Source organism: Type-E symbiont of Plautia stali (genome assembly GCF_059731115.1).
This window is the reverse complement of the sequence record NZ_AP035906.1, coordinates 1782173-1839843: the sequence shown is the minus strand read 5'-3', so window position 1 is coordinate 1839843 and position 57671 is coordinate 1782173. Positions and strand designations below refer to the sequence as shown.

Below are 57671 nucleotides of genomic sequence, written 5' to 3'. Positions count from 1 at the left end.
ACCATAGATAATCAGGTCGGGTACCGACGCGAGCTTATCTAATGCGTAACGCATCAGAGAGGTCTCACGTTCGTTGATGACATCCAATCCCAGCTCACTGATCCAGTTCAGCGCCGCGCCTAAGCCGATGATGCCACCGGTATTCGGTGTGCCGGCTTCAAAACGCCACGGGGCAGTGTTCCAGGTGGTGCCGGTTGGCAGCATCACCTGATCGATCATTGAACCGCCGCCTTCCCAGGGAGGCATGATCTCCTGTAGCGCTTTACGCGCATACAACACGCCGATACCGGTCGGGCCATAAATTTTATGGCCAGAGAAGACGTAGAAATCGCAATCGATATCCTGCACATCCACTTTGTGATGCATCACCGCCTGCGCACCGTCCACCAGCGTGACAACACCCGCGGCTTTCGCCTGCGCCACGATGGCTTTCACCGGATTGACTGTACCGAGGACGTTAGAAACGTGCGTCACTGCCAGCAGGCGCGTGCGGCTATCAATCAGCCCGCTCAGCTGCTCAACAGCCAGTTCGCCCTGCTCGTTAAGCGGCAGAACGCGAATTTCAGCCCCGGTGCGCTGCGCCACCATCTGCCACGGCACGATATTAGCGTGGTGCTCCATCTCCGTGATGATGATGTTATCGCCCGATTGCAGCTGACTGCCGCCCCAGCTGTTGGCTACCAGATTGATGCCTTCAGTGGTGCCTTTAACGAAGATAATCTCTTCTGGCGATGCCGCATTGAGAAAACGCGAGGCTTGGGTGCGCACGTTTTCCATATCGGTGGTGGCTTGCGCACTGAGCGAGTGAATGCCACGGTGCACGGCTGCATAGCCGTGCTGGTAAAAATAACTTTCCGCATTGATGACCGCGAGCGGGCGCTGAGCGCTGGCCGCGCTATCAAGGTAGGCCAGCGGATGTCCGTTGACCTCACGTTTCAGAATCGGAAATTCCGCTCTGATTCGTTCGAGATCGAAAGTCATAACTCAACTCCAGGGAAACGCGCACTAATGCGTTCCAGCACCAGCTGGCGCAGCGGTTCTTCTTCCAGCAGTTCGGTCAATTCAGCCGCGAACGCATGGATAATCATCTGCTGTGCGGCATCTTCAGGGATACCACGCGAGCGCAGATAGAACATCTGCTCATCGTCGATACGGCCGATGGTCGCACCATGGCTACACTTCACGTCATCCGCATAGATTTCCAGCTGCGGCTTGGTATCCACTTCCGCCAGGCGACCGAGCAACAGGTTGTTGTTGGTCATCTGTCCGTCGGTTTTCAGTGCATGCTTCGCCACTTTAATGTGACCGTTGAAAATCGAACGGCCTTTATCGCGCGAGATGGTTTTGTGCAGCTGACGACTCAGGCAGTAGCCTTTGTTGTGTTCAAGATAGCTGCGGGTATCCGCCACTTCTGCGTTGATCGGCAGCACCAGACTGTTCAGTGACAGCTGGGTGTTTTCACCGTTGAGCTGCACGCTGGTGTTGTGACGAGACAAGCCAGCACCCAGCAGGAAGCTGGTGCTGCTGACCTGTGCATCACGACCAATGACGATGTCATTGTGTGCAAAGTGATAGCTACTGCTCTCTTCGAACGCCAGCTTGATGTGTTTCAGCTGAGCATTGTCGGCGACAGCAAAGGTAAAGCGTGCACCGGTAAAGTGGGCCGCACCGTTCAGCGTCACGTAATGCTCAATCACTTCAGCTTCGGCGCTCTGCTCCAGCTCAAGATGATGGCGGTGATGAACGGTGTTCAGCGCATCGGCTTTGCCGCTGGTGATGTGCAGTAAATACAGCGGACGTGCCGCCGATTTGCCGCGCGCCAGACGAATGGAAGTCACTTCTTCCGCCAGGCTTTCGGTGAGATGCAGGAACACTTCTGGCTGCACCGCAGCCGGCAAGGGGCGGCGTTCAGCCGCACGGCTGTGCTGCACGTCAAACAGATCGGTGTCGCGCGCGCTCAGCTCAGGCTGGAAGCGGCCATCAACAAACACCAGACGCACCGCATCCACCGGTAGCGCCAGCTCAGCAACCTGTTCCGCCGTCACGGTCTGCGCTTCTGGCAACACGAACTGGTTGGCGAACAGGCCATCCAGCGCGGTGTATTTCCAGTTTTCATGCTTACGGGTCGGCAAGCCGACACGCATTAATTGCTGCCAGTGCTGCTGTGCCTGCAGAGAACGCACCTCACCGCGCGATTCAAACAGGTGATGCCACTGTTGCAGGGCGTTATCACTCTTCGTCGGTAAGCCAGCCATAGCCTTGCTCCTCCAGCTGTTTAACCAGCGAGAAATCGCCAGACTTAACGATTTTGCCCTGATACAGCACGTGCACGTGATCTGGCTTGATGTAATCCAGGATACGCTGGTAGTGGGTCACGATAATGAATGAACGCTTACCGTCACGCAGGCTGTTAACGCCTTCAGCGACGATTTTCAGCGCATCGATATCCAGACCGGAGTCGGTTTCATCCAGGATGCACAGTTCTGGCTCAAGAGCAGCCATCTGCAGAATGTCGTTACGCTTCTTCTCACCACCGGAGAAGCCGACGTTCACTGAACGGGTCAGCAGATCTTCAGGCATCTTCAGCAGTTTAATTTTGTCTTCGATGAAGTCCTGGAAATCAAAACGGTCCAGCTCTTCCTGTTCACGGTATTTACGCACCGCATTCACAGAGGTCTGCAGGAAGAATTGGTTGCTGACGCCCGGAATTTCGACCGGGTACTGGAACGCCATGAAGATGCCTTCGCCCGCGCGCTCTTCTGGCTCCAGCTCAAGCAGGTCTTTGCCATGGAAGCTGACAGAACCACCGGTCACTTCGTAATCTTCACGACCTGCCAGCGTTGCAGACAGGGTACTTTTACCTGAGCCGTTAGGGCCCATGATGGCGTGGACTTCGCCTGGTTTCACTTCTAGGTTCAGACCGCGCAAAATCTCTTTGTCTTCAACGCTAACCTGTAAATCTTTAATGCTTAACATACTCTTTCCTTCACATTGCTTCCGGCAACGCGTGTGGCATCAGCCCACACTGTGCTCAAGGCTGATAGCCAACAGTTTTTGCGCTTCCACGGCGAATTCCAGTGGCAGCTCGGAGAAAACGTCTTTGCAGAAGCCGTTGACGATCATTGAGATCGCATCTTCTTCGCTAATGCCGCGCTGCAGGCAGTAGAACATCTGGTCTTCACCAATACGCGAGGTCGTGGCTTCATGTTCCAGCTGTGCCGTGTTGTTGCGCGTTTCCACATATGGGAAGGTGTGCGCACCGCATTCGGCACCAATCAGCATCGAGTCACACTGGGTGAAGTTACGCGCGTTGGTCGCGGTTGGCATGATTTTCACCAGACCACGATAGGTGTTCTCACTCTTACCGGCAGAGATCCCTTTCGAGATGATGGTCGACTTGGTGTTCTTACCAATGTGGATCATCTTGGTGCCGGTATCCGCCTGCTGACGGCCGCTGGTCAGCGCCACGGAGTAGAACTCACCCACGGAATAGTCACCGCGCAAAATGCAGCTTGGGTATTTCCAGGTGATGGCTGAACCGGTCTCAGACTGCGTCCAGGACATCTTGCTGTGGTCGCCTTCACACAGCGCACGCTTGGTCACGAAGTTGAGGATACCGCCCTCGCCTTCACCGCCCGGGAACCAGTTCTGTACGGTGGAGTATTTCACCTCGGCATTTTTGTGGATGATCACCTCAACCACTGCGGCGTGCAGCTGGTAGGTGTCACGCACCGGGGCTGAGCAGCCTTCGATATAGCTGACATAGCTGTCTTCATCGGCGATCAGAATGGTACGTTCGAACTGACCGGTTTTCGCCGCGTTGATACGGAAATAAGTCGACAGCTCCATCGGGCAACGCACGCCTTTAGGGATGTAGACAAAAGTCCCGTCTGAGGCCACTGCAGAGTTCAATGCCGCGAAGAAGTTATCGTTGTGGGGAACCACAGTACCGAGATACTTCTGCACCAGCTCTGGATGATCGTGAATCGCTTCGCCGAATGAGCAGAAGATAATGCCTTGCTCAGCCAGTTTGTCACGGTAGGTGGTGGAAACGGATACGGAGTCAAAAATCGCATCAACTGCGACTTCACGTCCTTCACGTACCGGAACACCCAACTGATTGAAAGCGTCTTCCACTTCTTTGGTCAGGTAATCGCTTGACGCGACGCTGCCAGAGGTTTGCTTCGCACCCGGTTCAGACGCGCAGCTATCATCACAGTTGCCGCAAGACGGCGCGGAATAGTAGCTGTAGTCCTGATAATCGAGTGAGGCGTAGTTAGCTTTCAACCAGTGTGGCTCTTCCATCTCTAACCAGGCACGGAAAGCCTTGAGGCGGAATTCCAGCATCCACTCAGGTTCGTTACGTTTGGCCGAAATAGCACGCACCACATCTTCATTGATGCCGTGTGCCAATTCGTCGGTTTGCAACTGGGTAAAGAAGCCTTCTTTATAATTCAGGCTACCTTCCCACGTTTGTACATCGTCAGATGCTTCGCTGTGTCGTGACATTTTACTTACTCGACGCCAAAGCTCTCACCGCACCCGCAGGCGTGCTGAGCTTTAGGGTTGTTGAATTTAAAAATCTGGTTCAGGCCTTCACGGACATAATCCAGTTCGGTACCGTCAACAAACGGCATAGCCTGAAGAGGCACAAATAATTTTGCGCCGAATTGCTCAAACGTCAGGTCGTCATCGGCTGGCTCTTTTGTCAGATCCATAACGTACCCAAAACCGGCACAGCCGGACTGCTTCACACCCAATCTAAGGCCCTTAACTTCAGGATCCGCCTCAACCAGGTTAAGAATCTGTTTCGCTGCCGATTCGGTCAGCGTAAGCCCTTTCCAGACGAAATCGTCGGGTGAAAAGGAAGCTGCATTTACTGATGACATAGTGCTACCTCGTAAGTCTGGGCCTTTTCAGGCTATCCCCCTATGGTAGTGATATCAGATACCACTTCAACCTCTTGTTTTGCAGGGATAATCATCTCGTGCTGTTTTTTACTGTTGCTTTATTAAGCATAGTCTCTTCAATCGAGCTTGTGAGCGGCATTCCCGTGCGCGCCACACCCGCGTAACCCGTTAAAATGACGTAAAATTTAGAAATTCAACTTTACGACATCGTCATGATTGATAGGTTACGCCTTTCTTCAATGTAAAGAGATTGTTATTGCCGATTTTAGTAACAGGCAAAGGAAATTAATAAAATTTCATTGCGGGAATTGCATTCCTGACGCGGTTGAATATGATAATGATTATCATTAACCCATTTAAGGTAGCGACATGACGCTTACCGTCTCAGCCTGGTTACAACACAAAATCGATGAATATAAGTTTTCAGTGCGTGATATCACCGTCGACTTCTACATGGCTCAGGCTAAGCTCAACCGCACCGATTGTACTATTGACCAACTGCGTCGCTTTAACGACACCTGTCTCGACATGGCAGAAATCTGCGAGCTTAACGGCGACGACCAAAGCTATCTGCATGCCATGGGCAAGCTCCATCACCGCTTAGTGCAGGAGATGGGCAATGCCGATCGCGACCGTTTATTCCGTATTCAGGCCTATCAACTGGCGCGCCTGTCGTTGACTCGCTTGTGTCATCAACTGGCGCTCAGCGGCGAGTGGGATAAAGCCACCAGCCTGCAGAGTGATTTCGTCCGTCACGCAGGCTGGATATTCTAATCCAGCTTTGTAACGACTCCTACAATTTGTTTACATCATTTCCAGTAATGCCTGCAGCGGATGGCGAATGCCATTGCCCTCGGCGCGTTTAACCTGGCTGCGACAGGAGAAACCTGTCGCCAGACAACGCTGACGTGGCAGTTTCTGTAACTGCGGATGCCATGAGAGTTCGTAGATGCCGAGCGAATTTTCGAGGTTCTTGCTCTCATGTCCGTACGTCCCCGCCATACCGCAACACCCGACGTTGACGTTCTCCAGCTTCGCACCGAAACGCGCAAAGATGTCCTGCCACTGATTCGGCGATGAGGGCAGCGCAGTGACTTCAGTGCAGTGTGCAAACAGATACCAGGCCTCGCCGCTGGCAGTCTGCACCGCGCGCGCATCCAGGGCTTGCTGCAACCATTCGTGGACCAGTTGCACCTTGAACTCACCGCGCTGCTCACCCAGCACTTCCTGATATTCATCGCGATAACACAGTACCGTTGCGGGATCGACCCCAACCATCGGCATTCCCAATTGGGCGACACGATTAAGAAACTCGGCGGTTTTGCCGGCAGTGCGCGCAAAGCGCTGCAGGAAGCCTTTCACATGTTGTGCTTTGCCATTGGGTGAGAAGGGTAACAGCACCGGGCGGTAACCCAGCTTCTCAATCAATTTGACGAAATCGGTCACCAGCTGCGCTTCGTAATAGCTGGTGAACGGATCCTGCACCACCAGTACACAGTTTTCACGCTGCGCCATATCCATCGCTTCCAGCTGTTCCAGCGTCAGGCTCATCGCCGGGTGCCCACCGAGCTGCTGTTTTAGGCTTGGAGATGAAAGCAATGGCAGATCGACCATACCAATGTGGGTTTTACTCAGATCGCGCACCCACGGCTGCTTCAGGAAGAAGTTGAACACCTTTGGCGCTTTGGCCATCAAAGGCGCATAACTCTCTACCGTTGCCACCAGATGATCGCTCATCGGACGCAAATAGCGCGTGTGATAAAGCTGCAGGAAGCGCGAGCGGAAGCCCGGTACATCAATCTTAATCGGGCACTGCGTCGAACAGGCTTTGCAGGCTAAACAGCCTGACATTGCTTCTTTCACTTCATGAGAAAAGTCATACTCGCCCTGCTTCGCGTGCCAGGAGTTACGCGTGCGTTGGATCAGGGTGCGCAGGCTGGCACCCTGTTTCGGCAGCGCCTGTTCCAGCTGCGAGGGATCAACGCCCTGCTCTGACAGCAAACGCAACCATTCACGCGTTAGCGTCGCGCGTCCTTTCGGCGAATGGATACGGTTGCGGGTAATCTTCATCGACGGGCACATCGGGCTGCGCGCATCAAAGTTGAAGCATAAGCCGTTGCCGTTGCACTCCATGGCACCGCGCCAGTCAGTGCGCACCGTGACCGGAATCTGACGATCGTAAGTGCCGCGTTTCACCGCATCCACCTGCATCATCGGCTCGTTGCTGCCCAGCGGGGTGCAAATCTTGCCGGGGTTCAGGCGATTATCAGGATCGAAGGCGGCTTTAATTGCGCGCAGTTCGTTGAACAGCGTCTCGCCAAAAAATTCCGGGCTGTACTGCGCGCGGAATCCTTTACCGTGTTCACCCCACAGTAATCCGCCGTAGCGTGCGGTCAGCGCCACCACCTCGTCGGAGATTTGCTTCATCAGCATCTCTTGCTGCGGATCGCACATGTCGAGCGCAGGACGGACGTGCAGCACACCGGCGTCCACATGGCCAAACATGCCGTAACTCAGGCCATGGCTATCGAGCAAGGCGCGGAAATCGACGATGTAATCCGCCAGTTGTTCTGGCGGAACTGCCGTGTCTTCCACAAACGGAATCGGCTTCGCGCGCCCTTTGGCGTTACCCAGCAAGCCCACCGCTTTTTTGCGCATATTATAGATGCGCTCGATACCGCCTAAGTCATTACACAGTTGATAGCCGATCACACCGCCCTGCTGCTGCGCCATCAGCTCATCCAGTCGACCGCACAGGCTGTTGACCTGCTGTTCAATCAATTCGCCATCATCACCGGCAAATTCAACAATATTCAGGCCGAGCATTTCCTTGTCCGGCACATCGGTAATAAGCTCTTTTACCGAATGCCAGACAATATCCTCACGTGCCAGATTCAACACTTTAGAGTCCACGGTTTCCACTGACAGCGCTTTGGCTTCCACCATGAAAGGGGCATTACGCAGTGCAGAGTCAAAGGAGTCGTACTTGATGTTCACCAGACGACGCACTTTCGGGATCGGCGTGATGTCCAGACGCGCTTCCGTAATAAAGGCCAGCGTCCCTTCTGCACCGCATAACAAACGCGTCAGATCGAAGGTTTGCATGTCATCGCTGAACACATGACGCAAGTCATAACCGGTCAGGAAGCGGTTAAGCTTAGGGAATTTATCCAGAATCAGGTCACGCTGATCACGACAGCGATTCAGCACCTGATGATAGATACGCCCTTCGGCTGTCGGTGTTGTTGCTAATTGCTCAGCCAGTTCGGTGGGCATCGCGCGGGTATCCAGGATATCGCCGCCGAGCAGAACCGCCCGCAATCCCTCCACGTGATCCGAGGTTTTACCATACACCAGCGAACCCTGCCCGGATGCATCGGTATTGATCATGCCGCCTAAGGTAGCGCGATTACTGGTGGAGAGCTCCGGCGAGAAGAAGAATCCATAAGGCTTCAACCAGGCATTGAGCTGATCTTTCACCACGCCCGCTTCCACACGCACCCAGCCCTGTTCAGGATTGATTTCAAGGATGCGATTCATGTAGCGCGACATGTCGACCACAATGCCCTGATTGAGTGACTGACCGTTGGTACCCGTTCCGCCGCCGCGTGGGGTAAACACCAGGCTGTTAAAGCGCGTTTCGCCCGCCAAACGAGCGATTAACGCCACGTCCGCCGTCGAACGCGGAAACAGCGCGGCATCGGGTAACAGCTGATAAATGCTGTTATCGGTAGAAAGCGAGAGACGATCGGCATAACTGGTGGCGACATCGCCGGTAAAGCCTTGTTCTTTTAATGACTGCAGGAATGTCAGCACCAGTTGAACGAGGCCTGGCGCCTGGGAAATCTGTGGGATCATTATTGCGTGACCGAGATGTTGTAAACGTTTGCGTGGTTATTTTTTTCAATCACTGGTTTTATCATATTTTTTTAATGGCTGCTGTTTTTTCAGGAAAGACCTCCGCGACACCTGCTTTTTTCTGTTTAATTTTCAGGAAATAGCTCATCATTGATCAGGGCCCACGCGGTCCACCACGAAGGATTAATTGAGGTCAAAACGTTGTGATGAAAAGCCTGCAACGCGGTATGGATCTACCGCAACTGCTGTTCTCGTTGATGTTCATTCTCATCATGATCATCGCCTGCCTGTGGGTGGTTCAGCCCTTTATCCTAGGGTTTGCCTGGGCCAGCATGGTGGTGATTGCGACCTGGCCATTAATGATCCGTTTGCAGCATTTGCTGTGGGGACGACGATCGCTGGCGGTGATCGCCATGACCATTCTGTTACTGCTGCTGTTTATTATTCCCATTGCCCTGCTGGTGAGTAGCCTGATCGACAACAGCGCGCCGGTGATTGCCTGGGCCACGCAACGTCATCTGGTTTTCCCGGATTTTGTCTGGCTGCGCGAAATTCCGTATGTCGGCAACAAAACCTACTCCAGCTATCACAAAATGGTCGATGGCGGCGGTACGGCGATTCTGAATCAACTGCAGCCTTATATTGGTCGCACCACCGGCTTCTTTGTGGCGCAGGCCGGCCACTTTGGCCGCTTTATGATCCACCTCGCTGTGATGCTGCTGTTTAGCGTGTTGCTTTACTGGCGCGGTGAGCAGGTCGGCCACGGCATTCGTCACTTCGCTTATCGTATGGGCGGACGTCGCGGCGATGCTGCGGTGCTGCTGGCTGGGCAAGCGATTCGTGCCGTGGCGCTGGGTGTGGTGGTGACGGCGCTTGTGCAGGGTGTGCTGGGCGGTATTGGCCTGGCGATTTCCGGCATCCCTTATGCCACCTTGCTCACCGTGCTAATGATTCTGACGTGCCTGGTGCAGTTGGGGCCCTTGGTGGTGCTGGTACCGGCTATCATCTGGCTCTACTGGAGTGGCGATACTACCTGGGGCACGATACTGTTGGTATGGAGTTGCGTGGTCGGCACGCTCGATAGCGTATTGCGTCCGATGCTGATTCGTATGGGCGCGGATTTGCCGATGATTCTGATCCTTTCCGGCGTTATCGGGGGATTGATCGCCTTTGGCATGATTGGACTGTTTATTGGCCCGGTGGTGCTAGCGGTATCTTATCGTTTGGTTTCCGTGTGGATGCATGAAGCGCCTGCCCCGGATGATGACCCGCAAACGGCCATCGAAGCTCTTGCCGAACACGAGGAAGAGCAACCTTAAAGCTGACCCTTTCCGCGAGCGGTGCAAATAAATGCACCGCCTTCTTCTCCCACTTCTGATTTGCCTTACCTACCGCGCTGAAAGCAACTTAATCGCTGTCACATAATTGCCTACACCACCCTTTATTTTTCATAAGCGATTTTTAAGAAAAAACGCAGATTTAGGCGCTTTAGGTGGATTTCGCCAACGGAATGATTATTTTTCGAACTGAATCATCAGGCGCAACCGTTAAAAAAGCTCAGAAAAGATTATCAGCTTTAAACTAATAAGAGGATTCTTAAAGACGCCAGCAAGCCTGATGAATAACATGAATCCTATGTTTGAGATCAAACCACTGATTTTTAAACAACCTTTTTCCCCTGAGTAAAGTGAAGAATTGCTGTGTGTAGTCTTTGCCCATCCCCTGTGATGGGCTTTTTTTTTGTACTTTTTATGGATAAAAAAAAGGCCAGCAGCGCTGGCCTTAATGATTTCATCAAGGACGCTTCAGATTTACCCCGAACGCGCCCTAATTGATGTCTGATTACTGCTTAGCAGCATCCAATTCCGCCAGATTTAACCAGGTTTGCACCACGGTATCTGGGTTCAATGACAGGCTATCAATACCCTGCTCCATCAACCACGCAGCGAAGTCTTCATGATCTGAAGGACCCTGGCCACAAATTCCAACATATTTGCCTTGTTTCTTGGCGGCCTGAATCGACATCGACAGCAGCGCCTTCACCGCTTCGTTGCGCTCATCAAACAGTGCAGACACCACGCCAGAATCGCGGTCCAGACCCAACGCCAGCTGTGTCATGTCGTTCGAACCGATAGAGAAGCCGTCGAAATACTGCAGGAACTGTTCAGCCAGCAAGGCGTTTGATGGGATTTCACACATCATGATTACCTTCAAGCCGTTCTCACCGCGCTTCAGACCCTGCTTACCGAGTTCTTCCACCACGGCCGCCGCCTGGTCAACGGTACGCACAAACGGAATCATAATCTCGACGTTAGTCAGACCCATTTCGTTACGCACACGTTTCACGGCTTCACACTCCAGCGCGAAGCAGTCGCGGAAGCTGTCTGCCACATAGCGCCCCGCGCCACGGAAGCCCAGCATCGGGTTCTCTTCTTCTGGCTCGTAACGCTCGCCGCCCACCAGATTGGCGTATTCGTTCGATTTAAAATCAGAGAGACGCACAATCACGCGCTTCGGCGCAAAGGCCGCGCCCAGGGTGGCAATGCCTTCGGTCAGGCGCGCAATGTAAAACTCAACCGGATCATCGAAGCCCTTCATCATTTGACGAATCTGCTGCTGCAATTCTGGCGTCTGCTGGTCAAACTCCAGCAGCGCTTTCGGGTGCACACCGATCATACGGTTGATGATGAACTCCAGACGCGCCAGACCAACACCTTCATTTGGCAGACAGGCGAAGTCAAAGGCGCGATCCGGGTTACCGACGTTCATCATGATTTTCAGTGGCAGGTCCGGCATAGTATCCACTTGCGAACTGGTCACTTCAAAGTCCAGCAGATCCTGATACACATAACCGGTGTCGCCTTCAGCACAGGAAACGGTCACCTTATGCCCATCTTTCAGGTAATCGGTGGCATCGCCACAGCCAACGACGGCAGGAATGCCCAGCTCACGTGCGATGATCGCCGCATGGCAGGTACGGCCACCACGATTGGTCACAATCGCGGAGGCCTTCTTCATGATCGGTTCCCAATCCGGGTCGGTCATGTCGGTGACCAGCACGTCACCTTTCTCGATGCGATGCATTTCGCTGATGTCATGAATCACTTTCACTTCACCCGCGCCAATGCGATGGCCGATGGCACGGCCTTCGACCAGCACCTTGCCTTTCCCTTGCAGGTTATAGCGCTCCATCACCTGACCGTTAGAGCGCACGGTTTCCGGACGCGCCTGCACAATGAACAATTTGCCGGTGTGACCATCTTTCGCCCACTCGATATCCATTGGGCGCTTGTAGTGCTGCTCAATCAACACCGCCTGGCGCGCCAGATCCTGCACTTCGTCATCGGTCAGGCTAAAGCGGTCACGCTGCTCCTGATCGACATCTTCAATGCGCACCTGCTCACCGTGCTCCTGAGAATCGGCATACACCATGCGGATCTTTTTGGAACCCATAGTGCGACGCACGATGGCCGGGCGATTGGCTGCCAGTGTGGGTTTGTGCACGTAGAATTCATCCGGGTTCACCGCACCTTGCACCACCATCTCACCAAGACCGAACGCCGAGGTGATAAAGACCACCTGGTCGAAACCGGATTCGGTATCAATGGTAAACATTACGCCAGAAGACGCGAGATCGGATCGCACCATGCGCTGAATACCCGCTGACAGGGCAACGCCACGATGGTCGTAGCCCTGGTGCACGCGGTAAGAGATCGCACGATCGTTAAATAAAGAAGCGTACACGTGCTTCACGGCCACCAGCACCGCATCAAAGCCCTGCACGTTAAGGAAGGTCTCCTGTTGCCCCGCGAACGAGGCATCGGGCATGTCCTCAGCGGTGGCGGATGAGCGCACCGCAAAGGAAGCGTCGGCATCATCAGAGGAGAGTTGCTCATAGGCAGTACGAATCGCCTCTTCCAGCTCAGGCAGGAATGGCGTGTCCACGACCCATTGACGAATTTGTTTACCGGCCTTAGCCAGCTCTTCAACATCATCAATATCCGTTTTGTCCAGCAAATCATAAATGCGCTGGTTCAGTCCGCTTTGATCGAGAAACAGATTAAAGGCGTAAGATGTCGTGGCATAGCCGTTAGGCACGGAGACGCCCAGTGACGACAAGTTAGTAATCATTTCTCCCAGGGAAGCATTCTTGCCCCCCACCCGATCAACATCATGCATGCCAAGCTGGTTGTACCAGAGCACTAGCGACTGTTGGTCTTGATTGGACATTGAGATTATCCTTCATTTAAATGATTGGAGCACATGGAACATTTTGCTATTCGCCAAAACAGCCTGGCACAATCAATAAATAAAGACTAAGTGTTGAATCGTTAAAGCAGAAAAAGAAACGCAAATTCGGACTAGTTCCCGCTGGCATCAAAGTTGCGCAACTGTCTTATTTAACGCCGACACATTGCCGCAACGATATTTTTCCCCTTTTCAGAGGGTTAGCCATTGCTTTTTGTTGCGCAACAGATTCAGACTTTATTTTTACCTTGTGATAAAAATTGCGGGGAAATTGCCGTTTTCAAAACAGCATTTCATCTAATATTGTTCATCACAAAAATAAAATTCCAGCAGAAAGCACTCACGATATGGATATTTCATTTTATTTTTAATTAAAATGAAACATCGGCAATGACATTGTTACGCAAAAGTAAATAAGAGGGGATTTCGCCTATGAGCACTGAGCGCAGTGTGTTCTACATTTCAGACGGTACCGCCATTACCGCGGAGGTATTGGGGCATGCCGTGCTGTCGCAATTCCCCGTGAATATCAACAGCGTGACCCTGCCCTTTGTTGAGAATGTTCAGCGAGCTCAGGCGGTGAAGGCGCAGATTAACGCGCTGTATCAGCAAAGCGGCGTACGTCCGATTGTGTTCTTTTCCATCGTCACCCCGGATGTGCGCGAAATCATTCTGGAAAGCGAAGGATTTTGCCAGGACATCGTGCAGGCGTTAGTGGGTCCGCTGCAAAGTGAGCTTGGCGTATCTTCAATGCCAGTGGCGCATCGAACCCATGGTCTGACGGCGAGCAATCTCGGCAAATATGATGCGCGTATTGCCGCGATTGATTACACCCTGGCGCACGATGATGGTATCTCACTGCGTGGTCTGGAGGATGCACAGGTCATTTTGCTCGGCGTCTCTCGCTGTGGCAAAACACCCACCAGCCTCTATCTGGCGATGCAGTTTGGTGTGCGTGCGGCAAACTATCCCTTTATCGCCGATGACATGGATAACCTGAAATTGCCGCCGGCGTTACGCGCCCATCAACATAAGCTGTTTGGATTAACCATCGATCCTGAACGTCTGGCGGCGATTCGGCAGGAGCGTGCAGAAAATACCCGTTATGCCTCGATGCGCCAGTGCCGCCTGGAAGTGGGGGAAGTGGAAGCGCTCTTCCGCACGCATCAGATTCGTTACCTTAACAGTACCAACTATTCGGTAGAGGAGATTGCCACCAAAATCCTCGACATTATGGGTCTGCGTCGCAGCATGTATTGATCTGTACGCCAGGCCGTAAAGCCTGGCTTCCGTCTTGTTTCGCTCACCTTTCTCTTTAGCGGGTTGAATTCGCGGCCTATTGGTTTATTGTGACCACCATCACTTCCCGGTATTTCACCGTTGCGAAGAACAGATTTTGAGAATCTCAATGAACAAGACTGATGAACTGCGTACCGCGCGCATCGGCAGCCTGCAAACGCCCGCTGTGCTTGCGCAAGAACACCCCATTTCACCGGAGGTGGCGGCCACCGTCACCGCTGCGCGCCAGCGTATTGCACGCATTTTGACCGGTGAAGATCCACGCCTGTTGGTGATTATCGGCCCGTGCTCGCTACACGACCCTAAAGCTGCGCTGGACTATGCCGAACGCCTCAACGTGTTACGCGAACGTTACCAGGATCGTCTGGAAATCGTGATGCGCGCTTACTTCGAAAAACCGCGCACGGTGGTCGGCTGGAAAGGATTGATCTCAGATCCGGATCTGGATGGCAGTTTCGACGTTAATCGCGGCATCGCCATTGCTCGTAAACTGTTGCTGGATATCAACGCCACCGGTATGCCGACCGCCACCGAGTTCCTTGATATGGTGATCGGCCAGTTTATTGCCGACCTGATCAGCTGGGGCGCCATTGGTGCACGCACCACGGAGAGTCAGATTCACCGTGAAATGGCATCGGCGCTGTCGTGCCCGGTCGGATTCAAAAACGGTACAGACGGCAATGTGCAAATCGCAGTGGATGCGATTCGCGCGTCACGCGTCAGTCATATGTTCCTGTCTCCGGATAAACACGGTCAAATGACGATTTACCAGACCAGCGGCAATCCGCATGGTCATGTGATTCTGCGCGGTGGCCGTCAACCTAACTACCACGCCGAAGATGTCGCGGCCGCGGCCGCAAACCTGCGTGACTTTAATTTGCCGGAACAGCTAATCATCGACTTCAGTCATGGTAACTGCCTGAAACAGCATCGTCGCCAGCGCGATGTTGCGGATGATGTGGCAGCACAAATTCGTGCGGGATCACGTGCGGTGGCGGGTGTGATGATTGAGAGTTTCCTGCAGGAAGGTAATCAGAAAGTGGTGAGCGGCGAGCCGTTAAACTACGGTCAGTCCATTACCGATCCCTGCCTGAGCTGGGAAGATAGCGCCGAAGTGCTGGAGAAACTGGCTGCCGCGGTCGACAGCCGTTTTTAATCACCTTAGCTGGAGCAACTCACCTCCAGCGTTTTGCCCCACTCTGGCGGCCGTTGGCGTAACTCTGCACTGACGGCCGCATCATCAAATGGCTGTTGTAAAGCCAAATGGAGCCGCTCCAGCGCCGCCTTCTCACCCTGCTCGACTTCTTCAATCACCTGCTGTGCCAGATAATTGCGCAACACCAGCGCTGGGTTGGCCGCCTTCATGACCTGCTGGCGTTGTTCATCTGATGCCTCATCCTGCAGCAGACGTTGACGATAGCCGTCGTACCAGTGGTCAAACGCCTCGCGGTCGATAAATTCATCACGCAGCGGCGAACGCTGTTGATGCTGCTGCGTCTCACTCAGTAAGCGAAAGGTCAACGTGTAATCGCTTCGCTCTTGTATCATCAGCGACAGCAGTTGCGTCAGAATCGCGTTGTCATTGGCATCAGCGGTCAGAAGGCCCAGTTTAGCGCGCATCTTCTCACCCCAGACCCGCATCAGTTCCGTTTCATAATGGCTGAGCGCCTGTTTTAACTGATCCGTGCTCATCAACCCTGACAATGCATGCGCCAGACGATTGAGGTTCCACAAACCAATCATCGGCTGATTCTCAAAGGAATAACGCCCCTGATAATCGCTGTGATTGCAGATGAATCCGGGTTGGTAATCATCAAGGAAGCCATAGGGACCATAATCCAGCGTCAGTCCGAGGATCGACATGTTGTCGGTGTTCATCACGCCATGCGCAAAGCCTACGCTCTGCCAGTGGGCGATCAGGCTGGCAGTGCGTTTCACGATATCGGTAAACCACAGCACATAGCGGTCAGCGTCATCGCTTAACTCTGACCAGTGATGATGAATGGCGTAATCTGCCAGTTGCCGGACCTTATCCTGCTCGCCGCCATAGTAAAAATGTTCAAAGTGACCAAAACGCAGATGACTCTCAGCGATGCGCATCAGCATTGCCCCGCGTTCCTGCGTTTCACGCAGCACTGGCTCATCGCCAATCGCCAGAGCCAGCGCGCGAGTGGTGGGAATCCCCAAATGGTGCAACGCTTCCGAAGCCAGGAACTCACGCACGCTGGAACGAATCACCGCCCGGCCATCACCCATACGCGAATAGGGTGTCAATCCCGCCCCTTTCAAATGCCAGTCGAGTTTACGTCCGTTCGTCAGTTGCTGTTCACCCAGCAGAATGCCCCGCCCGTCGCCCAGTTGGCCGGCCCACACACCAAATTGATGTCCGCTGTAAACCTGCGCCAGCGGGGCCATACCTGGCAATAGCTCACGACCACTCCAGACGCCGTGCCCCTGCCCAGTGAAGAGCCCGGCATCCAGTTCCATTTCTGCCGCCAGCGGCGCGTTATGATAGAACAGCCGCCCGCCTTCCAACGGCGTTGGCATCAGCGCCGTATAGCATCCCGGCAGCTCTTGCTGCCAGCTATTAATAAATTGCATCACCACTCCAGAAGGTGCACACAAAAAGCACCAACAGTGAGTTTAAAGAATAGGGTTCAGTGTAACGCTGGGCGTCAGCGGATGACAGTTGAAAGGACTACTGCTGTGAAGGGGTGTGCGAAGTCACATCAGGATAAATAAGATCACCTAACCGTTCCGCTTTGACAACCGGGAACAAATTGCCTTGTAGTTGAGCTCCGCTCAGCGTGCTGACTTTCTCCAGCATGAGGTTATCGTCAACACCACATATTATGAGCTGATCGGCATAATCTGAGAAATTATCGATGACCGTTTGGATAAATGGTGTAAAAGATGCACGTTTAGCCAGGCCTTGTATAAAGGTTTTATCCAGTTTCAGTACACTAAAGAGATTATCGTAAACTGCGGTTGCAGGTGCTTTACCCGCACCAAATTGGGAAAGTGATAAACGGAATTCCTGCTGTAATGTTGCCAGAAGTGGCTGCGATTTTCCGCGCGCTAATTGCGGAAACGTTTCGCTAATATCGAGAATAATAAAAGGAAGTTGTTTAAATTTCCTTAACAGAAATTCACTTTCAAGCAGCGTTAACGCCATCGAATCATCAATACGAACCAAAGCGGTAATTTGATGTAGCTCAAAAAAGTCACGGTACTTTTCCAGTAAAGAAAGCTGGCTCTGCATTAACCGTAATTGCTGCGCATCGTCTAATTGCGGCAACAGCAAATCCTGCGGCAGCGTAATAGGTGCGCTGTCGTGGACGAATTGCGTCACCAGCTCGACCGCAGTCAGCTGGCCCGCCAGTGTGTAAACTGGATAGAACCAGGTTTCCGACTGATAGTCGGCAGATAAATGGACTTTCATTTTAGCAGCCAGAGGCAGTGGCAATTGGCGCATCGTATATCAATGAAAACGGTCAGGCAATAGGACCAAACGTTAGAAGAGACGCAATTTTGTGCCTGATTAAACCGTTTTAAGCCATAAATAAAACTTAAGCCAAATAGCCGAGGGGGTTGTCCATACTCATTAAATAAATTCAGTCTTATTTTTAGTATTTATGCGAGCACAGGTAAAGTGCCATTTTAAATGAGAGTTAAATTTGAGGGGAATTCAATAATAAACCGGCTGAAAAACCATGAAGAGAATAGGTCATTCAGCACTGGTATGGTAATCATTCAGATACGACGTGCCTGCCAAAATACCTTGCGCCAATAGACATTATCCAGTGAAGAGCGAATCACCCCCTGGCTGGTAGAAGCGTGGATGAAGGTGTTATCGGTATCATAAATACCCACATGCAGGCCATTCTCTCCGCTGCCCGTTTTAAAGAAGACCAGATCACCGGGCAGCAAATCGCGTTTATCAATGCGAGTGCCAATATCCGTCTGGTCAACGGTAGAACGCGGCAGTTGCATATCGAATTTATCGCGGAAGGTCAGATAAACAAAACCAGAGCAATCCACACCGCCTCGACTTAACCCGCCGTAGCGATAAGGCGTGCCACGCCAGCGACCTAACTGATCGTTGAGTTGAGCAATCACGGTGATGGAATCATAAAGGCGGCCATTCGGCGGCGGCGCGTGATGGCTACTACACCCAACCAGCAGCAGCATCAGAAGAAATACCGTTATTCGCATCAGAATGTCCCTAAATCCGTCGCCCGGATGACACTTTAGCGGCAAATCTGCTTAACAGGCAATGTTATTCAGGGAATAAACAGCAGAGGGCCTTGCGGTGTATCTAATTGTTGAAACTCGGTTTGGTACAACGGAGAGAGATTGGCGGCGGTTAAGACGTCCCGCGCACTCCCCTGCATCACCACTTCCCCCTGATGCATCAATCCTACGCGGTCGGCATGGCGCAGACTGTGGTTAAGATCATGGCCGCTGGCAATCACCGCAATACCGGCGTGGCACAGCTGGAGCAGCAATTTATCCACGGCTCGCTGCTGCGCGACATCCAATGCCGTCATCGGCTCATCCAGAATTAAAAGCTTGCCGTGAGGATTGATCGCCGGATGGATTTGCATCACTACTGCCGCCAGCCGCACACGCTGCCATTCGCCACCAGAGAGCTGCGTCAGTTGACGGGGTAATTTGTCGTGTATGCTGAGTTGCGTCAGCACATCATTGAGTGTGACATCTACCTGCGGCGACGCCGAAGAGAAATGCAGACGCAGATAGTGCCAGACGGGCATGGTCCCTAACGCGGCCTGTTGTTGCGGTAACCAGGCACGCCATTGAGCCAGTGCAGCCCCGCTTAAGCGGCTCAACGACGTTCCTGCTAGCTGAATCACGCCTTGAGCCGGCAATAATCCCGACAGCGCACAGAGTAAAGTACTTTTTCCCGCGCCATTCGGGCCCACCAAATGTATCCATTCACCTGCATTGACGCTGAGATCAACCGGAGCCAGACGTCCCGCGACGCTGACTCCCTGACACTGCAACAGCATTTACTCTGCCAGCGCCTGCTCAACGCGTTTCAGGATGATCGGATCATCAGGCGTCATATCCGGAGAGAAACGCGCAATCACCTTACCCTGTTTGTTGATGAGGAATTTTTCGAAGTTCCACAAAATGTCGCCCTCGGCTTTTGGTGCACGTCCTTTACTCACCATACGCTCGAGGAAACCGCTGCCTTCAGGACGTTCGGCTTCTGGCTGTGCCGCCGTTAACTGCGCATACAGCGGATGACGATCTGCACCGTTCACATCGGTTTTATCGAACATCGGGAAAGTCACACCATAAGTGGTGCTGCAGAAGGTTTTGATCTCTTCGTTGCTGCCCGGCTCCTGCTCCAGAAACTGGTTGCAGGGGAAACCCAGCACGCTAAAGTTTTTGTCCTGCCAGGCTTTCTGCAGTGACTCAAGCTGCTCATACTGCGCCGTCAGCCCACATTTTGACGCCACGTTGACCACCAGCAGTACGTTGTCCTGATACTGTTCCAGCGTCGTTTTTTCGCCGTCCAGGGTAACCAGTTCTGTCTGATAAATGCTCATTGTCGATTCCTGTTGTTGAGACCAAGATGCCAGCCATTGCTAGCGCGAAGATTTCACTAATAGCACGATAAACAGCGGTGCGCCGAGGGTGGCGGTGACCACGCCAATCGGCAACTCTGCCGACGTCAGCACCAGTCGGGCGATAATATCTGCCCCGAGGAGCACCGCAGCCCCTGCCAGCGCCGAGGCGGGCAGCAGGTATCGGTGATCGCTAAAACCGCTTAAGCGTAACAGATGAGGGATGACCAATCCGACAAACCCGATGGCACCGGCCATCGCCACGCTGGCGCCAACCAGCCAGCCCATCGCCAACACTAACAGGTTACGCCATAACAATAACGGCAGGCCTAGCTGACGCGCCGAGGTTTCCCCCAGTGAAAGTAAATTCAGCGTCCGAGCGGTGGCTGTCAGCAGCAGAGTGACCGGCAACAGCGCTAGCATCATCCAGCCATAGCGCCAGTCAATACCGCCAAAGCCGCCCATCATCCAGTACATTAACTGCCGTAGATCGAGGCTGGTGCTAAAGTACACGGCCCATGTCATCACTGCGCTACAGATAATGCCGAGCGCGACCCCCGTGAGCAATAAGCGGCTGGCTGAAAGCTGACGATGGGCAAAGTGCAGCAGGATCAGCGTGATCAATAATGCGCCCGCCATCGCCGCCAGCGTCAGGCTCCATAATGAGCCATTGCCCAGCATGACACCCAACACTAACCCAATGCCCGCGCCATTGGATACGCCAAGCAGGCCGGGTTCTGCCAGCGGATTGTTGAACAGCGCCTGCATCACCACACCACACACCGCCAGCGCAGCGCCCACCAGCAGCACCGCCAGCGTCCGCGGTAAGCGCAACTGCCAGACGAAGAGTTCACCGTTAGAGGAAAACCATTGGGTTGGCGATATCCAGATGTCTCCGGCGCACAGGCTGAGAATAAACAGCAGCAGCAGAATGGCACCGAGCAGCATCAGCCAGCGCTGGCTACGACGGTCGGCCTGACGGGCAAGCTGGTCCAACAGAGTCATAGATAAGATTGGCAGAGAAAACAGAGATTTGATTGTAGTGGGATTGTGGCAAAAAGAAAGCGGCACCGAGTGGGTGCCGCTGAGCAACGCTTACTGATGAGGCGGGATCGGTTGACCGTGATTATCACGCTTGTCGTGGCTATCACGCGAGTCATGATGCTGGTCGCGCGGCTGCGGTTTGTTATCATGGTGCGGCGCATTGCCCGGGTGCTGTGGCTGCCAGCCGTTACCGTTCCAGTAACCGTGCGGGCCTTTGGTGCCGATGCGTTGATTTTGGTGCTGTTTCCACCAGGTTGGCGCACGCCAGTCGTAGCCATCCCAGTAGTAGCCACGTTTATCTTGATCACCGATATGAATAGAAACACCCGGTGTGTTGATGTTAACGGAAACATTGGCGCTAGCCAGCAGCGGCATGCCTAACAGGATGCCCAGTAAAAGTGCTGTCTTTTTCATCAGCAATACCCCTTGTTATGTGATGGCGCTGTTATAACAAATGGATTGCCGCAGTCACTATCAGCCAGTGCCGATTTTCATCCTATTTTCCGGATACTTACGAAATCCTGACATTATGGAAAGATTGCGCAGAACGGCCATTTTACAGCCAATAAAAAAGGCCGCTAAGCGGCCTTTTTATCATACTGAAATTAGTCAGCGTCCTTCGGTGTCGCGTTCTCAACGCGACTTTTCAACTTCTGTCCCGGACGGAAGGTCACCACTCGGCGGGCAGTGATAGGAATATCTTCCCCCGTCTTCGGGTTACGGCCCGGACGTTGGTTTTTGTCACGCAGATCAAAATTACCAAATCCGGACAGTTTAACCTGTTCTCCGTTTTCCAACGCGCGGCGAACTTCTTCAAAGAAGAGCTCAACCAACTCTTTGGCATCGCGTTTGCTCAACCCGAGTTTTTCAAACAGGTACTCTGACATTTCAGCTTTTGTAAGCGCCATAGGTTCAATCCCTCAAGGTTGCCTGGAATCGCTCTTTTAATGCCGCAACGCATTTGGCAACGGTCGCGGCAATCTCCTCTTCTTCGAGTGTCCGGCTGGTATCCTGCAAAATCAGGCTAATCGCGAGGCTCTTTTCGCCCTCGTTCACGCCCTTACCACGGTACACGTCAAACAAGTTTACGCCAACTACCTGATTTACGCCAACTTTCTTACACTCCGCGATGATATCTGCTGCGGGCACGTTTTCAGCCACTACCACAGCGATATCACGACGGTTCGCCGGGAAGCGTGAAATCTCGCGCGCGTCAGGCAGGACGCGGTCTGCGACCTTATTCCAAAGCAGTTCAAACACTAAGGTGCGGCCGTTGAGATCCAGCTTACGTTCCAACTCCGGATGAACCACTCCGATAAATCCGATTCGTTCGCCGCGTAAATAAATTGCCGCGCTCTGTCCCGGATGCAGCGCCGGATTGGCTTCTGCACGGAAAGAAATCTCATCAAGTTTACCGGTCAAATCCAGTAACGATTCTAAATCGCCTTTTAAATCATAGAAGTCAACTGTCTGACGCGCCAGATCCCAATGCTCTTCATAGCGATTACCGCTCAGAACGCCCGCCAGCATAAGATCCTGGCGGATACCGAGATCGGCCTGCGTATCAGGAACAAAGCGCAAACCGCTCTCAAACAGGCGCACACGGCCTTGCTGACGGTTCTGGTTATACACCACCGCACCAAGCAGACCGGTCCACAGTGACAAGCGCATTGCCGACATATCGCTGGAAATCGGGCTTGGCAGGATCAGCGCTTCTTCACCCGGATGCAGCAGCTGCTGCACTTTCGGATCAACGAAGCTGTAGGTAATCGCTTCCTGATAGCCTTTATCGACGAGCAGGTTACGCGCACGCTTCAGCGACAGATCCGCTTCGCGATGCTTCGTCATAATCAGGCTGGCTTTCACCGGCACGTCTGGAATGTTGTTGTAGCCGTATACGCGGGCCACTTCTTCAACCAGATCTTCTTCAATCGCCATATCGAAACGCCAGCTTGGTGCAACGGCTGTCCACTCGCCATTGCCCACGGTCACTTCGCAACCGAGACGCGTCAGGATATCGGTGACCTGCTCATCGCCGATCACGTGGCCAATCAGGCGGTCCAGCTTTTCGCGACGCAGAGTAATGGTGGCGCGCTCAGGCAGCTTGCTGGCGTCAGTTTGATCGATAACCGGACCCGCTTCGCCGCCACAAATGTCCAGCAGCAGCTGGGTGGCGCGTTCAATGGCTTTAAATTGCAGGGCCGGATCAACACCACGCTCGTAACGATGCGACGCGTCGGTATGCAGACCCTGACGACGAGCACGGCCAGTGATCGCCAGCGGTTCAAAGAAAGCACACTCGAACAGCACATTTTGGGTTTCTTCGTTCACACCAGAGTGCTCACCACCAAAAATGCCGCCCATCGCCAGCGCTTTCTGATGGTCAGCAATCACCAGCGTGTCGCTGCTGAGTTTCGCTTCGGTGCCATCCAGTAAGGTCAGGACTTCACCCTCTTCCGCCATGCGTACCACAATGCCGCCGTCAATGCGGTCGAGGTCAAAGGCGTGCATCGGCTGACCGAGTTCCAGCAGAACGTAGTTGGTGATGTCCACCACCGGGTCGATAGAACGGATGCCGCAGCGACGCAGTTTTTCACGCATCCACAGTGGCGTTGCCGCTTTCACATTGATGCCTTTTACTACGCGGCCCAGATAACGTGGGCAAGCGTCGGTGGCATCTACGCGAATCGGGAAGGTATCGGTAATGGTCGCTTTAACCGGCTCAATCGTTGGCTCGGTGAGCGGCAAACCGTTGACTACCGCCACATCGCGCGCAATACCGATAATAGCGAGGCAATCGGCACGGTTTGGCGTTACGCTGATTTCGATGGTGTTGTCATCCAGCTGCAGGTAGCTGCGGATGTCAGTGCCGATAGGCGCATCAGCAGGCAGTTCAATAATGCCGCTGTGATCGTCGGAAATACCCAGCTCAGAGAACGAGCACAGCATGCCTTCTGAAGGCTCACCGCGCAGTTTCGCGGCTTTGATTTTGAAGTCGCCTGGCAGTACAGCGCCGACGGTCGCCACGGCGACTTTCAGGCCCTGGCGGCAGTTTGGCGCGCCACAGACGATATCCAGCAGGCGCTCGCCGCCCACGTTGATTTTGGTCACGCGCAGTTTGTCTGCGTTCGGATGCTGGCCGCACTCCACCACTTCACCCACGACCACGCCATTGAACGCACCCGCGACCGGATCCACGCCGTCCACTTCCAGGCCGGCCATGGTGATTTGCTCAGACAGCGCAGCGCTGTCCAGGGCTGGATTTACCCATTCGCGTAACCAGAGTTCACTGAATTTCATTGGATAACCTGCCCTTATTTAAATTGTTTGAGGAAACGTAAATCATTTTCGAAGAAGGCGCGCAGATCGTTCACGCCGTAACGCAGCATGGTCAGACGCTCCATTCCCATGCCGAAAGCGAAGCCAGAGTAGACTTCCGGGTCGATGCCCACATTGCGCAACACATTTGGATGCACCATGCCGCAGCCCAGCACTTCCAGCCACTTGCCGTTTTTACCCATCACATCCACTTCCGCGGAGGGTTCGGTGAACGGGAAGTAAGAAGGACGGAAGCGAATCTGCAGGTCTTCTTCAAAGAAGTTGTTCAGGAAATCGTGCAGCGTGCCTTTCAGGTTAGTGAAGCTGATGTCTTTATCGACAATCAGACCTTCCATCTGATGGAACATTGGGGTGTGCGTTTGATCGTAGTCGTTACGATACACGCGACCTGGCGCGATGATGCGGATCGGCGGCTGCTGGTTTTTCATGGTGCGGATCTGCACGCCAGACGTCTGGGTGCGCAGCAGACGGGTGGCATCGAACCAGAAGGTATCGTGGTCAGCACGCGCCGGATGGTGGCCAGGAATGTTGAGTGCGTCGAAGTTATGATAGTCATCTTCGATTTCCGGACCAGTGACCACCGCAAAGCCCAACTCGCCGAAGAAGTTTTCTATACGGTCGATGGTACGAGTCACCGGGTGCAAACCACCGTTCTCAACGCGACGACCAGGCAGCGAGACATCAATGGTCTCTGCGGCGAGGCGCGCATTCAGCTCAGCGCTTTCCAGGGTGTCTTTACGTGCGTTAAGACGATCCTGCACCTGCTGCTTCGCTTCGTTAATCACCGCGCCTGCTGCCGGACGGTCTTCCGCTGGCAGTTCACGCAGGGTGGTCATTTGCAGCGTCAGATGCCCTTTCTTACCCAGGAATTCGACGCGCACGGCGTCCAGGGCGGCGATATCCGACGCCTCGTCGATAGCGGCCGTGGCACGGGCCACCAGGTCTGCGAGTTGGGACATGATTTCCTCTTCTTCCAGCCGGGCTGGTCAGTTCTTGTAAGGACCGTGAGATCCGATTAAGTGTCGCCAGAAACAAAAAAGCCTCCACGAGGGAGGCTTTCAGCGCGATTTTTCGTTTCTTTTCTTATGCGCAAAAGCCCCCGATTGTCAGGCGCTAAAGTAAAAAAAGAAACGGAAAATAGCAGCGTGCATGCTTGCGTTACCTTGTCTTGATAGAAACCGCACTATTGAAAAGCCCTGCGGTTAAAATGTCAATCTTTTGCGTGAGTTGCAGGCAATAAAAAAGGGAGCAAGCTCCCTTTTTCATCTGACTTACGCCAGAGCTGATTTTGCTTTTTCGACCAGTGCCGTGAAGGTCACTTTGTCGAATACAGCGATGTCAGCCAGAATCTTACGGTCGATTTCAATAGAGGCTTTTTTCAGGCCATTGATGAAACGGCTGTAAGAGATACCGTTCTGACGGGCCGCAGCGTTGATACGCGCGATCCACAGCTGACGGAACTGACGCTTACGTTGACGACGGTCACGGTAAGCATACTGACCAGCTTTGATAACAGCCTGGAAAGCAACGCGGTAAACACGTGAACGTGCACCGTAGTAGCCTTTAGCTTGTTTTAAGATTTTCTTGTGACGTGCGCGAGCAATTACACCACGTTTTACGCGAGCCATGTGAGCTCTCCTATATCATATTCTGTGATGCCCTATTCCCTGCAGTACGCAAAGTGTTCAGGCAGATTTATAAAAAGTTTACTTATGCGTACGGCAGGCAGGCAACAACCAGACCCAGATCGCCTTTAGACACCATGCCTTTCGGACGCAGGTGACGTTTACGCTTGGTAGACTTCTTAGTCAGAATATGACGCAGGTTCGCGTGCTTACGCTTGAAGCCGCCAGAAGCGGTCTTCTTGAAGCGCTTAGCCGCGCCACGGACAGTTTTAATCTTTGGCATTTTTACAAATATCCACTTCGCATTGTTAATAAAATGAATCAGACAGGCGAATAAGATTCCGCACAGCGCGAACGCTGCGCGGAATTATTACTTGAAGGCCTACTGTTTCTTCTTCGGTGCGAGCACCATGATCATCTGGCGGCCTTCGATCTTAGTCGGGAAGGACTCGACAATGGCCAGATCCAGATCTTCACACAGGTCTTTACGGACGCGGTTAAGCACTTCCATACCGATCTGCTGGTGCGCCATTTCACGACCACGGAAACGCAGCGTGATTTTGGCTTTATCGCCCTCTTCCAGAAAGCGAATCAGGTTGCGTAGTTTGACCTGATAGTCGCCATCATCGGTACCAGGACGGAATTTGATTTCCTTAACCTGGATAACTTTCTGCTTCTTCTTCTGTTCCTTAGAAGATTTACTCTTTTCATAAAGGAACTTGCCGTAATCCATAATACGGCAAACCGGCGGTTCGGCGTTCGGGCTGATTTCAACTAAATCTACGCCAGCTTCTTCGGCTTTCTCAATTGCTTCGCGCAATGTCACAATGCCAAGTTGCTCGCCGTCTACGCCAGTTAAGCGCACTTCGGTAGCACGGATTTCGCCGTTGATACGGTTCGGACGCGTCGGTTGTACTCGTTTTCCGCCTTTAATAACCTTATTCCTCTAATTGGTGAAGATGTCGGCTGCGAATCTCTTGTTGCAGCTTCTCAACAAACACATCTACGTCCATGCTCCCGAGGTCTTTACCACGGCGGGTGCGCACGGCAACTTTGCCTGCTTCCACCTCTTTCTCACCGCAAACCAGCATATAAGGAACGCGACGTAATGTGTGCTCGCGGATTTTAAAGCCTATCTTCTCGTTTCTCAAGTCTGCTTTGACACGAATGCCAGCTTTCTGCAATTTCTTTGTCAATTCACTGACATATTCTGCCTGACTGTCGGTAATATTCATCACCACAGCCTGCACGGGGGCCAGCCAGCTCGGGAAGAAGCCCGCGAACTCTTCGGTCAGGATGCCGATAAAGCGCTCCATTGAACCGAGAATCGCACGGTGAATCATTACCGGCGTCTGACGATCGTTGTTTTCGCCCACATAAGTGGCGTCCAAACGTTTTGGCAGGGAGAAGTCTAGCTGAACGGTGCCGCACTGCCATGCGCGGTCGAGGCAATCGTACAGGGTAAACTCAATTTTCGGGCCGTAGAAGGCACCCTCTCCTGGCTGATATTCGAACGGAATTTCGTTCTCCTTCAACGCTTCTGCTAAATCCACTTCCGCACGGTCCCACATTTCATCGGTACCGATACGTTTCTCCGGACGGGTCGACAGTTTCACCACGATTTTTTCAAAACCGAAGGTGCTGTACATGTCGTACACCATACGAATACAGCTGTTCACTTCATCACGCACCTGATCTTCGGTACAGAAGACGTGCGCATCATCCTGGGTAAAACCACGGACGCGCATCAGGCCGTGCAATGCGCCTGATGGCTCATTACGGTGGCAGCTACCAAATTCCGCCATTCGCAGCGGCAGGTCACGGTAGGATTTCAGACCCTGATTAAAGATCTGAACGTGACCAGGGCAGTTCATTGGCTTGATGCAATATTCACGGTTCTCTGAAGAGGTGGTGAACATCGCTTCTTTGTAGTTTTCCCAGTGGCCGGTTTTTTCCCACAGCACACGGTCCATCATAAACGGACCTTTCACTTCCTGGTAATCGTACTCTTTCAGCTTGGTACGGACGAACACTTCCAGTTCACGGAAGATGGTCCAGCCGTCGTTGTGCCAGAAAACCATACCTGGCGCTTCTTCCTGCATATGGTACAGGTCGAGCTGCTTACCGATTTTACGGTGATCGCGCTTCGCCGCTTCTTCCAAACGCTGCAGATAGGCAGCCAGCTGCTTCTTGTCGCCCCACGCTGTACCGTAAATACGCTGCAGCATTTTGTTGTCGCTGTTGCCGCGCCAGTAAGCACCGGAGATTTTCTGCAGTTTGAAGTGATGGCAGAAACGCATGTTCGGCACGTGCGGACCGCGGCACATGTCGATGTATTCTTCATGATGATACAAACCAGGTTGATCATCGTGGCTGATGTTTTCGTCAAGAATGGTGGTTTTGTAGCTTTCGCCACGCTCAGCAAACACATCACGTGCTTCCTGCCAGCTCACCTTCTTCTTCACCACATCGTAATTAGTCTCAGCCAGCTGGTGCATACGCTTTTCCAGCAGCTCAAGATCTTCCTGCGTCAGGGTGTGATCCAAATCGACGTCATAATAGAAGCCGTTATCGATCACCGGACCAATCGCCATTTTGGTATTCGGCCACAGTTGTTTAATCGCATGCCCTAACAGGTGCGCACAAGAGTGACGAATAATTTCCAGACCAGCTTCATCTTTGGCGGTGATAATTGCCACCTGAGCATCTTCGGTGATCGGATCAACCGCGTCCACCAGCTCGCCATTAACACGACCGGCAATACAGGCTTTCGCCAGACCCGGTCCAATATCCAGAGCGATGTCCATCACGCTGACCGGACGGTCAAATACGCGCTGGCTGCCATCAGGAAGAGTAATTACTGGCATTTCATATCCTTAATTGCAGTGGTAAGCCACACGAAAGCCTACATGCAACATTGAGTTCTGTTTGAGTAACCCGGCGTAATGTCAGACCCACGTTGTCGGAATGACGCCAGGAATGTAAAGCGCCGGAGATAATAGCAGCTTTCTGCCGCGATCTAAACCCGCGAAAAATGCGCTAAGCCATCGACAGATAAAAAAAAACCGCTGCGCGGCGCTGACCGGCAACGGTTTTTCATCACGGCTCGCTTACATCGCGTAAGAAAGCTGGATGGTGGTTTTGGTGTCGGTACGATCCGGCGCAGACTCTGGCGGATTATTATTCCAGGTCACGTTGTAAGCCAGCTTCAACGCGAAATGTTCGTTGATGGCCACCTGCAAGCCGGTTTCGGAGTTCAGCGTTGTATCTTCACCGAAGCTGCTCAACACGGAAACACCCTGGATGAATTTGGTCGTGTCAGTCAGTTGCCACTGGTAGCTCACAGCACCGTATCCCAGCGCCTTGGTTTCGTGGCCACCTTCATGGAAATCATCGTAACGGACACCAGGACCGAATTCAGCACGCAGCGAGTGCACAGGACCGTTCAGCAACTGGCGACCATAACCGGCAGTCAGTACATCACGCGAATCGTAACCGTTGAAACGGTCACTCAACCAGCTTGCCTGACCGAACAGATAGTCCGCGCTGTTCATATTGTAACGGGTACGACCACCGATGTTGTAAGTCTCTGAGGAACGCTCATCGTTGGATGAGTTGTTCGCGGCGTTGCCCCACAAGCTGTAAGCGGTGTTGGTCTGATACCACGTCAAATTGGTTGAGGCGCTCAATGATGAACTGGTGGTATTCCCTGTCTGTGCCAAATAACCGGCTGACGCGCTGCCTTCAAACGGTTTTTTTGCCGTTGAAGGGTCATCCATAGAGGTAAAAACGGTGTTATCTGCAAATGCCTGGTGACAAAATGCTCCAGCAGAGAGCAATAAAACAGCGGACAGCTTATTAAAGGCTTTCATTAAATGTGACCCGTACGGCAGTTTAAAAAAGAGTGAGTCTGAAGAGTTTTCCCAGCCAATCAATGCAATTTACGGTAAGTTTTGTAAAAAAGTATGAAGGTGCCAGAAATGCCAGGTTCCGCGCTGGAACCGCATGGTTAATAGGAGTTTTCCCATTACCGCTGCGCATTATAAGAGGCATTTAGCGAAATAGCAGCCCAATTGATACAAGAATTTTCTGAAGCCTGTTGACGCAGATTTACGCTCCCTTTTCCCACCTGAATTGCGCAGAATTCGCTCTATCCGCAGCGCTGGTCTACGCTGAAATCTGTTCCATTACAATGAGGTGAATGATGAGTGACCACGACCTTAAACGTTACATTGTCACGCTAAGCTACCCTGATGAGAGCCTGGGCGATCTGCAATCCCTTAATAGCGTAATGGTCAGCGGCGGTTACACCACGACCTTGCATGATGATGAAGGTCATTCGCATGAGTTGGGAACCAACAGTTTTGGCATCATCAGTGCATTGGAACAACATGAGATCGCAGAACACGCCGCCGGGCTGGCGGATGTTGCCCTGCATCGTAAAGCAGAGGTGAAGATCACCACGCTGTCCGAATTTCTAAAGGCAAAACCCTGACGCGCCACAAATAATCGCCGCACCACTGGTTTTGCTGAAGTTTTGAGCGCTACAATCAAACCTACGCAGCGAATAAAGAGGATTACCCAATGTGGTCAGCCATTAGTCGTCTGTTAAGCGAACACGCCGGTGAAGCTGAAATCACTGAACGCTATGAACTTCCCGGTGGCGATGTGCATCCCGCCTGGCGCCTCCGTTATGGCGATCTCGACGTCTTCGTCAAATGTAATACGCGCGATATGCTGACCTTGTTCAGTTGGGAAGCTGACCAACTGGGCTTGCTGGCGCGTACGCAGACAGTTCGCGTGCCGAAAGTGTATGGCGTCGGGAATGACCGCGACAGCAGCTTCTTACTGTTGGAGTATATTCAGCCAGAGGCGCTGAACGAACAGAGCGCCTTCCAGCTTGGCCAGCAGTTGGCTCACCTCCATCAATGGAGTGAGCAACCGCAGTTTGGCCTCGATTACGATAACAACATCACCACCTCCCCTCAGCCCAACAGTTGGTTACGCCGCTGGTCGGTATTCTTCGCTGAGCAGCGTATTGGCTGGCAGCTGCAACTGGCCGCTGAGAAAGGGGTGCAATATGGCAATACCGAATTGATCGTCGATTGCGTGCAACGCGCGCTGGCCAATCATCATCCTCAGCCTTCTTTACTACACGGCGATTTATGGCCTGCCAACTGTGCGGACAGCAGCAGTGGACCTTGGTTGTTTGATCCCGCTTGCTATTGGGGCGATCGGGAGTGCGATCTCGCGATGTTGAATTATTACGTCGAATTACCGCGCCAGATTTACGAGGGATATCACTCAGTATGGCCGCTGGCAGAAGGGTTCTCGCAACGACAGCCGGTGTACCAGCTCTATTATTTGCTTAATCGCGCCAACGTGTTTGCAGGTAACTGGACAAGCGCCGCACAATTCGCGATTGACCAGCTTTTGAATGAAGATACGTTAGGACAACGTCAGGCCAGACCGGCCTGACGCCTTACAGCATGCCCAGCAATTTCAGGACAAAATAACCGGCGATGGCGATGATAATCGGCAGGATATAGAGCGGGAAAACTTGCAACAAAATGGTATGACGCGGGATATGGATTTTCTCTTCCAGTTGCGCACGCGTGCGCCCTTCTGCACCTTTGGCTTGTTCAAGAATCAATTGATCCTCAATGCCTTCCTTAATGTGACGTGACTGACGCCACATGCGTGCGCCTGACGCCTGTAAAGCAATGCCGACGAAAATCAGGATGTAGATAATCCAGAAGCCAATATTGGCACCGCCATGAAACTCGGGCACGGGTGAATTTTGCCAAAACAGGTTCAAAAACGGCGTATTGAACTTGATCATGTCGACCATAACATGGACGAAATCGAGCATCACCGCATCAATTCCCGGCTGCTTTTCACTGTGTTTAAACATGAAGCCAAGAATGGAAATGATGGTGGATAGCAACGCCGGAATAAAAATTACCCAGCCAGCCACTCGCTTAAGGATGGCGATGCGGCCAGCCTGTTGGTAAGTCATGGTGTCTCCCTTCACATACAGTAGTTTTGCCCTAAGTCTACCTGCACTGCGGCTTTTTTTCCTGAAAAATGCGTAACCTGCCGTGAGTCGGATTTACCGGCTGCACATGGTAAGGTAGGGCAAATTTCAAACGGAGCTGTTGTATGTCTTATCGTCGCCCGGTGTTGGCCGCTGTTTTTGATATGGACGGATTGCTGATCGATTCTGAACCCCTGTGGGATCAGGCGGAACTGGACGTGTTTGCCAGTTTGGGAGTGGATATTACCCGCCGCCATGAACTGCCCGATACGCTGGGTTTGCGCATCGATCAAACCGTCCGTATGTGGTTTGAAGCTTTGCCGTGGAACGGCCCGGATCAGGCGGAAGTGACGCAACGTATCATTGCCCGCGCGCTGGCATTGGTTGAGGAGACGCGTCCATTACTGCCCGGCGTTGAACAGGCATTGCAACTTTGCCAGCAGCAGGGATTAAAAATCGCTCTCGCTTCTGCGTCACCGCTGTTTATGCTGGAGCGCGTGCTGGAGATGTTCGACCTGCGCAAATACTTCGACGCCATTGCTTCAGCCGAAAGCCTGCCGTACAGCAAACCTCATCCACAGGTCTATCTGGATGCGGCGGCGAAGTTGGCGGTGGATCCGCTCAACTGTGTGACGCTGGAAGATTCGTTCAATGGCATGATCGCCACCAAAGCCGCGCGCATGCGTTCGATTGTGGTGCCAGCAGCCGAGTACGCGGATGATGCGCGTTGGGCGCTGGCCAATGTGAAGCTGGCGAGTTTGGCCGAGTTGAAAGCTGAGCATCTGTTCAATTAATTCTGATACACCTGTGCCGGGCCAGGACTCAGCCCCTCCCTTCTCGTTGCCCATCTGTGGGCAACGCTTTCCATTGTTCCTGACACCCACTACGGCAATAACTGCGCGTATTTGATCACCCACACAATTAAATAAAACAACGTTTCATTTTTATTGAATTCACATCCCATCCTGCCTAAGATGCCCAAAGACCCACTTCGGGACACTTCCTTTAACTTTGAGAGGTCTGAGATGGACGTTCGTCAAAGCATTCATTCTGAGCATGCAAAAAATCTGGACACCGCCGGATTACGTCGCGAATTTTTGATCGAGAAAATTTTTGAGGCAGACCATTACACCCTCACTTACAGCCACATTGATCGCATCATCATTGGTGGTGTCATGCCAATCCAGCAGTCGGTGACGATCGGTGAAGAAGTCGGCAAACAACTGGGCGTGAGCTATTTTCTCGAACGCCGCGAACTGGGCGTGATCAACATTGGCGGACCGGGCTTGATTGACGTCGATGGCAAAACCTGGGAGGTGGGCCATCAGGAGGCGCTGTATGTTGGCCAGGGTGCCAAAAGCGTGGTTTTCCGCAGCAGCAACGCCAACCTTCCAGCGAAGTTTTACTACAACAGCGCACCCGCACATACCCGTTATCCGGATAAAAAGATCACCCTGCAGGATGCAGTCAAAGCCACGTTAGGGGATGCCGCGACCTCAAACCGTCGCACTATTAATAAATTTATCGTGCCGGATGTGTTACCCACCTGCCAGCTCACCATGGGACTCACGCGTCTTGATGACGGCAATCTGTGGAACACCATGCCGTGTCACACCCATGAACGTCGTATGGAAGTGTACTTTTACTTTGATATGGCAGATGACAGCGCCGTTTTCCACATGATGGGCCAGCCGCAGGAAACGCGCCATTTGCTGGTGCACAACGAGCAGGCGGTGATCTCACCAAGCTGGTCAATCCATGCCGGAGTCGGCACACAGCGCTATACCTTTATCTGGGGCATGGTGGGAGAAAACCAGGTATTCGATGACATGGACCACGTCAGCATCAGCGCGCTGCGCTAACAGGAGCGAAAGATGATCCTTAACGCATTTAATCTTGAAGGCAAAATTGCGCTGGTCACCGGCTGTAATACCGGTTTAGGTCAGGGGATGGCCTTAGGGTTGGCGCAAGCCGGCTGTGACATCATTGGCGTTAATCGTGCCGGTCCTGCCGATACACAGTCTAAAGTTGAAGCCATGGGGCGCCGCTTTTGGTCGATTCAGGCCGATTTGACTCAGCCGAAAGAGGTGCCGCAGATTGTTGAGCAAGCCGTGGCTCAGGCAGGACGTATCGATATTCTGGTGAATAACGCGGGCATCATCCGCCGTGAGGATGCACTTAACTTCAGCGAGCAGGACTGGGACGATGTCATGAACATCAACAGCAAAAGCCTGTTCTTCCTGTCTCAGCAGGTGGCGCGTCAGTTTATCGCTCAGGGCAACGGCGGCAAAATTATTAATATCGCCTCAATGCTCTCCTTTCAGGGCGGCATTCGCGTGCCCTCTTACACTGCGTCGAAAAGTGCGGTGATGGGCTTAACGCGTCTGATGGCCAATGAGTGGGCGAAACACGGCATTAACGTTAATGCCATCGCCCCCGGCTATATGGCAACTAACAATACCGAACAACTGCGCAATGACGAATCACGCAACGAAGAGATCCTTGGACGCATCCCTGCCGGACGCTGGGGTGTTCCGGAAGACATGATGGGTCCGATCGTGTTTCTGGCTTCTGACGCTGCAGATTATGTGCACGGCTACACACTGGCCGTCGATGGTGGATGGTTAGCACGCTAACCTGTTCTTTTCCCGCGTCATTATGACGCGGGAAAGCGAAAAATATTAACGCTTCGTTACAGCGTCACCGTTCTATTTCACTGGATAAATCCCTATACTGGATGCATCGACAGTTTTTGCAGCCAGGTTTCATCATGACGGCCGAAGGCCATATCATTTTTGCCATTGCCAGCGCGATTTTTGCTAAGCGTGCGGAGCTGACGCCAGTCATGGCCAGCGCCGACTGGTGGCATCTCGTGCCTGCTGCACTGCTGACCTGTCTGCTGCCTGATATTGACCATCCTAAATCTGTGTTAGGCCAGCGCCTGAAATGGATCTCACAACCCATTGCGCGCGCCTTTGGTCATCGTGGATTTACCCACAGTTTGCTGGCGGTAGCGATCAGCCTGTGGCTATTCCAGATTAACGTTCCGGCGGACTGGTTCCTGCCTGCTGATGTCTTACAGGGGATGACGCTGGGTTATCTCAGTCACATCGTCGCCGACATGTTGACCCCCGCAGGCGTCCCCTTGCTGTGGCCGTGCCGCTGGCGTTTCCGTTTGCCGCTGCTCAATAGCCAGAAAGGCAATCAACTGGAGCGCGCACTTTGCCTCGCATTGGTCGGATATGCATTGTGGTTTCCCGCAGGTATGCCCTCTTTTGGTGCCAACGGTTGGCCCGAGCAACTGTTTAATACGCTGCAAAATGGTGTCGGTCGGCTAGTTAATGGCCAAAGCGGTCAATAACCAGGCAAATCAATCAATAAAGTTATAAACCATTCCTTTTGAGTATAAGCCTGCACTTTCCTGAACTGGTAACATTCCTGACATTCCCTGACGGGAAATTACTGTTTTCCGTGCCAGCCACACGTGCTGCGCGGCACATCTCTGGAGTCGAGTATGGATTTTCCCCTCATTATTAATATCATCGCCTTCGTTGCGTTGCTGATTCTGTTGAATCGTATTGGCAACCAAAGCTGGAGCCTGTCGAAACGCGTGCTGACTGGCTTAGTGATTGGCGTGCTGTTCGGTCTGGCGCTGCAAACCATTTATGGCGAAAACAGCCCGGTGGTGAAAGATTCAATTAGCTGGTTCAACATTGTCGGCAACGGTTATGTCCAGTTGCTGCAGATGATTGTGATGCCGCTGGTCTTTGCCTCGATCCTGAGCGCGGTAGCGCGTCTGCATAACGCCTCTTCACTCGGCAAAATCAGTGTACTGACCATTGGCGTATTGCTGTTCACCACCGCGATCTCCGCGCTGGTGGGTGTGATGGTCACCGGGCTGTTTGACCTGAGCGCAGAAGGTCTGGTGCAGGGTGCGCAGGAAACCGCACGTCTGAGCGCGATCCAGAGCAACTATGTAGGCAAGGTTGCCGATCTCAGCACGCCGCAGCTGCTGCTCTCCTTTATCCCGAAAAATCCGTTTGCCGATATGGCGGGTGCTAACCCCACCTCGATCATCAGCGTAGTGATCTTCGCTGCCTTCCTCGGCGTGGCTGCATTGCAGTTGCTGAAGGATGACAAAGTCAAAGGCGAGCGCGTACTGGTGGCAATTGATACGCTGCAGTCCTGGGTGATGAAACTGGTGCGTTTGATCATGAAGCTGACGCCGTACGGTGTGCTGGCGCTGATGACCAAAGTGGTGGCGGGTTCTAACCTGCAGGACATCATCAAGCTGGGTGGTTTTGTGGTGGCCTCTTATCTGGGTCTGGCGATCATGTTTGGCGTGCACGCCCTGCTGCTGTCGGTGAACGGCATCAACCCGATGCGCTTCTTCCGCAAAGTGTGGCCGGTGATTACCTTTGCTTTCACCAGCCGTTCCAGTGCAGCCAGTATTCCGCTGAACGTCGAAACGCAGACGCGCCGTCTTGGTGTGCCGGAATCGATTGCCAGCTTCTCGGCTTCCTTCGGTGCCACCATTGGTCAGAACGGTTGCGCCGGTTTGTACCCGACCATGCTGGCGGTGATGGTTGCGCCAACGGTCGGCATCAACCCGTTTGATCCGATGTGGATTGCGACGCTGGTCGGTATCGTTACGCTGAGCTCAGCCGGTGTTGCCGGTGTAGGCGGCGGTGCCACCTTCGCCGCGCTGATTGTGCTGCCTGCGATGGGCTTACCGGTGACCCTGGTTGCGCTGCTGATTTCCATTGAGCCGCTGATCGACATGGGCCGTACCGCATTGAACGTCAATGGTTCGATGACGGCCGGTTCACTCACCAGCCGCTGGCTCGGTTTGACCGATAAAAGAGTGCTGGAAAGCGACGAGCACCCTGAACTGGCGCATCGCTAATTCCGACGCAGCAGAACAACGGCAGGCCTCATCGCCTGCCGTTTTTTATGGCTGAAACTCCGCAATTCCCCCCGATCGTGGCGCTAGCGTCAGGAAAGCGTTAAGCATGGTAAACAGACGAAAAATCAGCCACTTTTCACTTGAGTTTTGTCGTCAGAAGGCTAATTCTGCTATCAGTCATAGCAGGAGAATCACCGATGAAAAACGTTATCGCCTCGGTGCTGGCGTTAACCTTATTAACGCCCGCCATTAGTTTTGCCCACCCTTACGGCTGGGGCCCCGGCCCAGGTCCACATTGGGGTGGTGGCCCACGTTGGGGCGGTCCTGGTCCGCTGCGCTTCTTACCTGAGGCGGCGACAGCGGTGCTGATAGGCGGTCTCACTTATTACATGCTGAATGGCAACTACTACCAGCGTCAGGGCGATACCTACGTGGTGGTTCAGGCGCCTGAAGCGCCGCCAGAAGGCGGGATGCGCGTACTGGATTTCAACGGGAAACGCTATTACGTGCAGGAAGGCCACTACTATCAGCGTGAGATGGGCGGCAATTATGTTGAAGTGCCACGCCCTTACGGACTGTAAGCGTTAAACGAAAAAAGGCCCGTCATTGACGGGCCTTTTTGCATTCGGCAAGAATTACTGAGCAGCTTGCGGATCGGTATCGTAGTCTTTACAGCTCTGGAAACCGTAGTTCATTACGCGGCCCACATCGTTATAACTGACAAAGTAGGTCTGTGCTTTACCATCACGCTCGCCAATCACGTAAGTCTGGCAAGTACCACGGGCGTGTACCATGGTGATTTCAGTTGATGGAGCACCCGCAATCTGGCGAACCTGATCGCGCGTCATTCCTTTTTTCACATCCTTAACCACCGGCTTAGTCACATAGCTTTCCGCTTTGTCATAAGTCGTACAACCAGACAGAGCTACCAGCGTCACAGCAGCAGCGATACATCCCAGCACTTTATTCATCTTTATATTCCTCATTCTTTGTCCATGTCACACTAAGCCTGGAACATAAATCCAGATTTATCAACTCAATGGCTTCGCTTTAAGCCCATTCTGAAGCGTTAGTTTTTCGTAAAGTTGCTGTGTTGCCGCTTCGCGCTTCGTATAATCCCCCGGAAAAAAAATCTCAAGACATCAAGAAAACAGAGGATCAATGACACCTGCACACTCTAATCGGCTGGTTTACGCCATTACGCTGGGCCTGCTGGCGGCACTCGGGCCGCTCTGCATCGACCTGTATCTGCCCGCCTTACCTGAACTGGCGCGCGATCTGCACACCGAAACCGCCACCGCGCAGTTAAGTTTAACCGCTGGTTTACTGGGCCTCGGCGCAGGACAATTGCTGTTTGGGCCGATGAGCGACAAATTTGGCCGTATTCGCCCCCTGATGCTGTCACTGGTGTTGTTATTTATCGCTTCAATTGGCTGCGCGCTGGCAAAAGACATTCACTCGCTGCTGGTGGCTCGCTTGTTTGAAGGCCTGGCGGGCGCGGGCGGTGCGGTATTGTCACGCGCCATCGCACGCGATATGTACAGCGGCCATGAACTGACGCGTTTCTTTGCCCTACTGATGCTGGTGAATGGTCTGGCGCCGATTGGTGCGCCGGTACTCGGCGGCGTGTTAATGACGGTGCTGAACTGGCGCGGCATTTTTGTGGTGCTCGGTTGTATCGCCGTACTGCTGGTCTTCCTTGCGCGCTGGAAACTGCACGAAACGCTGCCCGCCGAACGTCGCAGTCAGGGCTCGATTTTTTCAGCCTGGGCTGCACTCGGCCAGGTGGTCACTCATCGTCCCTTTATGGGCTTCTGCCTGACGCAGGGCTTTATGATGTCCGGCATGTTTGCCTACATTGGCGCTTCCCCGTTCGTATTACAGCAAATCTACGGCCTGTCGCCGCAGGCGTTTAGCTTCTGCTTCGCCGCCAATGGCTTCGGCCTGATTATTGCATCACAAACCAGTGCACGCTTGTGCCCGCTGTGGGGTGAATATCGTGTGCTGAAAGGCGGACTGACGCTGGCGTTCGTGGCGTCAGGTTGCCTGCTATTAGCCGGCCTGACCGGTGCACCATTGCCAATCATTCTGCTGGCACTGTTCTTCACCATCGCCAGTAACGGTGTGATTGCCACCACGGCTTCGTCATTGGCGATGCAAAGTCAGGGACACCGTGCAGGCAGCGCCTCGGCGGTGATTGGCGTCACCATGTTCACCTTAGGTGCCATTAGCGTGCCCGTCACCGGTTTGGGCGGCACCTCAGTATTGAGCATGACGGGCACTATCTTTGGCTGCTTTATGCTGGCAATTTTGATGTTCATCCTGTTGGCGCAAAAACCGAAAAGCGCCTGAAAAGCCTGCAAATAAGTGCGACAACAAGCCATGCGGCTTGTTGTTTGCCAGCGGAGGCGTTAGCTTTAGCAGATGATTCGTATTGTGCCGTCAGGCTACTGACTTGAGGAGAGGTTCATGTCACTGCAGCAGGAAATCATTGAAGCGTTGGGTGTTAAACCCGTTATCGATCCGCAACAGGAAGTCCGCGTCAGCGTCGATTTTCTGAAATCCTACCTGAAAGCCAATCCATTCCTGAAAACCCTGGTGCTCGGCATCAGCGGCGGACAGGACTCCACGCTAACCGGCATTCTGTCACAAACCGCCATTCGCGAGTTGCGTGAAGAGACCGGCGACAAAGATTACACCTTTATTGCGGTACGTCTGCCGTATGGCGTGCAGGCCGATGAGCAGGATTGTCAGGATGCGCTGGCGTTTATCCAGCCGGATCGCACCTTGGTCGTGAATATCAAGGAAGCGATTCTCGCCAGCGAGCGCGCGTTGAAAGAGGCGGGCATCGTGGTTTCCGATTTCGTGCGCGGCAACGAAAAAGCGCGTGAGCGTATGAAGGCACAATACAGCATCGCCGGCATGACCAAAGGCGTGGTGGTGGGCACCGACCATGCGGCCGAAGCCGTGACCGGTTTCTTCACCAAATACGGTGACGGCGGCAGCGATATCAACCCGATTTTCCGCCTGCACAAAGGTCAGGGAAAACAGCTGTTAAAAACCCTCGGCTGCCCGGAACACTTGTATCTGAAGCATCCTACTGCCGATCTGGAAGACGATCGTCCTGGCTTGCAGGACGAAGTGGCACTCGGCGTCACCTATCAACAGATTGACGCTTATCTGGAAGGCAAAACCATCGATGCCGCCGCCGCGAAGATCATTGAAGGCTGGTATCTGAAAACCGAACACAAACGTCGTCCGCCGATCACCGTGTTCGACGACTTCTGGAAAAAGTAACCGCTCTACGTTTCCCGCCGCTGTCGCGGGAAACGCCCTCCTCCTGCCGCTGACTGGCGAGAAAAGCATCACGCTGATATACTGGACAGACAACCAGTAATCGGAGTGTGTTTTGGTCAGACGTGCAGCCAGCCACCGCCTCGAATTTGATGCGGCCGCGATTTATCAATATCCCGAACATTTACGCCAATGGCTGGAAGGTTTGCCCAATCAGCCTGGCGTTTACACCTTTCACGGTGACAGCGCTAACCTGCCGTTATATATCGGCAAAAGCGTCAACCTGCGCAGTCGGGTGATGTCGCATTTTCGCACCCCGGACGAAGCCAACATGTTGCGCCAGGCGCGACGCGTCACCTGGATCCCTGCCGCGGGCGATCTTGGCGCGCAACTGCTGGAAGCGCAGATGATCAAAACCCAACAGCCGCTGTTTAATAAGCGCCTGCGCAAAAATCGTCAGCTGTGTTCATTGCAGCTTGGCGATGGCCCTCCGCAGGTGGTGTACGCCAAAGATCTCGACTTCTCGTGCTCACCGAATCTCTACGGCTTATTTCGCAGTCGCTTTGCGGCCATGGAAAAACTCAAAACGATCGCCGATGAACAGCGCCTGTGCCATGGATTGTTGGGGTTGGAGCGTTTAACGCCGGGACGCGGCTGTTTTCGCGCCGCACTAAAACGCTGCGCTGGGGCGTGTTGCGGCAACGAATCCATTGAAGCCCATCAGCAACGGTTGCATGAGGCATTGGAACAGATGCGCGTGGTGTGCTGGCCGTGGCAAGGCCCGGTTGGCATGGTGGAAGTGGGCACGGAGATGACGCAGATTCACGTCATCGATCACTGGTTCTGGCTCGGTTCGGTCGCTACCGAAGCAGAGGCCCGCCAATTGCAGCGCGCACGCCAGGGTTTTGATCATGACGGCTATAAAATTTTGTGCCGCCCGCTACTGTCCGGGGTTTTCCCGCTGATTGAACTCTAAAACAAAACCGCCGACGCTGCCCAAAGCATCAGATGCAGTGGACAACGTCGGCGGTCTCAAACCGATTAGCTAAAAGGCTTATTCACCATCAGCCGGCGGTGGCGGCATTTTACCGTCATGCGGGCCTTTCTCTGTCAGACGTTTCTCAAAGTTGGCGTTGTACTGTTTTTTCTGCTCAGGCGTCAGCACGTTGTAAATCTTGTTCTGTGTTTCCATCATGCTCACCGCACGATCTTTCGCGTTGGCGGTCATTTTCTCAGCCTGCGCTTCGGCTTTCGCTTTATCGAAAGTATCTGAAGCGATGATGCTGTGGTTGGCACGACGCTCTTCCAGAGATGGACGTTTCATCTCTTTATGGCTGTCACGCATGATGGTCTTGATCTGCGCTTTCTGCGCATCCGTTAAATTCAGGCCTTTGAACATCATCTCCATACCGTGATGATGCATTGGCGGCTTGTGCATCGGTTTTTCGCTACCTGCTGGCGGTGGTGTCAGATTGTCCGCTGCAGCGTGGACGATGTTGGCAGCACCAAGAGCCATTGCAGTAGCCAGGAACAGGGAAGTGAGTTTACGCATAATATTTGTCCTTACTATTCAGTTTCATGACGACAAGGTGTGTCGCGTCTTCGGAAACAAGCATACGACGCCAAACGTCAACTACTCAGAGTCTGAGTAAAGCCCTGAAAGCATAAAAGACAGTAATCAGGCAATCATGGAGAGAAAGAGAAGAAATGCGTGAGGAATTGCAAAAGAGTATGACAATCAAAGGGAAATGCGCAGGAATTAAGGAGGAGTGTAACGGTATTGTCGGATTTGCGGAAGGGAAAAATGGGTGAATTTTCTTCACCCACCTTATTTATAACGTCAGTGCCTGCGTTTGCTCGTTTTCTTCCACCAGCATCAAGCCAGCACGCAGTCCTGCGGCAACATTTGGGTTGGGAAACAGCACATATTCGCGCGCCTGCTGCACGTAATAGCGCGTGTCACCCTCTTCTGCCAGCAACGTGCCCTGCGGGAAGGCGGTAAAGTTCAGGGTCTCTGGCCCCATGTGCAGCACAAACGCGTCGCCGTGGCGGGTAATCTGCTGCGCCACGCGATAGTGGCGGGGTTGTTCCCGCACCTCTGGCAGTGGCTCACCGTACAACAATGCCGCCAGCGCCAGCTGCACGGCCGCAAACTGGCTGAGATCATTTTCACCAAACGGCAGCGCTTTACCCAGCTCCAGCGTGCAGCTGGCCGCATCGTGATGTTCACAGCTGTAATGGGTAAAGGTGCCGCCTGGGGAACGATGAAACACCAGCGCTTCCAGCTCAGCCGCCGCCAGCCAGTGCAGGAAATCCTGCGGCCACGGCTGAGGATTCAGCGGCATCACGCCGAAACGCGCATGGTATGAGCCGCGAATTGCGGTATGCAGATCGAGATGCCAGCGCACTTCATGATCGCGACACTCGCGCCAGAACTGTTCCAGCGCCTGCTCCAGCCGCAGCGTGCGTTGAGCTTCAGGCAAATCGGAGACCTTCTGCCAGCGCCCTCCGAACAAACGGTTAATGTCATATTGCTGATAGCGCTTGCCGCTACGTAGCGCATCGGGATTGCCCAATATCACCAGCAAGCGCACCGCTAACGGTTGTTCTCCGCGTAGCAGTGGCGTCAGCAACAGGTTAAGAATCTCAACCGGGGCCGTTTCGTTGCCGTGGACGCCCGCTGACAGTACCAGCGCCTGATGCGTCGGTGCATGGGGGGTCAGGGATAGAATGCCCTCATCGTGCCACTGCCACTGTAAATGGGCATTGCTGCCCTGCCGCTGCTGCGGCGGCTTACCTGACAGGGTATGTTGTAGAAAATCCTGCATGTACACTCCTTTTCAACTCAGAAGCTTCACTTACCCTCTGAGGTTAACGCTGAAATGCGTAGACACTGCCTAAGTCTAGCAGCTGTGTCAGCTCATCCAGCGCGGTGCGTCCTTCACGCAGTAATTGCGGATCGGCCAAATCGGCTTGGGTGAGGCGATCACGATAGTGGCGATCCACCCAGCTGTTCAGGGTGTTGAACAGGCGATCATTCATCAATACCGCTGGATTCAGGGCCTGACGCTCTGCTTCATTGAGCACCACGCGCAAACGCAAACAAGCTGGCCCACCGCCGTTGCACATGCTCTCACGCAGATCGAACACCGTGAGTTCGCGAATCGGCCCGCCGCTCTCCACCAGCCCGGTCAAATAGCGCCATACGCCGGCGTGCTGGCGTGACTCTTCTGGCAGCACCAGTCGCATGCCACCTTCAGGATGCTGCAACAGTTGGCTGTTAAACAGATAGGTATTCACCGCGTCGGCTACTGACACTTTATCGCGCGGCACCACAATCGGCTGGAAACCGGGCACGCGCGCCGCCAGCTGTTGCAATAACGCCGGCTGATCGACAAACGCCTCTTCATGGCAGAACAGCACCTGCTGGTTGCTGACGGCGATAACATCGTTGTGGAACACGCCCTGATCGATCACCAGCGGGTTTTGCTGAGCAAACAGCGTGCGTTCATCGTCGAGCTGATGCAAACGCGCCACCGCAGTACTGGCTTCCCGTGTTTGACGTGCCGGATAACGTGCCGGTGCAGCGCCCTGCTGTTGCCCATCTCGGCCATAAATAAACAGCTGCACGCCCGCATCGCCATACTCGGTGCCAAAGCGGTTGTGGTTAGCGGCACCTTCATCGCCAAACAGCGCCACCTGCGGCAAAGCATCATGCACGCTGAAATGTTGCGGATCGCGGAAAATGGCGCGCAGTAAGTCGGCGGTTTCCGGCGCTTCGATGGCACGGTGGAATTTATTGTTAAGGTTAGCCACGGTGAAGTGCACGCGGCCATCGGCGCTATCAGCCGAAGGCGATACAGTGGCGGCATTGGCCACCCACATTGCCGAGGCAGAACTGGCAGCAGACAACAGCTGCGGCGCCTGCTGAGCCGCTTTCGCCAGTACCTGTTCGTCCGAGCCAGCAAAACCGAGCTGGCGCAGTAGCGGGATATTCGGCCGCTCATGCGGCGGGATCACCCCTTGCACGTAGCCCATGTCCGCCAGAGCTTTCATTTTCAACAGGCCCTGCTTTGCGGCCAGGCGCGGGTTTGAAGGCTGCAGCTGATTGCGCGTCGACGCTTCATTACCAAAGGAGAGCCCGGCGTAATGGTGCGTCAGGCCGACCAGACCATCAAAATTGGCTTCAAACGCTTTCATTATTCAGTTCCTTCCGCGGAGAAATCGAGTCCCGGCGATAAGCTGCCCGGCAAGGCCAGGCTTGGGCTCTCTAAAGATGCCATCGGCCACGCGCAGTAATCCGCAGCATACCAGGCACTGGCGCGATGGTTACCGGAAGCACCCACACCGCCAAACGGCGCTGAACTGGCGGCACCGGTTAATGGTTTGTTCCAGTTAACAATGCCGGCTCGCGCTTCCAGCAGCAGCTGGTCAAACTGCGCACGTTGTGGAGAGATCAAGCCGCAGGACAAGCCATAACGCGTCTGGTTAGCGATACGAATTGCCTGATCGTACTCATTGTAACGGATCACTTGCAGCAGCGGACCAAACACCTCTTCGTCAGGCAGTTTCGCCACGTCGGTCATCTCAATGATGCCTGGAGTGATAATGGCGCTGTCGCGGTCGGGCCAGTGCATCGCTAGCAACACCTTACCGCCCAGATCGATGCGCTGCTGCCAGGCTGCGTAAATATGTCCGGCGGCGGCAGGTGAAATTACGCTGCCCATAAAGGGTTGCGGCTCAGCATTCCATGCGCCAGGTTGCAGACGTCCGGCCACTTCCACCAAACGCTGCAGGAAAGCATCGCCTGCCGCTCCACGCTTCACCAGTAGACGACGTGCACAGGTGCAGCGCTGTCCAGCGGTAATAAAGGCAGACTGAATCGCAATGTGTACTGCACCATCAAGGTCTGAAGGATCTTCAACAATCAGCGCATTGTTACCCCCCATCTCCAGCGCCAGCATTTTCTCAGGTTGCCCGGCAAACTGACGATGCAGGTGATAGCCTGTTGCGGCGCTGCCGGTAAACAGCAGACCATCGATTTGTGGCTCATGCGCCAGTGCCTGACCGGTTTCGCGCGCGCCCTGCAACAGCGCTATCACGCCCGCTGGCAGTCCCGCCTGCTCCCACAGTTCAATGGTTTTTTCTGCTGTCATCGGCGTGAGTTCACTCGGTTTAAACACCACGCAGTTACCCGCCAGCAGTGCAGGAACGATATGACCGTTCGGCAGATGGCCGGGGAAATTGTAAGGACCAAACACCGCGAGCACACCATGCGGACGATGGCGCAGCGAACTCTCACCCTCGGCCTGCTCTCCGGTACGCGTGTGGTAGGCTTTCACCGAGATGGCAATTTTATTGATCATCGCCTGCACTTCGGTCAGGGTTTCCCAGCGCGGCTTACCGGTTTCTTTAGCAATGGTCTCTGCCAGCGCGGTTTTGTGGCTTTCGAGTAATGTGGCGAAGGCTTCCACTACCGCCTGACGTGCCGCAAACGGCTTGCGTGCCCACGCGGGAAAGGCCGCGCGCGCCGCTTCACAAGCCGCCGCCACCTGCGCACCGGTCGCTGCCCGCCCCTGCCACAATGTTTCACCGTTCACCGGGTTTTGTTTGGTTAACGCTTCCGCGCCGCCTGTCAGCCATTGACCATTAATGAAGTGCGTCATGCTTTTTTCTCCTCGCGGCACAGCGTGACCACACGCAATGCATCGCCATAATCGCAGCGCAACGCCGTGCGCTGATGTTCATTGATGCGGACTTTTCCGCTTGCCATATCGACAGGCAGCAGCACCACGCGGAAATGCTGGTAATCACCGTTGGCGACCAGACACAACGGCCAGCTTTCATCCGCTTCACCCGCTTCGGCCTGAAGCAGATGGCTTTTACGAATGGCGCGAATGCGATCAATCTCGCACTCCAGCGTTGGGCCGCCGTCAAAGATGTCGACGTAATTGAGATAACGAAACCCTTCGGCTTCCAGCACGGCGCGCGCGGGGGCCGTTTTCGGATGCACTTCACCAATCACCTTCTGCGCCGCTTCGCTGAGATAGTGGATATACAGCGGATGCTTTGGCATCAGCTCGGCAATAAAGGCTTTCTGCCCGGTGCCGCTGAGGAAATCGGCCTCACGAAACTCCATGGAGAAGAAACGGCTACCGACGCTGTCCCAGAACGGGGAATGACCGGTGTCATCGCTGACACCGCGCATCTCTGCCACCACATGCTTCATAAAGCGGTCGCGGAAATTAGCCATAAACAGGAAACGGGATTTCGACAGCAGATGGCCATTTTTGCCATCGCGATAATCGGGATCGAGGAACAGGGTGCACAGCTCGCTACTGCCGGTGTGATCGTTACTTAAAGACAGCGTTGGCAAGCTGGCATAAACGTTTAACTCTTTCGAAGCGTGCACCTGGGTGCCCACACGGAAGTTGTACCACGGGTCTTGCAGGCCTACGGCCACCTCAATGGCACAGATGCCGACAGCACGGTTGTCTTCGCTGTCGGCCAGCACAAATACATAGCCTTGTTCAGCACGCGATAACGCGCCCTGCCAGGTCTGCAGAGAACGCTCGATTCGCGCTTTCAGTGTATCGCTATCGGCGGGCAGCGAAGTTAAGCCGCCCCCGGTTTTGCCCGCCAGCGACAGCAACTGCGCAAGGTCGTCACGTTCGACGGGGCGAATCACCATCATGATGCAGCTCCTGTGAGTACACGAGCGCAGGCACGTTCAAAGCGCGCCAGTCCCTCTTTCACTTCCGCTTCGCTGATATTCAGCGCTGGCGCGAAACGCACCACGTTGGCACCGGCAATCAGCACCATGACACCTTCTTCAGCCGCCGCCAGGTTGAACTGCTTCGCTTTCCCGGCAAAATCTTCATTCAGCACGGCACCAATTAACAGCCCAAGACCGCGAACTTCTTTAAAGATCGGCAGGCGCTGATTCATCTCCTGCAGTGCATCGACAAACCACTGGTGGCGCTGCCCCACGCCCGTCATAAAATCGGGTTGGTTAATAAGTTCCATCACTTTACCGGCGACGGCACCCGCCAGCGGGTTACCGCCGTAGGTAGTGCCATGGGTACCCACGCCCATCACCAGCGCCAAATCTTCGCGTGTCAGCATCGCGCCAATCGGGAAGCCGCCACCGAGCGCTTTGGCGGTGGTCAGGACGTCCGGCGTCACGCCATAGTGCATGTAGGCATACAGCGAGCCGGTACGACCCACGCCGCTCTGTACTTCATCGAATATCAGGGTCGCCTGATGTTTGTCGCACAGTTCACGCAGGCCGCGCAGGAAAGCAGGATCGGCAGGCAAGACACCGCCTTCACCCTGAATCGGTTCAACAATCACGGCACAGGTCTGGTCATTGATCAGTGCTGCCGCAGAGGCGAGGTCGTTGAAGTTGGCGTGCTGAATCGCCGGAGGCAGCGGTGCAAAATCACGTGAGTAAGCCGGTTGTCCACCCGCTGAAACGGTAAACAGCGTGCGTCCATGGAAAGCATTATTGAAGGCTACAATGCCATTTTTCTCTGCGCCAAAACGATCGTGCGCCACTTTACGGGCCAGCTTCAATGCCGCCTCGTTGGCTTCTGCCCCGGAGTTACAGAAGAACACGCGATCGGCGAAGGTGGCGTCAATCAGTTGTTTAGCCAGACGCAAAATAGGTTCGTTAGTATAGCCATTGCCGGTGTGCCACAGCTTACCCGCCTGCTCGGTCAGTGCCTGTTGCAAAGCCGGATGCGCATGTCCCAATGCATTCACCGCGATGCCGCCTGCAAAGTCGATGTAATCCTTACCTTGCTGATCCCAAAGGGTTGAGCCTTCAGCACGCACCGGTACGAAAGCCGCAGGGGCGTATACCGGCATCATCCATTGATCAAAATCGTGACGTGAAACCTGCAGTGACATAGCCATTTCTCCTGCTCCACCTGAGTGAAGCTATTGTTTTAAAATTGTTAAAATCTGTTGTGTCGCAGCACTACTGTAGAGTGCAGTAAGCGTGCCAGCTAGAGGAAAAAATGCATAAACGGGTTTGAGTAACGCAATATCAATGAGTTACACCATGCCACTATTCACATAAAATGCATAAAAAGTGAATATCAGTCTGATGGAGATGGGAGAGCAGCAATTTATTTAGCAGATTTATGCATTCACAAAATGAAATAGCGCTTTTGTGATCGCACAGGGAATATTTCGCCAAAATGTCGCGGCTGTCGCCCTGTTTTAGGGCAACTTGTGCATTTATGGTGCGAAAGTGTGCAGGAAGTGTGCAGCCAAATGGGCAAGTAAAGGCAGGGCCGATTCGCCGCTAATTAACAATCTCGTTGCATATTTGGCTGTATTTTGAACAGCCATTTAATTAAACGTGAGTTAAACGATATTTAGTGACTAAGGTTATTATCAGAACAGAAATAAAAGGATACAAAGAGATTAACCAGATAATTACCATGCTAATGATTAGGTGGTTTTCTATATTTGTTATTGAACAATAATGCATAGGCTTGTGCTATTTAACCCTCAAAGAAACGCGGTGATTTACTTTTCTTTAATTTTACTAAAAAACATTAAAAACAATGATATATGTATTTATATTGGACAAATGCATGACAGAATTGAGATAAGTTTATCCAATGTAAAATTCCGAATAATGGAAGTTAAGATTAAAAATCACACAAAAAGCCAATCGGAAATATTTAGTTACATATATTGCACTGTTGATCTTGAACCTTTTGTGTCATTTTCTTTTCACCCCGATGACGGGGACACAATTAAAAAATATCACAGGGTAAATTATAAATGATGAAGCGCTCCTTACTGGCAGCAGTGATGCCTTTACTGCTGGGACTTTCTTCGGCTCAGGCCGCCGAAATCTATAACAAAGATGGCAACAAGCTGGACCTGACCGGCAAAATCAACGTCTCGCATCTGTTCTCGGATAACGACAGCGCAAACGGTGAAGTTTCTTCTTATACCCGTCTGGGCTTTAAAGGCGAAACCAAAATTAATGACCAACTGACCGGCTATGGTCAGTGGCAATACCAGTACAGTCTGAGCAACTCTGAAGGCAGCGATGCCAACTCAGGCAACAAAACCCGTCTGGGCTTTGCAGGCCTGAAAGTAGCTCAGTTTGGTTCAATCGACTACGGCCGTAACTACGGTCTGGTGTATGACGTACTGGGTTACACCGATATGCTGCCGTACTTTGGTGGTGATTCCGGTTACACCGATGCCTTCCTGTCAGGCCGTTCTACCGGTGTGCTGACCTGGCGTAACAAAGATTTCTTCGGTCTGGTGAAAGGCTGGAACTTTGCCGCGCAGTACGAAGGCAAAAACGAGCGCTCTGATAGCGCGACTGCCAGCAACCTGGCGGTACGTCGTTCGAATGGTGATGGCTTTGCGCTGTCAACCTCTTATGACTTCGATTTCGGCCTGAGCCTTGTCGGTGCTTACGCTAATCTGGATCGTGTCACTGCACAGAACACCGCGACCTACGGCCGTGGCGATAAAGCGCAGAGCTGGGCAGCCGGTCTGAAATATGATGCTAACCAGATTTACCTGGCGACCATCTATGGCGAAACGCAGAATGCAACGCCGATCGGTAACAACGGTTTCGCTAACAAAGCGGTTAACTTTGAAGCCGTTGCACAGTATCAGTTCCTGAACGGCCTGCGTCCTTCACTGGGCTATGTGTCTTCTCGCGCGAAAGATGTTGAGAACAACGTGGGCGATACCGATCTGTTCAAATACGTTGCCGTTGGCGTGACTTACTACTTCAACAAGAACATGTCTGCTTATGCAGAATATAAAATCAACCTGTTGAAAGATAATAACGCGTTGAACATCAACACTGACGACGTAACTGCTGTTGGTCTGGTGTATCAGTTCTAAGAGAGTATCCCTCATTGCATACCGGCTAGTGTCGGCTGGGTATGAGCCAGGGGCAGCGTAAGCTGCCCTTTTTTATTGTCGTTATACAGGTACTCAATCGTGATTGAGGACGCGATAACTGACTGTTTCCGTTATTACTCTTCATGATTTTACACTCATGGAGACAACGCTAATGAATCGATTTTGTATTTGTGCACTTATGCTGATGATGTGTGCGTCGCTTGCACAGGCCGCAGCGGGTTTTCGTCAGATAACACTTGATAGTCAAGGCAATCGTCCGCTCAATGTTGCGTTTTGGTATCCCACTGCCGCCACGGGCGTCTTTGAAGATGTGGGTGAGAACCCCGTGTTCTATGGTGAGCCGATGTTACGCAATGCAACGCCTCGTCCAGGACAGCATCCTTTAGTCCTTCTGTCTCACGGCTATGGCGGTAGCTGGCGTAACCTCAACTGGTTGGCGCATGCACTCACTATGCAGGGATATATCGTCGCTGCCCCCAATCATCCCGGTACAACAACTGAGAATCACGATCCTGCTACTGCCCGGAAACTTTGGCTGCGTCCAGATGATATCAGCCGGGTACTGGATCGGTTATTGGCAGACGAACACCTGGCAGGAAAGGTCGATTCGTTGCGCATCGCCGCCATCGGCCACTCACTCGGAGGGTGGACAGTAATGGAGTTAATCGGTGCCCGGTTTTCGTCGAACAGATTTGTTCAGGATTGTCAGAACCACGCGCAACTAGCAGACTGTCAATTAATCGAGACTTTGGGTATCAGCAATAAAAATACCGCTTCTTTATTAGATGCTCAATTACGTAATCCACGTATTAAAGCGGCCGTATCGCTTGATCTTGGTCTGGCGCGCGGATTCACACCTGAGAGCCTGGCAAGGGTTTCTGTGCCAGTGCTGGTGTTATCCGCAGAACAAGACAGTGTTGAACTTCCCGCCTCACTGGTATCCGGCTATCTGGCGCAGTATCTTCCGCCGCAACAGACATCGTTTTCACGTATAAGAGGCGCAACCCACTTTAGTTTTATGCAGCGCTGTAAACCCCATGGTGCTGAGTTAATCGAACAATCTTCCCCTGGTGAGGGCTTCGTTTGCCGGGATCAAGGCAGCCTCACCCGCGCCGATATTCATCAGGAGTTAATCGCCCGTATCACTCGCTTTCTGACAGCGGCATTGAACTCGCCTGCTGACGAAATGCACTCGGCGTCTGTCCGCTAATGCGTAAAAACTCGCGATTGAAATTTGATTTAGTGGTGAATCCTGACGCCAGCATCACCTCCGTAACCGGCAGTGAACTGCTTCGAAGCAACTGCTGCGCATGAGCGATGCGAAAACCATTTATCCACTGAGAAACATTGCAGTGGTAAGTCGCATTGATCGCACGTGAGATATGACGCGAGGGAATACCGGATTTGCGTGCTAACAGATTCAACGTGAGTTGTGTATTAAGGAACAGGTCATCCTGCCGCAGTCGATTTTCCAGTTGCAGGCACAAGGCTGCCTGCTCAGGCGTCTGCGACGGAGAAGAATCGGGCAGTACTGTCTCAATACTCACTTCCCGGGGGCGGGTCCGTGCTGCAAGTACAATCGCCAGACTAAGCAAAGGCAGCATTAAACTTTGCAGTATCGCGATGATTTGCGGCACAAGCTTGCCCTGATGCAAAGTGAATTCGAGCGCCACCAGCAAATCTGTCATACCAGAGAAGCAAAGAAAAACACCGGCGGTAAGAGCCATTCTTGCCGCCAGCCCGACTTCACCAATGCGCGCATCGCTAAATCGATCCCCACCGCCTAAGCCCATAAGAATCAATGTCGCCCCGTATCCGATATAAAGCACAAATAGCGCGCTATCAATGGCTTCTGGCCAGCACTGCATAATGATGATGGCCAGCGCGGGCGGGACGATTTTCCAGCGTGAATATTGATGAGTCGTATGCGGGCTGAAACAGTGCCAGGCCAGCGCCGGGATTAGCGTTGCTAATAACACGCGCAAAGCCATGAGTGGTGTTGACGGCCAGATCCAACGTAATGCTCCCACCGCCAGTAACAGTGAGCAGACGACCAGAAATAGCAGCGTGGTTTGGTGGCGTTGCTTATCGTTCGCCGCTAAGGTCACGATTAAAATTAGCAGCACCAGTAGCGTAACCAGCGGAACCGGAATTGAAGGCATGTAGTAAGAATCCATTCTTGACAATAAGCCGCTATATTACCAGGTTCATGCACTGAAGTGGCGGGAGTTTCTTCGATGGCCGTTACTAAGGCGTCATCAGATCGAAACGATTATCCTCACCGGAATCGATGCTAAACGGTTCCTGAATTTGCAGCGTAATCCAGTTGGAGGTCACCCGACTGCCCTTGCTGTCTTCCAGTGTCACAGACAGACGATAGCTGTTGGTGGCGTCCGATGCGCTATTCCATGCGGGCATGATGATGCTCCAGCCTTGCGGATCATTCGGATTAGCGCCCGGCGTGAGGCTTAACGCCTGGGTATCGCCCTGCCACGTCACCCTGGTTATCGGATTCGCATTACGGATTTGCAATTTCAGCGGCAGGCTTTCGCCGCCGTTTAATTGCCATGGCGGTGTGGCGAGGAATACCGATAAGGTTTTGCGCTGACGATACTCCACCACCGGCGTATTGTTGCGCGTCACCATGTCGTAACGGCTGCCGCGCAGCGAACGCGCTTCGGCCACGTTATCGGCACTCAACTGCTGGCTCAGCGGCACACCAAAACGATAGTTGAGATGCAAACCCAGCTGATCCTGACTTTCACCTTCATTACTGGTTTTGTGGCTGGCAGAAAATGTCACCAGCGGCACCGGCGTGTAGGACACACCAAAGGTCAACGCCGAAGGATTGTGATAGGTATTGCCGCTGCTAAACAGATCCACATCATTGCCCAGGTACTGCTCCCAGCTCACTGACATACCTAGCTGGCGATAAAACGGCAGGTAGCCCTGAGTGGTGAAATCGTAGCCGCGTGCTAAACGCTGCTGCTGGAAGGGATCGCGATTTTGCCAGCCCGATAGCGGTGTGTAGTAGTTAGCCGAGAAGCGCAGGTAATCGCCCCAGGCTTCTGTGCCCACTGAAGCACGCTGCAATCCGCTGTTAAACATGCGATCGACAAAACCGTTGTAACCAAGCAGCCATTTGCCCGCCGTCCAGCGTTGTCCTAAGCCGATATTGCCCACCAGCCCATCATCCGTTTGGTGAAAACCCACCTCACTAAAGGTCAGATATTGATAGCGATCGGCCCACGGCGTAAGCAGAGAAGCGCCACTGCCGGTGAAGTTACCATCCATATCAACGTTAAAATCGATCTGCGCTTTACCATAAGGCGATAGCAGAGATTGGCCCTCATCCACCACGCGGTTTGCCACTTCATCGCGGAAATGGTTAAACGCCCAGATACCCGCCTGATGACCAAAAGTGTTGTCACTGGTGCTGTCCTGACTGGCTTCACCAATGCTCTTGGCGATGGTCGCCAGATTTTTGCTGAAAGCCGCATTCTCATCTTCATAGCCAAGTGCGGGGAGATCGCTGGCCATCTTCTGGAAGCGTTCGGGATCGCTAAAGGGCGCATCAGCAACATGCGTGTCAGTGACCAGCGCCAGAGCAGGCGCGGTTAAAAGCAGCCCCGTTGCAGCGGGCAGCATGCGCAGTGATTTGAATGCAGAGAAAACAGATGTCATAGCAAAAACAGGCTTTTATCCAGTTTAGAATTTGAAGTGGCTCACAAAACTGTACTGGAATACCCTAACACATTCTGCCGATATTGCAGAAAAAGCCGGGCGGAATTAGGACATTGCCTGATTAGCAAAAGGCATCATCTTATATTGATAGCGGCATCGCTCCGCAGAGCGCCCTGCGTAAAGCCCCGCAAGACGCTCACGGCTGCTGCGATTAGGAGAATATCAGCCCGCCATCCACATTGATGGTTTGGCCGGTGATGTAGCGCGCATCATCCGAGGCGAGAAACGCCACCAACCCGGCGACATCTTGCGGCTGTCCGGCGCGTTTCAGCGGAATATTTTCCACCCATTCCGCCATCAACTCACCTTTGCCATACTGCTTTTTATCGCTGCTAAGGATTTCTCCCCACACGCGATCGTTGTAATCCCACATCTCGCTTTCGATGATACCCGGACAGAAAGCATTCACGGTGATGTGCGACGGCGCCAGTTCCAGTGCCAGGCTCTGAGTAATGCCGATAACACCCATTTTACTGGCCGCATAGTGTGGCGTGTAAATAAAGCCTTGTCGCCCCTGCCCGGATGAGGTGTTGATCAGGCTGCCGCTGCCCTGCTTCACCATGTACTTTGCCGCCTCACGGCAACACAGCCAGACGCCGGTGGTGTTCACAGCCAGAATTTTTTCGAAATCGCTCTTTGGCATCGCGTCAAAGCGATCAATAGTGATCACTCCGGCATTCTGAATCGAGACATCAATGGTGCCAAAGCGCTCCGCCGCCTGCTGATAAAGCTGCTGCACTTCGGCCTCATTGGTCACATCCACCTGCAGCGCCAGAATCTCGCTGCCATACTGTTCTTCCAGCGCCCGCGCTGTGGTGAATACCCGGTCCGAGTTGGACACCATTACCAGCCGAGCGCCATCGCGCGCAAATCGTGCGGCAATGCCAGCACCAATGCCGCGGCATGCGCCGGTAATCACCACCGTTTTTCCACTAAAATCGCGTGTCATATTGCCTCCTGTTATCCGTGCGTTGCTTCAGGCAGGGCGGCCGATTGCTGCTTTTTTTCATGTCTGCGCAGCAGCACCACCTTACTTTGTAATTTTTGCTGGAACTGGTCGATGACCACGGCGGTGACGATCACCAGCCCTTTAATCACCATTTGCCAGAAATCGCTGACGCCCATCATCACCATGCCATCAGCGAGGAATACGATGACAAAGGCACCGATAATCGAACCCGATACACGCCCGCGCCCTCCTGCTAACGCCGTTCCGCCCAATACGGTTGCACCGATGGCGTCCATCTCGAACATGTTGCCGGTCATCGGGTGCGCGGTTTGCAGTTGGGATGCGACGATCAATCCCACCAGCGCAGCACATAAACCGGAGAAGGCATAGACAAACACTTTGACCTTAATGATCGGTACACCGGCCAGGCGTGCCGCAGATTCATTGCCGCCGGTGGCATAGATATAGCGGCCCAGCGGGGTTTTACGTGTCAGATAAAGGCCGAGCAGCAGGAAGCCGATCATTAACCAGATTGGGATGTAGACGCCAAGCACACTGCCCGATCCCAGCAGCGCGAAACCGGTATTACCCAATGCTGGCATCCCCACCAGATTGGCGTAGGTACTGCCATCGTTGAACAGCAGCGCGGCCCCACGAGCCACATACATCATGCCGAGGGTGCAGATAAAGGGTGCCACGCCCAGACGCGTCACCACGGTGCCGTTGATCAACCCCAGCACGATGCCGAACAGCGCCACCACCAGAATCACTTCCGGCACGTTAAAGAACAGCGTGTTGCCGCCCCACAGCGGCACACCATTGGTGAGCAACGCCCCCGCCACCATGCCGCAAATGCCCGCCACCGCACCGACTGACAGGTCGATGCCACCCGTCAGGATCACCAGCGTCATACCAATGGCCAGCAGCCCGGTGATGGCAACATGCTGCGTCATGATCAGTAAGTTTGAGGTGGTCAGGAAGTTGGGCACCATAAAGCTAAAAAAGCCAACCACGATCAGTAATGCGATAAAGGTTCGCGCTTTCAGCAAGTACATATAAAGCAGGTATTTCTGGTTCATTTTATTGCTCTCCTGCGGGCTCAATCATGCGGTGTTGAGGCGCTAATCAGCGCTTCTCGCGTTGCCGCGCTGCGCGGTAAATCGGCGGTAATACGGCCATCAGCCATCACCAGAATGCGATCGGCCAGTGCCATCACCTCGTCCAGTTCAGAAGAGGAGAACATCACCGCCAGACCTTGCTGTGCGAGATTGCCAATCAGGTGGTACACGTCTGTTTTTGCCCCCACATCGATTCCACGCGTAGGCTCATCCAGCAGCACCACCTGTGGGCCGGTCATCAGCGCTTTTCCCAGCACCACTTTCTGCTGGTTGCCGCCGCTGAGTGAGGTGATCGGCAGTTCCGGGTCGCTGACTTTGATGGCGAGATGACCAATCATTTCATCGACGCGGCTTTGCTCTCTACGGGGATTGAGTAAGCGCAGCGCACGGCGAAAACCACGCAGGCTGAGATCGCTGAGCGTCATGTTGGCGGTGATCGACATCAACTGCACCACGCCTTCGGTTTGTCGGTCTTCCGGCACCAGCGCAATGCCTTTCTTTAAGCGCTGCTGGAAGTTGCGTTTATCCAGCACTTCGCCATTCAGACTGACGCTGCCGGACTGGCAGTGCATCATGCCAATCAGCCCTTTAAACAATTCCGTGCGTCCCGCGCCCAGCAAACCGTAAATGCCGATCACTTCGCCTTTACGCAGCGAAAACGACACATCATTGAGCTTGTAGCCGCCATTCTGATGCAGTGCCGTCAGCCCGTTGACGTTCAAAATCGTTTCGCCCTGAGTGGCGGGCTGATAGTCAAAGTGTTTATTCTTGTCGCCGACCATCTGTTCGATGATCCAGGGAACCGAAGCGTCACGCACTTCCCGCTCACTGATAAAGCGGCCGTCACGAAAAATGGTGATGTGATCGCCAATCTCCATCAGCTCTTCCAGTCGATGCGAGATATAGATGATGGTGACGCCACGCCGTTTCAGCTGGTCAATCACGTTGAACAGCACCTTCACTTCAGACTGGCTCAGCGCACTGGTGGGTTCATCCATGATCAGCACGCGCGTATCTTTCGATAGCGCCCGGGCAATTTCGACCAGCTGTTGATGGCCAATCCCCAGTTCGCCCAGCGCCGCATAAGGGTCAACATCCAGCTCAAGACGCTCCAGTAACGATTTCGCCAACGCGTACTGATACTTTTCGTTGATCACGCCGCGTTGGAAAAATTCATTGGCGATAAAGATGTTGTCCATCACGTTCATGTTGGGGAACAGGTTAAGTTCCTGAAAGATGATGCTGATACCGTGCTTTTCCGCCTGATGAGTGGAGTTGAGCGACACCACTTCGCCATCCAGCAGAATTTCACCGGATGAAGGGGTTTCCACGCCCGCCAGCATCTTCATCATGGTGGATTTTCCCGCCCCGTTTTCACCTATCAACACGTTCACTTTGTTGCGATAGACGCGGTAGTTCACCTGATCGAGCGCGGTGACGCCGGGGTAAATACGCGAAACATTGCGGGTTTCGATGATCACGTCACTTTGAGTATTTTGCATGCCCGCTCCTTACTGCCGCACGATGGCAGCAGGTGTGACATTCGGCACCTGCTCAGGGGTATCGAAGCTGCTGAATACGCCGGACAGCTGCACTTTATCACCCACTTTCGGCTTAAAGGCGCTCATCATATTGGCGGCCTGCTGATTAATGGCGCGGCTGTAGTCACCAAACAACACCTGATCGTTGAAGTCCTGATAGCTGGCCCCTTTATAGGCATCACGCAGCACCGTGCCAGGGAAAATCGGACCGACCTGCACCGTCACGTTATCGCCGGAAACGTCTTTTACCGTC

At 53.4% G+C, this 57671-nt stretch carries 54 protein-coding genes, 1 other RNA gene and 1 other annotated feature (2 of these 56 running past the window's edge); of the genes, 18 read left to right on the top strand and 37 right to left on the bottom strand.

All coding sequences use genetic code 11. The features are described from left to right. The 5 genes in view from sufS to sufA are tightly spaced (at most 39 nt apart) and all read right to left on the bottom strand, a layout consistent with a single transcriptional unit that may run on beyond the window. Nucleotides 1-981, bottom strand: the 5' portion of a protein-coding gene (gene sufS, locus AC6I8L_RS08460) for a cysteine desulfurase SufS (protein WP_058959749.1). Its footprint begins 243 nt before the window's first position; 981 of the gene's 1224 nt are visible here — the first part of the coding sequence; it begins with the start codon at nt 979-981; the stop codon falls past the left edge of the window. Beyond that, nucleotides 978-2255: a Fe-S cluster assembly protein SufD gene (gene sufD / locus AC6I8L_RS08455; protein ID WP_038647308.1), complete on the bottom strand. Its 1278-nt coding sequence runs from the start codon at nt 2253-2255 to the stop codon at nt 978-980. Before sufD ends, sufS begins: the two co-directional genes overlap by 4 nt. Further along, nucleotides 2230-2976 (bottom strand): Fe-S cluster assembly ATPase SufC, encoded by a 747-nt coding sequence (gene sufC / locus AC6I8L_RS08450; protein WP_034821684.1) that lies wholly within the window; start codon nt 2974-2976, stop codon nt 2230-2232. The genes sufD and sufC overlap by 26 nt, the downstream gene beginning before the upstream one ends. Before the next feature lie 39 nt (nt 2977-3015). Next, on the bottom strand, nt 3016-4509 hold the full coding sequence (gene sufB / locus AC6I8L_RS08445) for a Fe-S cluster assembly protein SufB (protein ID WP_038647310.1): 1494 nt from the start codon (nt 4507-4509) through the stop codon (nt 3016-3018). Between the two features lie 5 nt (nt 4510-4514). Continuing rightward, the gene (gene sufA / locus AC6I8L_RS08440; RefSeq protein ID WP_038647312.1) at nt 4515-4889 is read right to left on the bottom strand and encodes a Fe-S cluster assembly scaffold SufA; all 375 of its coding nucleotides are present in this window, start codon (nt 4887-4889) and stop codon (nt 4515-4517) included. Nucleotides 4890-5279: 390 nt separating this feature from the next. Here sufA and AC6I8L_RS08435 point away from each other — a divergent pair, with 390 nt between their 5' ends. Next, the gene (locus AC6I8L_RS08435; protein WP_045813973.1) at nt 5280-5684 is read left to right on the top strand and encodes a hypothetical protein; all 405 of its coding nucleotides are present in this window, start codon (nt 5280-5282) and stop codon (nt 5682-5684) included. Between the two features lie 30 nt (nt 5685-5714). On the opposite strand, the gene ydiJ is transcribed toward AC6I8L_RS08435, so the two are convergent. Next, nucleotides 5715-8768 (bottom strand): D-2-hydroxyglutarate dehydrogenase YdiJ, encoded by a 3054-nt coding sequence (ydiJ, locus tag AC6I8L_RS08430; RefSeq protein ID WP_058959748.1) that lies wholly within the window; start codon nt 8766-8768, stop codon nt 5715-5717. A gap of 206 nt (nt 8769-8974) precedes the next feature. Between ydiJ and ydiK the strand changes: the two genes are divergently transcribed. Both ydiK and rprA read left to right on the top strand, forming a co-directional pair. Next, nucleotides 8975-10087: an AI-2E family transporter YdiK gene (gene ydiK, locus AC6I8L_RS08425; protein ID WP_034821692.1), complete on the top strand. Its 1113-nt coding sequence runs from the start codon at nt 8975-8977 to the stop codon at nt 10085-10087. 316 nt (nt 10088-10403) lie between these two features. Next, an RNA gene (gene rprA, locus AC6I8L_RS08420) (antisense sRNA RprA) lies at nt 10404-10511 on the top strand. 99 nt (nt 10512-10610) lie between these two features. Here the strand turns inward: rprA and ppsA are convergent. Further along, entirely contained in the window at nt 10611-12998 is a 2388-nt protein-coding gene (gene ppsA, locus AC6I8L_RS08415; protein WP_058959747.1) for a phosphoenolpyruvate synthase, read from the bottom strand. Between the two features lie 450 nt (nt 12999-13448). Between ppsA and ppsR the strand changes: the two genes are divergently transcribed. Together ppsR and AC6I8L_RS08405 are read left to right on the top strand one after the other, a co-directional pair. Further along, nucleotides 13449-14276 carry a posphoenolpyruvate synthetase regulatory kinase/phosphorylase PpsR gene (gene ppsR, locus AC6I8L_RS08410; RefSeq protein ID WP_058959746.1) on the top strand — a complete coding sequence of 276 codons (828 nt, stop codon included), beginning with the start codon at nt 13449-13451 and terminating at the stop codon, nt 14274-14276. 148 nt (nt 14277-14424) lie between these two features. Continuing rightward, complete coding sequence (locus tag AC6I8L_RS08405; protein WP_058959745.1) at nt 14425-15471, top strand: 3-deoxy-7-phosphoheptulonate synthase; 1047 nt, start codon at nt 14425-14427, stop codon at nt 15469-15471. Between the two features lie 5 nt (nt 15472-15476). Here AC6I8L_RS08405 and AC6I8L_RS08400 read toward each other — a convergent pair whose 3' ends face one another. The 16 genes from AC6I8L_RS08400 to AC6I8L_RS08325 all read right to left on the bottom strand — a co-directional run bounded on the left by AC6I8L_RS08400 (nt 15477) and on the right by AC6I8L_RS08325 (nt 29789). Further along, nucleotides 15477-16916 carry a protein adenylyltransferase SelO gene (locus AC6I8L_RS08400; RefSeq protein WP_058959744.1) on the bottom strand — a complete coding sequence of 480 codons (1440 nt, stop codon included), beginning with the start codon at nt 16914-16916 and terminating at the stop codon, nt 15477-15479. Nucleotides 16917-17013: 97 nt separating this feature from the next. After that, entirely contained in the window at nt 17014-17757 is a 744-nt protein-coding gene (locus AC6I8L_RS08395; protein WP_058959773.1) for an EAL domain-containing protein, read from the bottom strand. A 311-nt stretch (nt 17758-18068) separates the two neighbouring features. Then, complete coding sequence (locus tag AC6I8L_RS08390) at nt 18069-18530, bottom strand: NlpC/P60 family protein (protein ID WP_058959743.1); 462 nt, start codon at nt 18528-18530, stop codon at nt 18069-18071. A 68-nt stretch (nt 18531-18598) separates the two neighbouring features. Beyond that, the gene (btuD, locus tag AC6I8L_RS08385; RefSeq protein WP_058959742.1) at nt 18599-19345 is read right to left on the bottom strand and encodes a vitamin B12 ABC transporter ATP-binding protein BtuD; all 747 of its coding nucleotides are present in this window, start codon (nt 19343-19345) and stop codon (nt 18599-18601) included. Then, the gene (locus AC6I8L_RS08380; protein WP_058959741.1) at nt 19346-19891 is read right to left on the bottom strand and encodes a glutathione peroxidase; all 546 of its coding nucleotides are present in this window, start codon (nt 19889-19891) and stop codon (nt 19346-19348) included. It abuts the gene before it with no gap. Between the two features lie 39 nt (nt 19892-19930). Further along, nucleotides 19931-20914: a vitamin B12 ABC transporter permease BtuC gene (btuC, locus tag AC6I8L_RS08375; RefSeq protein ID WP_058959740.1), complete on the bottom strand. Its 984-nt coding sequence runs from the start codon at nt 20912-20914 to the stop codon at nt 19931-19933. A 90-nt stretch (nt 20915-21004) separates the two neighbouring features. Continuing rightward, nucleotides 21005-21367, bottom strand: coding sequence for a DUF2502 domain-containing protein (locus tag AC6I8L_RS08370; RefSeq protein ID WP_058959739.1), 363 nt, complete (start codon nt 21365-21367; stop codon nt 21005-21007). 191 nt (nt 21368-21558) lie between these two features. Then, nucleotides 21559-21861 (bottom strand): integration host factor subunit alpha, encoded by a 303-nt coding sequence (gene ihfA, locus AC6I8L_RS08365; RefSeq protein ID WP_007892687.1) that lies wholly within the window; start codon nt 21859-21861, stop codon nt 21559-21561. Nucleotides 21862-21865: 4 nt separating this feature from the next. Continuing rightward, nucleotides 21866-24253 carry a phenylalanine--tRNA ligase subunit beta gene (pheT, locus tag AC6I8L_RS08360; RefSeq protein ID WP_058959738.1) on the bottom strand — a complete coding sequence of 796 codons (2388 nt, stop codon included), beginning with the start codon at nt 24251-24253 and terminating at the stop codon, nt 21866-21868. Between the two features lie 14 nt (nt 24254-24267). Further along, nucleotides 24268-25251, bottom strand: a complete 984-nt coding sequence (gene pheS / locus AC6I8L_RS08355) for a phenylalanine--tRNA ligase subunit alpha (protein WP_034821723.1) — start codon at nt 25249-25251, stop codon at nt 24268-24270. A 71-nt stretch (nt 25252-25322) separates the two neighbouring features. Further along, nucleotides 25323-25448, bottom strand: a sequence feature (Phe leader region). Then, entirely contained in the window at nt 25399-25443 is a 45-nt protein-coding gene (gene pheM / locus AC6I8L_RS08350) for a pheST operon leader peptide PheM (protein WP_121626058.1), read from the bottom strand. (Overlaps the previous feature by 45 nt.) Before the next feature lie 115 nt (nt 25449-25563). Next, complete coding sequence (gene rplT / locus AC6I8L_RS08345) at nt 25564-25920, bottom strand: 50S ribosomal protein L20 (protein ID WP_007892678.1); 357 nt, start codon at nt 25918-25920, stop codon at nt 25564-25566. Nucleotides 25921-26002: 82 nt separating this feature from the next. Continuing rightward, nucleotides 26003-26200 carry a 50S ribosomal protein L35 gene (rpmI, locus tag AC6I8L_RS08340; protein WP_006118955.1) on the bottom strand — a complete coding sequence of 66 codons (198 nt, stop codon included), beginning with the start codon at nt 26198-26200 and terminating at the stop codon, nt 26003-26005. 99 nt (nt 26201-26299) lie between these two features. After that, complete coding sequence (gene infC, locus AC6I8L_RS08335; RefSeq protein ID WP_034821726.1) at nt 26300-26851, bottom strand: translation initiation factor IF-3; 552 nt, start codon at nt 26849-26851, stop codon at nt 26300-26302. 4 nt (nt 26852-26855) lie between these two features. Then, nucleotides 26856-28784 (bottom strand): threonine--tRNA ligase, encoded by a 1929-nt coding sequence (thrS, locus tag AC6I8L_RS08330; RefSeq protein ID WP_038647340.1) that lies wholly within the window; start codon nt 28782-28784, stop codon nt 26856-26858. Nucleotides 28785-29027: 243 nt separating this feature from the next. Continuing rightward, nucleotides 29028-29789 (bottom strand): DUF481 domain-containing protein, encoded by a 762-nt coding sequence (locus AC6I8L_RS08325; protein WP_058959737.1) that lies wholly within the window; start codon nt 29787-29789, stop codon nt 29028-29030. 329 nt (nt 29790-30118) lie between these two features. Here AC6I8L_RS08325 and ghoS point away from each other — a divergent pair, with 329 nt between their 5' ends. Next, a complete protein-coding gene (ghoS, locus tag AC6I8L_RS08320; protein WP_479398380.1) occupies nt 30119-30412 on the top strand; it encodes a type V toxin-antitoxin system endoribonuclease antitoxin GhoS in 294 nt (97 codons plus the stop codon). An 89-nt stretch (nt 30413-30501) separates the two neighbouring features. Further along, a complete protein-coding gene (locus tag AC6I8L_RS08315) occupies nt 30502-31395 on the top strand; it encodes a fructosamine kinase family protein (RefSeq protein ID WP_058959735.1) in 894 nt (297 codons plus the stop codon). A 4-nt stretch (nt 31396-31399) separates the two neighbouring features. Here AC6I8L_RS08315 and AC6I8L_RS08310 read toward each other — a convergent pair whose 3' ends face one another. After that, a complete protein-coding gene (locus AC6I8L_RS08310) occupies nt 31400-31936 on the bottom strand; it encodes a YniB family protein (protein ID WP_058959734.1) in 537 nt (178 codons plus the stop codon). Between the two features lie 143 nt (nt 31937-32079). Here AC6I8L_RS08310 and hxpB point away from each other — a divergent pair, with 143 nt between their 5' ends. The 6 genes from hxpB (at nt 32080) to AC6I8L_RS08280 (ending at nt 37441) form a co-directional block, all read left to right on the top strand. Beyond that, a complete protein-coding gene (hxpB, locus tag AC6I8L_RS08305; RefSeq protein ID WP_058959733.1) occupies nt 32080-32748 on the top strand; it encodes a hexitol phosphatase HxpB in 669 nt (222 codons plus the stop codon). Between the two features lie 231 nt (nt 32749-32979). Continuing rightward, entirely contained in the window at nt 32980-33816 is an 837-nt protein-coding gene (gene kduI, locus AC6I8L_RS08300) for a 5-dehydro-4-deoxy-D-glucuronate isomerase (protein ID WP_058959732.1), read from the top strand. A 12-nt stretch (nt 33817-33828) separates the two neighbouring features. Further along, complete coding sequence (gene kduD, locus AC6I8L_RS08295; protein ID WP_058959731.1) at nt 33829-34590, top strand: 2-dehydro-3-deoxy-D-gluconate 5-dehydrogenase KduD; 762 nt, start codon at nt 33829-33831, stop codon at nt 34588-34590. 134 nt (nt 34591-34724) lie between these two features. Then, nucleotides 34725-35315: a metal-dependent hydrolase gene (locus tag AC6I8L_RS08290; RefSeq protein ID WP_058959772.1), complete on the top strand. Its 591-nt coding sequence runs from the start codon at nt 34725-34727 to the stop codon at nt 35313-35315. A 153-nt stretch (nt 35316-35468) separates the two neighbouring features. Beyond that, nucleotides 35469-36860, top strand: a complete 1392-nt coding sequence (locus AC6I8L_RS08285; RefSeq protein WP_058959730.1) for an L-cystine transporter — start codon at nt 35469-35471, stop codon at nt 36858-36860. Nucleotides 36861-37057: 197 nt separating this feature from the next. After that, on the top strand, nt 37058-37441 hold the full coding sequence (locus tag AC6I8L_RS08280; protein ID WP_034821757.1) for a DUF6515 family protein: 384 nt from the start codon (nt 37058-37060) through the stop codon (nt 37439-37441). 54 nt (nt 37442-37495) lie between these two features. Here the strand turns inward: AC6I8L_RS08280 and osmE are convergent, their stop codons facing one another. Continuing rightward, nucleotides 37496-37831, bottom strand: coding sequence for an osmotically-inducible lipoprotein OsmE (gene osmE / locus AC6I8L_RS08275; RefSeq protein WP_034821760.1), 336 nt, complete (start codon nt 37829-37831; stop codon nt 37496-37498). A 190-nt stretch (nt 37832-38021) separates the two neighbouring features. Between osmE and AC6I8L_RS08270 the strand changes: the two genes are divergently transcribed. From AC6I8L_RS08270 to cho, 3 genes are all read left to right on the top strand, one after another. Further along, the gene (locus tag AC6I8L_RS08270; protein ID WP_058959729.1) at nt 38022-39212 is read left to right on the top strand and encodes a multidrug effflux MFS transporter; all 1191 of its coding nucleotides are present in this window, start codon (nt 38022-38024) and stop codon (nt 39210-39212) included. Between the two features lie 117 nt (nt 39213-39329). Continuing rightward, nucleotides 39330-40157, top strand: a complete 828-nt coding sequence (gene nadE / locus AC6I8L_RS08265) for an NAD(+) synthase (RefSeq protein ID WP_058959728.1) — start codon at nt 39330-39332, stop codon at nt 40155-40157. Nucleotides 40158-40269: 112 nt separating this feature from the next. Further along, complete coding sequence (gene cho / locus AC6I8L_RS08260) at nt 40270-41130, top strand: excinuclease Cho (RefSeq protein WP_058959727.1); 861 nt, start codon at nt 40270-40272, stop codon at nt 41128-41130. 78 nt (nt 41131-41208) lie between these two features. Here cho and spy read toward each other — a convergent pair whose 3' ends face one another. The 6 genes from spy to AC6I8L_RS08230 form a co-directional block, all read right to left on the bottom strand. Then, nucleotides 41209-41706: an ATP-independent periplasmic protein-refolding chaperone Spy gene (spy, locus tag AC6I8L_RS08255; protein ID WP_034821771.1), complete on the bottom strand. Its 498-nt coding sequence runs from the start codon at nt 41704-41706 to the stop codon at nt 41209-41211. Between the two features lie 280 nt (nt 41707-41986). Beyond that, a complete protein-coding gene (gene astE / locus AC6I8L_RS08250; protein WP_058959726.1) occupies nt 41987-42982 on the bottom strand; it encodes a succinylglutamate desuccinylase in 996 nt (331 codons plus the stop codon). Nucleotides 42983-43025: 43 nt separating this feature from the next. Beyond that, nucleotides 43026-44354 carry an N-succinylarginine dihydrolase gene (gene astB / locus AC6I8L_RS08245; RefSeq protein WP_058959725.1) on the bottom strand — a complete coding sequence of 443 codons (1329 nt, stop codon included), beginning with the start codon at nt 44352-44354 and terminating at the stop codon, nt 43026-43028. Beyond that, on the bottom strand, nt 44354-45820 hold the full coding sequence (gene astD, locus AC6I8L_RS08240; protein WP_498014391.1) for a succinylglutamate-semialdehyde dehydrogenase: 1467 nt from the start codon (nt 45818-45820) through the stop codon (nt 44354-44356). The genes astB and astD overlap by 1 nt, the downstream gene beginning before the upstream one ends. Then, nucleotides 45817-46848 (bottom strand): arginine N-succinyltransferase, encoded by a 1032-nt coding sequence (gene astA, locus AC6I8L_RS08235; RefSeq protein WP_058959724.1) that lies wholly within the window; start codon nt 46846-46848, stop codon nt 45817-45819. The genes astD and astA overlap by 4 nt, the downstream gene beginning before the upstream one ends. Further along, on the bottom strand, nt 46845-48065 hold the full coding sequence (locus AC6I8L_RS08230) for an aspartate aminotransferase family protein (protein ID WP_058959723.1): 1221 nt from the start codon (nt 48063-48065) through the stop codon (nt 46845-46847). The genes astA and AC6I8L_RS08230 overlap by 4 nt, the downstream gene beginning before the upstream one ends. Before the next feature lie 888 nt (nt 48066-48953). On the opposite strand from AC6I8L_RS08230, the gene AC6I8L_RS08225 reads away from it, so the two are divergent. Together AC6I8L_RS08225 and AC6I8L_RS08220 are read left to right on the top strand one after the other, a co-directional pair. Continuing rightward, entirely contained in the window at nt 48954-50045 is a 1092-nt protein-coding gene (locus tag AC6I8L_RS08225; protein ID WP_058959721.1) for a porin, read from the top strand. Between the two features lie 172 nt (nt 50046-50217). Then, nucleotides 50218-51276, top strand: coding sequence for an alpha/beta hydrolase family protein (locus AC6I8L_RS08220; RefSeq protein ID WP_072226502.1), 1059 nt, complete (start codon nt 50218-50220; stop codon nt 51274-51276). Here the strand turns inward: AC6I8L_RS08220 and AC6I8L_RS08215 are convergent. From AC6I8L_RS08215 to AC6I8L_RS08190, 6 genes are all read right to left on the bottom strand, one after another. Further along, nucleotides 51209-52228, bottom strand: a complete 1020-nt coding sequence (locus AC6I8L_RS08215) for a helix-turn-helix domain-containing protein (RefSeq protein WP_058959771.1) — start codon at nt 52226-52228, stop codon at nt 51209-51211. The genes AC6I8L_RS08220 and AC6I8L_RS08215 overlap by 68 nt on opposite strands. Nucleotides 52229-52313: 85 nt before the next feature. Next, nucleotides 52314-53750 carry a YchO/YchP family invasin gene (locus tag AC6I8L_RS08210; RefSeq protein WP_082678099.1) on the bottom strand — a complete coding sequence of 479 codons (1437 nt, stop codon included), beginning with the start codon at nt 53748-53750 and terminating at the stop codon, nt 52314-52316. A 211-nt stretch (nt 53751-53961) separates the two neighbouring features. Then, complete coding sequence (locus AC6I8L_RS08205) at nt 53962-54759, bottom strand: SDR family oxidoreductase (RefSeq protein ID WP_058959720.1); 798 nt, start codon at nt 54757-54759, stop codon at nt 53962-53964. A gap of 11 nt (nt 54760-54770) precedes the next feature. Beyond that, a complete protein-coding gene (locus AC6I8L_RS08200) occupies nt 54771-55838 on the bottom strand; it encodes an ABC transporter permease (protein WP_034821800.1) in 1068 nt (355 codons plus the stop codon). Nucleotides 55839-55858: 20 nt separating this feature from the next. After that, nucleotides 55859-57379 (bottom strand): sugar ABC transporter ATP-binding protein, encoded by a 1521-nt coding sequence (locus tag AC6I8L_RS08195; protein WP_058959719.1) that lies wholly within the window; start codon nt 57377-57379, stop codon nt 55859-55861. Between the two features lie 9 nt (nt 57380-57388). Beyond that, nucleotides 57389-57671, bottom strand: partial view of a DUF2291 family protein gene (locus AC6I8L_RS08190; protein ID WP_058959718.1) — the 3' portion only. 329 nt of this gene lie beyond the right edge of the window; only the last 283 of its 612 coding nucleotides appear in the window; the start codon falls outside the window, past its right edge — the gene reads right to left on this strand; it ends in the stop codon at nt 57389-57391.

What these genes read in the sequence shown, in the direction of transcription:
- sufD (WP_038647308.1), bottom strand. Translation starts at nt 2,255, where the DNA reads ATGGCTGGCTTACCGACGAAGAGTGATAACGCCCTGCAACAGTGGCAT.
- sufC (WP_034821684.1), bottom strand. Translation starts at nt 2,976, where the DNA reads ATGTTAAGCATTAAAGATTTACAGGTTAGCGTTGAAGACAAAGAGATT.
- sufB (WP_038647310.1), bottom strand. Translation starts at nt 4,509, where the DNA reads ATGTCACGACACAGCGAAGCATCTGACGATGTACAAACGTGGGAAGGT.
- sufA (WP_038647312.1), bottom strand. Translation starts at nt 4,889, where the DNA reads ATGTCATCAGTAAATGCAGCTTCCTTTTCACCCGACGATTTCGTCTGG.
- AC6I8L_RS08435 (WP_045813973.1), top strand. Translation starts at nt 5,280, where the DNA reads ATGACGCTTACCGTCTCAGCCTGGTTACAACACAAAATCGATGAATAT.
- ydiJ (WP_058959748.1), bottom strand. Translation starts at nt 8,768, where the DNA reads ATGATCCCACAGATTTCCCAGGCGCCAGGCCTCGTTCAACTGGTGCTG.
- ydiK (WP_034821692.1), top strand. Translation starts at nt 8,975, where the DNA reads ATGAAAAGCCTGCAACGCGGTATGGATCTACCGCAACTGCTGTTCTCG.
- ppsA (WP_058959747.1), bottom strand. Translation starts at nt 12,998, where the DNA reads ATGTCCAATCAAGACCAACAGTCGCTAGTGCTCTGGTACAACCAGCTT.
- ppsR (WP_058959746.1), top strand. Translation starts at nt 13,449, where the DNA reads ATGAGCACTGAGCGCAGTGTGTTCTACATTTCAGACGGTACCGCCATT.
- AC6I8L_RS08405 (WP_058959745.1), top strand. Translation starts at nt 14,425, where the DNA reads ATGAACAAGACTGATGAACTGCGTACCGCGCGCATCGGCAGCCTGCAA.
- AC6I8L_RS08400 (WP_058959744.1), bottom strand. Translation starts at nt 16,916, where the DNA reads ATGCAATTTATTAATAGCTGGCAGCAAGAGCTGCCGGGATGCTATACG.
- AC6I8L_RS08395 (WP_058959773.1), bottom strand. Translation starts at nt 17,757, where the DNA reads ATGAAAGTCCATTTATCTGCCGACTATCAGTCGGAAACCTGGTTCTAT.
- AC6I8L_RS08390 (WP_058959743.1), bottom strand. Translation starts at nt 18,530, where the DNA reads ATGCGAATAACGGTATTTCTTCTGATGCTGCTGCTGGTTGGGTGTAGT.
- btuD (WP_058959742.1), bottom strand. Translation starts at nt 19,345, where the DNA reads ATGCTGTTGCAGTGTCAGGGAGTCAGCGTCGCGGGACGTCTGGCTCCG.
- AC6I8L_RS08380 (WP_058959741.1), bottom strand. Translation starts at nt 19,891, where the DNA reads ATGAGCATTTATCAGACAGAACTGGTTACCCTGGACGGCGAAAAAACG.
- btuC (WP_058959740.1), bottom strand. Translation starts at nt 20,914, where the DNA reads ATGACTCTGTTGGACCAGCTTGCCCGTCAGGCCGACCGTCGTAGCCAG.
- AC6I8L_RS08370 (WP_058959739.1), bottom strand. Translation starts at nt 21,367, where the DNA reads ATGAAAAAGACAGCACTTTTACTGGGCATCCTGTTAGGCATGCCGCTG.
- ihfA (WP_007892687.1), bottom strand. Translation starts at nt 21,861, where the DNA reads ATGGCGCTTACAAAAGCTGAAATGTCAGAGTACCTGTTTGAAAAACTC.
- pheT (WP_058959738.1), bottom strand. Translation starts at nt 24,253, where the DNA reads ATGAAATTCAGTGAACTCTGGTTACGCGAATGGGTAAATCCAGCCCTG.
- pheS (WP_034821723.1), bottom strand. Translation starts at nt 25,251, where the DNA reads ATGTCCCAACTCGCAGACCTGGTGGCCCGTGCCACGGCCGCTATCGAC.
- rplT (WP_007892678.1), bottom strand. Translation starts at nt 25,920, where the DNA reads ATGGCTCGCGTAAAACGTGGTGTAATTGCTCGCGCACGTCACAAGAAA.
- rpmI (WP_006118955.1), bottom strand. Translation starts at nt 26,200, where the DNA reads ATGCCAAAGATTAAAACTGTCCGTGGCGCGGCTAAGCGCTTCAAGAAG.
- thrS (WP_038647340.1), bottom strand. Translation starts at nt 28,784, where the DNA reads ATGCCAGTAATTACTCTTCCTGATGGCAGCCAGCGCGTATTTGACCGT.
- AC6I8L_RS08325 (WP_058959737.1), bottom strand. Translation starts at nt 29,789, where the DNA reads ATGAAAGCCTTTAATAAGCTGTCCGCTGTTTTATTGCTCTCTGCTGGA.
- ghoS (WP_479398380.1), top strand. Translation starts at nt 30,119, where the DNA reads ATGATGAGTGACCACGACCTTAAACGTTACATTGTCACGCTAAGCTAC.
- AC6I8L_RS08315 (WP_058959735.1), top strand. Translation starts at nt 30,502, where the DNA reads ATGTGGTCAGCCATTAGTCGTCTGTTAAGCGAACACGCCGGTGAAGCT.
- AC6I8L_RS08310 (WP_058959734.1), bottom strand. Translation starts at nt 31,936, where the DNA reads ATGACTTACCAACAGGCTGGCCGCATCGCCATCCTTAAGCGAGTGGCT.
- hxpB (WP_058959733.1), top strand. Translation starts at nt 32,080, where the DNA reads ATGTCTTATCGTCGCCCGGTGTTGGCCGCTGTTTTTGATATGGACGGA.
- kduI (WP_058959732.1), top strand. Translation starts at nt 32,980, where the DNA reads ATGGACGTTCGTCAAAGCATTCATTCTGAGCATGCAAAAAATCTGGAC.
- kduD (WP_058959731.1), top strand. Translation starts at nt 33,829, where the DNA reads ATGATCCTTAACGCATTTAATCTTGAAGGCAAAATTGCGCTGGTCACC.
- AC6I8L_RS08290 (WP_058959772.1), top strand. Translation starts at nt 34,725, where the DNA reads ATGACGGCCGAAGGCCATATCATTTTTGCCATTGCCAGCGCGATTTTT.
- AC6I8L_RS08285 (WP_058959730.1), top strand. Translation starts at nt 35,469, where the DNA reads ATGGATTTTCCCCTCATTATTAATATCATCGCCTTCGTTGCGTTGCTG.
- AC6I8L_RS08280 (WP_034821757.1), top strand. Translation starts at nt 37,058, where the DNA reads ATGAAAAACGTTATCGCCTCGGTGCTGGCGTTAACCTTATTAACGCCC.
- osmE (WP_034821760.1), bottom strand. Translation starts at nt 37,831, where the DNA reads ATGAATAAAGTGCTGGGATGTATCGCTGCTGCTGTGACGCTGGTAGCT.
- AC6I8L_RS08270 (WP_058959729.1), top strand. Translation starts at nt 38,022, where the DNA reads ATGACACCTGCACACTCTAATCGGCTGGTTTACGCCATTACGCTGGGC.
- nadE (WP_058959728.1), top strand. Translation starts at nt 39,330, where the DNA reads ATGTCACTGCAGCAGGAAATCATTGAAGCGTTGGGTGTTAAACCCGTT.
- spy (WP_034821771.1), bottom strand. Translation starts at nt 41,706, where the DNA reads ATGCGTAAACTCACTTCCCTGTTCCTGGCTACTGCAATGGCTCTTGGT.
- astE (WP_058959726.1), bottom strand. Translation starts at nt 42,982, where the DNA reads ATGCAGGATTTTCTACAACATACCCTGTCAGGTAAGCCGCCGCAGCAG.
- astB (WP_058959725.1), bottom strand. Translation starts at nt 44,354, where the DNA reads ATGAAAGCGTTTGAAGCCAATTTTGATGGTCTGGTCGGCCTGACGCAC.
- astD (WP_498014391.1), bottom strand. Translation starts at nt 45,820, where the DNA reads ATGACGCACTTCATTAATGGTCAATGGCTGACAGGCGGCGCGGAAGCG.
- astA (WP_058959724.1), bottom strand. Translation starts at nt 46,848, where the DNA reads ATGATGGTGATTCGCCCCGTCGAACGTGACGACCTTGCGCAGTTGCTG.
- AC6I8L_RS08230 (WP_058959723.1), bottom strand. Translation starts at nt 48,065, where the DNA reads ATGTCACTGCAGGTTTCACGTCACGATTTTGATCAATGGATGATGCCG.
- AC6I8L_RS08225 (WP_058959721.1), top strand. Translation starts at nt 48,954, where the DNA reads ATGATGAAGCGCTCCTTACTGGCAGCAGTGATGCCTTTACTGCTGGGA.
- AC6I8L_RS08220 (WP_072226502.1), top strand. Translation starts at nt 50,218, where the DNA reads ATGAATCGATTTTGTATTTGTGCACTTATGCTGATGATGTGTGCGTCG.
- AC6I8L_RS08215 (WP_058959771.1), bottom strand. Translation starts at nt 52,228, where the DNA reads ATGCCTTCAATTCCGGTTCCGCTGGTTACGCTACTGGTGCTGCTAATT.
- AC6I8L_RS08210 (WP_082678099.1), bottom strand. Translation starts at nt 53,750, where the DNA reads ATGACATCTGTTTTCTCTGCATTCAAATCACTGCGCATGCTGCCCGCT.
- AC6I8L_RS08205 (WP_058959720.1), bottom strand. Translation starts at nt 54,759, where the DNA reads ATGACACGCGATTTTAGTGGAAAAACGGTGGTGATTACCGGCGCATGC.
- AC6I8L_RS08200 (WP_034821800.1), bottom strand. Translation starts at nt 55,838, where the DNA reads ATGAACCAGAAATACCTGCTTTATATGTACTTGCTGAAAGCGCGAACC.
- AC6I8L_RS08195 (WP_058959719.1), bottom strand. Translation starts at nt 57,379, where the DNA reads ATGCAAAATACTCAAAGTGACGTGATCATCGAAACCCGCAATGTTTCG.